Annotated in this window: 56 protein-coding genes (1 of these 56 only partly in view); 37 read left to right on the top strand and 19 right to left on the bottom strand. The window is 65.9% G+C overall.

What is annotated here, in order from left to right; all coding sequences use genetic code 11:
- Positions 1-272: the 5' end (the start) of a TetR/AcrR family transcriptional regulator gene (locus tag BMW90_RS14955; RefSeq protein WP_211568890.1), read on the bottom strand. 283 nt of this gene lie to the left of the window's left edge; the window shows 272 of its 555 coding nt (coding positions 1-272); the start codon lies at positions 270-272; its stop codon lies off the left edge, out of view.
- 64 nt (positions 273-336) lie between these two features.
- Between BMW90_RS14955 and BMW90_RS14950 the strand changes: the two genes are divergently transcribed.
- Together BMW90_RS14950 and BMW90_RS14945 are read left to right on the top strand one after the other, a co-directional pair.
- Entirely contained in the window at positions 337-930 is a 594-nt protein-coding gene (locus BMW90_RS14950; RefSeq protein WP_211568888.1) for a redoxin domain-containing protein, read from the top strand.
- Positions 931-946: 16 nt separating this feature from the next.
- Positions 947-1,345, top strand: coding sequence for a nuclear transport factor 2 family protein (locus BMW90_RS14945; RefSeq protein WP_048532223.1), 399 nt, complete (start codon positions 947-949; stop codon positions 1,343-1,345).
- Positions 1,346-1,536: 191 nt separating this feature from the next.
- Here BMW90_RS14945 and BMW90_RS14940 read toward each other — a convergent pair whose 3' ends face one another.
- From BMW90_RS14940 to BMW90_RS14925, 4 genes are all read right to left on the bottom strand, one after another.
- Positions 1,537-2,325: an FAD binding domain-containing protein gene (locus BMW90_RS14940; protein ID WP_048532224.1), complete on the bottom strand. Its 789-nt coding sequence runs from the start codon at positions 2,323-2,325 to the stop codon at positions 1,537-1,539.
- 13 nt (positions 2,326-2,338) lie between these two features.
- The gene (locus BMW90_RS14935; protein WP_074837271.1) at positions 2,339-4,717 is read right to left on the bottom strand and encodes a xanthine dehydrogenase family protein molybdopterin-binding subunit; all 2,379 of its coding nucleotides are present in this window, start codon (positions 4,715-4,717) and stop codon (positions 2,339-2,341) included.
- Between the two features lie 120 nt (positions 4,718-4,837).
- Positions 4,838-5,323, bottom strand: coding sequence for a (2Fe-2S)-binding protein (locus BMW90_RS14930; protein ID WP_048532226.1), 486 nt, complete (start codon positions 5,321-5,323; stop codon positions 4,838-4,840).
- Positions 5,324-5,370: 47 nt separating this feature from the next.
- Positions 5,371-5,907, bottom strand: a complete 537-nt coding sequence (locus BMW90_RS14925) for an SRPBCC family protein (protein WP_074837270.1) — start codon at positions 5,905-5,907, stop codon at positions 5,371-5,373.
- Between the two features lie 167 nt (positions 5,908-6,074).
- Here BMW90_RS14925 and BMW90_RS14920 point away from each other — a divergent pair, with 167 nt between their 5' ends.
- The 3 genes from BMW90_RS14920 to BMW90_RS14910 all read left to right on the top strand — a co-directional run bounded on the left by BMW90_RS14920 (position 6,075) and on the right by BMW90_RS14910 (position 10,181).
- Complete coding sequence (locus BMW90_RS14920) at positions 6,075-6,773, top strand: response regulator transcription factor (protein WP_074837269.1); 699 nt, start codon at positions 6,075-6,077, stop codon at positions 6,771-6,773.
- Positions 6,774-6,846: 73 nt separating this feature from the next.
- Positions 6,847-7,989 (top strand): FIST N-terminal domain-containing protein, encoded by a 1,143-nt coding sequence (locus BMW90_RS14915; RefSeq protein ID WP_074837268.1) that lies wholly within the window; start codon positions 6,847-6,849, stop codon positions 7,987-7,989.
- Positions 7,986-10,181, top strand: a complete 2,196-nt coding sequence (locus BMW90_RS14910) for a hybrid sensor histidine kinase/response regulator (protein WP_074837267.1) — start codon at positions 7,986-7,988, stop codon at positions 10,179-10,181. Before BMW90_RS14915 ends, BMW90_RS14910 begins: the two co-directional genes overlap by 4 nt.
- Before the next feature lie 11 nt (positions 10,182-10,192).
- Here the strand turns inward: BMW90_RS14910 and pobA are convergent, their stop codons facing one another.
- Complete coding sequence (gene pobA, locus BMW90_RS14905) at positions 10,193-11,362, bottom strand: 4-hydroxybenzoate 3-monooxygenase (RefSeq protein WP_074837266.1); 1,170 nt, start codon at positions 11,360-11,362, stop codon at positions 10,193-10,195.
- Between the two features lie 89 nt (positions 11,363-11,451).
- Between pobA and BMW90_RS14900 the strand changes: the two genes are divergently transcribed.
- Positions 11,452-12,303 carry a helix-turn-helix domain-containing protein gene (locus BMW90_RS14900; protein ID WP_074837265.1) on the top strand — a complete coding sequence of 284 codons (852 nt, stop codon included), beginning with the start codon at positions 11,452-11,454 and terminating at the stop codon, positions 12,301-12,303.
- Positions 12,304-12,349: 46 nt separating this feature from the next.
- Here BMW90_RS14900 and BMW90_RS14895 read toward each other — a convergent pair whose 3' ends face one another.
- The 4 genes from BMW90_RS14895 to BMW90_RS14880 are packed head-to-tail and all read right to left on the bottom strand — an operon-like array spanning position 12,350 to position 15,767.
- Entirely contained in the window at positions 12,350-13,240 is an 891-nt protein-coding gene (locus BMW90_RS14895; RefSeq protein ID WP_244526524.1) for an amidohydrolase family protein, read from the bottom strand.
- Positions 13,237-14,280, bottom strand: coding sequence for a 4-oxalomesaconate tautomerase (locus BMW90_RS14890; protein WP_074837264.1), 1,044 nt, complete (start codon positions 14,278-14,280; stop codon positions 13,237-13,239). The genes BMW90_RS14895 and BMW90_RS14890 overlap by 4 nt, the downstream gene beginning before the upstream one ends.
- Positions 14,281-14,340: 60 nt before the next feature.
- Positions 14,341-15,033: a 4-carboxy-4-hydroxy-2-oxoadipate aldolase/oxaloacetate decarboxylase gene (locus BMW90_RS14885; RefSeq protein WP_074837263.1), complete on the bottom strand. Its 693-nt coding sequence runs from the start codon at positions 15,031-15,033 to the stop codon at positions 14,341-14,343.
- Entirely contained in the window at positions 15,030-15,767 is a 738-nt protein-coding gene (locus BMW90_RS14880; RefSeq protein ID WP_048532234.1) for a PIG-L deacetylase family protein, read from the bottom strand. The genes BMW90_RS14885 and BMW90_RS14880 overlap by 4 nt, the downstream gene beginning before the upstream one ends.
- 110 nt (positions 15,768-15,877) lie before the next feature.
- Here BMW90_RS14880 and BMW90_RS14875 point away from each other — a divergent pair, with 110 nt between their 5' ends.
- From BMW90_RS14875 to BMW90_RS14850, 6 genes are all read left to right on the top strand, one after another.
- Positions 15,878-17,104: a LysR family transcriptional regulator gene (locus tag BMW90_RS14875; RefSeq protein ID WP_074837262.1), complete on the top strand. Its 1,227-nt coding sequence runs from the start codon at positions 15,878-15,880 to the stop codon at positions 17,102-17,104.
- Positions 17,105-17,281: 177 nt separating this feature from the next.
- The gene (ligA, locus tag BMW90_RS14870; protein ID WP_048532236.1) at positions 17,282-17,683 is read left to right on the top strand and encodes a protocatechuate 4,5-dioxygenase subunit alpha; all 402 of its coding nucleotides are present in this window, start codon (positions 17,282-17,284) and stop codon (positions 17,681-17,683) included.
- A complete protein-coding gene (locus BMW90_RS14865) occupies positions 17,683-18,564 on the top strand; it encodes a class III extradiol dioxygenase subunit beta (protein ID WP_074837261.1) in 882 nt (293 codons plus the stop codon). The genes ligA and BMW90_RS14865 overlap by 1 nt, the downstream gene beginning before the upstream one ends.
- Positions 18,565-18,579: 15 nt before the next feature.
- Positions 18,580-19,521 carry a Gfo/Idh/MocA family oxidoreductase gene (locus tag BMW90_RS14860; RefSeq protein ID WP_074837260.1) on the top strand — a complete coding sequence of 314 codons (942 nt, stop codon included), beginning with the start codon at positions 18,580-18,582 and terminating at the stop codon, positions 19,519-19,521.
- Positions 19,522-19,731: 210 nt separating this feature from the next.
- The gene (locus BMW90_RS14855) at positions 19,732-20,691 is read left to right on the top strand and encodes an XdhC family protein (RefSeq protein ID WP_074837259.1); all 960 of its coding nucleotides are present in this window, start codon (positions 19,732-19,734) and stop codon (positions 20,689-20,691) included.
- Positions 20,688-21,677, top strand: a complete 990-nt coding sequence (locus BMW90_RS14850) for a molybdopterin-binding protein (RefSeq protein ID WP_074837258.1) — start codon at positions 20,688-20,690, stop codon at positions 21,675-21,677. The genes BMW90_RS14855 and BMW90_RS14850 overlap by 4 nt, the downstream gene beginning before the upstream one ends.
- Before the next feature lie 58 nt (positions 21,678-21,735).
- Here BMW90_RS14850 and BMW90_RS14845 read toward each other — a convergent pair whose 3' ends face one another.
- Entirely contained in the window at positions 21,736-22,899 is a 1,164-nt protein-coding gene (locus BMW90_RS14845) for a hypothetical protein (protein ID WP_074837257.1), read from the bottom strand.
- Positions 22,900-23,157: 258 nt separating this feature from the next.
- On the opposite strand from BMW90_RS14845, the gene infC reads away from it, so the two are divergent.
- Positions 23,158-23,655, top strand: coding sequence for a translation initiation factor IF-3 (infC, locus tag BMW90_RS14840; RefSeq protein WP_244526523.1), 498 nt, complete (start codon positions 23,158-23,160; stop codon positions 23,653-23,655).
- Between the two features lie 185 nt (positions 23,656-23,840).
- Here infC and BMW90_RS14835 read toward each other — a convergent pair whose 3' ends face one another.
- From BMW90_RS14835 to cysG, 6 genes are all read right to left on the bottom strand, one after another.
- Entirely contained in the window at positions 23,841-24,689 is an 849-nt protein-coding gene (locus BMW90_RS14835) for a ferredoxin--NADP reductase (protein ID WP_048532243.1), read from the bottom strand.
- A 108-nt stretch (positions 24,690-24,797) separates the two neighbouring features.
- Positions 24,798-25,196: a DUF934 domain-containing protein gene (locus BMW90_RS14830; RefSeq protein ID WP_074837256.1), complete on the bottom strand. Its 399-nt coding sequence runs from the start codon at positions 25,194-25,196 to the stop codon at positions 24,798-24,800.
- Positions 25,193-25,939 (bottom strand): phosphoadenylyl-sulfate reductase, encoded by a 747-nt coding sequence (locus BMW90_RS14825; RefSeq protein ID WP_074837255.1) that lies wholly within the window; start codon positions 25,937-25,939, stop codon positions 25,193-25,195. The genes BMW90_RS14830 and BMW90_RS14825 overlap by 4 nt, the downstream gene beginning before the upstream one ends.
- A 45-nt stretch (positions 25,940-25,984) precedes the next feature.
- Positions 25,985-27,649 (bottom strand): nitrite/sulfite reductase, encoded by a 1,665-nt coding sequence (locus BMW90_RS14820; protein ID WP_074837254.1) that lies wholly within the window; start codon positions 27,647-27,649, stop codon positions 25,985-25,987.
- Between the two features lie 42 nt (positions 27,650-27,691).
- The gene (locus BMW90_RS14815; RefSeq protein WP_048532247.1) at positions 27,692-27,991 is read right to left on the bottom strand and encodes a DUF2849 domain-containing protein; all 300 of its coding nucleotides are present in this window, start codon (positions 27,989-27,991) and stop codon (positions 27,692-27,694) included.
- Complete coding sequence (gene cysG, locus BMW90_RS14810; protein ID WP_074837253.1) at positions 27,991-29,406, bottom strand: siroheme synthase CysG; 1,416 nt, start codon at positions 29,404-29,406, stop codon at positions 27,991-27,993. Before cysG ends, BMW90_RS14815 begins: the two co-directional genes overlap by 1 nt.
- A gap of 141 nt (positions 29,407-29,547) precedes the next feature.
- On the opposite strand from cysG, the gene BMW90_RS14805 reads away from it, so the two are divergent.
- Positions 29,548-30,006: an Lrp/AsnC family transcriptional regulator gene (locus BMW90_RS14805; protein ID WP_048532249.1), complete on the top strand. Its 459-nt coding sequence runs from the start codon at positions 29,548-29,550 to the stop codon at positions 30,004-30,006.
- A 50-nt stretch (positions 30,007-30,056) separates the two neighbouring features.
- Here the strand turns inward: BMW90_RS14805 and BMW90_RS14800 are convergent, their stop codons facing one another.
- Together BMW90_RS14800 and BMW90_RS14795 are read right to left on the bottom strand one after the other, a co-directional pair.
- A complete protein-coding gene (locus BMW90_RS14800; RefSeq protein ID WP_074837252.1) occupies positions 30,057-31,316 on the bottom strand; it encodes a vWA domain-containing protein in 1,260 nt (419 codons plus the stop codon).
- 96 nt (positions 31,317-31,412) lie between these two features.
- Entirely contained in the window at positions 31,413-32,324 is a 912-nt protein-coding gene (locus BMW90_RS14795) for an AAA family ATPase (protein WP_074837251.1), read from the bottom strand.
- A 230-nt stretch (positions 32,325-32,554) separates the two neighbouring features.
- On the opposite strand from BMW90_RS14795, the gene BMW90_RS14790 reads away from it, so the two are divergent.
- The 23 genes from BMW90_RS14790 to BMW90_RS14680 all read left to right on the top strand — a co-directional run bounded on the left by BMW90_RS14790 (position 32,555) and on the right by BMW90_RS14680 (position 55,179).
- Complete coding sequence (locus tag BMW90_RS14790) at positions 32,555-33,595, top strand: glycosyltransferase family 2 protein (protein ID WP_074837250.1); 1,041 nt, start codon at positions 32,555-32,557, stop codon at positions 33,593-33,595.
- A complete protein-coding gene (locus BMW90_RS14785; protein WP_074837249.1) occupies positions 33,592-34,236 on the top strand; it encodes a sulfotransferase family protein in 645 nt (214 codons plus the stop codon). The genes BMW90_RS14790 and BMW90_RS14785 overlap by 4 nt, the downstream gene beginning before the upstream one ends.
- Complete coding sequence (locus BMW90_RS14780) at positions 34,233-36,560, top strand: glycosyltransferase family 2 protein (protein WP_074837248.1); 2,328 nt, start codon at positions 34,233-34,235, stop codon at positions 36,558-36,560. The genes BMW90_RS14785 and BMW90_RS14780 overlap by 4 nt, the downstream gene beginning before the upstream one ends.
- A 1-nt stretch (position 36,561) precedes the next feature.
- Positions 36,562-37,260 carry an FkbM family methyltransferase gene (locus BMW90_RS14775; protein WP_074837247.1) on the top strand — a complete coding sequence of 233 codons (699 nt, stop codon included), beginning with the start codon at positions 36,562-36,564 and terminating at the stop codon, positions 37,258-37,260.
- Between the two features lie 28 nt (positions 37,261-37,288).
- A complete protein-coding gene (locus BMW90_RS14770; RefSeq protein ID WP_074837246.1) occupies positions 37,289-38,329 on the top strand; it encodes a glycosyltransferase family 2 protein in 1,041 nt (346 codons plus the stop codon).
- 121 nt (positions 38,330-38,450) lie between these two features.
- On the top strand, positions 38,451-39,386 hold the full coding sequence (locus BMW90_RS14765; RefSeq protein ID WP_074837245.1) for a phosphoadenosine phosphosulfate reductase: 936 nt from the start codon (positions 38,451-38,453) through the stop codon (positions 39,384-39,386).
- 43 nt (positions 39,387-39,429) lie between these two features.
- A complete protein-coding gene (pyrC, locus tag BMW90_RS14760) occupies positions 39,430-40,467 on the top strand; it encodes a dihydroorotase (RefSeq protein ID WP_074837244.1) in 1,038 nt (345 codons plus the stop codon).
- Positions 40,468-40,524: 57 nt separating this feature from the next.
- Entirely contained in the window at positions 40,525-41,202 is a 678-nt protein-coding gene (locus tag BMW90_RS14755) for an orotate phosphoribosyltransferase (RefSeq protein ID WP_074837243.1), read from the top strand.
- A gap of 224 nt (positions 41,203-41,426) precedes the next feature.
- Positions 41,427-42,917, top strand: a complete 1,491-nt coding sequence (locus tag BMW90_RS14750) for a replicative DNA helicase (RefSeq protein ID WP_048532259.1) — start codon at positions 41,427-41,429, stop codon at positions 42,915-42,917.
- A 196-nt stretch (positions 42,918-43,113) separates the two neighbouring features.
- A complete protein-coding gene (gene alr / locus BMW90_RS14745) occupies positions 43,114-44,151 on the top strand; it encodes an alanine racemase (RefSeq protein ID WP_048532260.1) in 1,038 nt (345 codons plus the stop codon).
- Complete coding sequence (locus BMW90_RS14740) at positions 44,148-44,933, top strand: MlaE family ABC transporter permease (RefSeq protein ID WP_139211390.1); 786 nt, start codon at positions 44,148-44,150, stop codon at positions 44,931-44,933. The genes alr and BMW90_RS14740 overlap by 4 nt, the downstream gene beginning before the upstream one ends.
- Positions 44,930-45,676: an ABC transporter ATP-binding protein gene (locus tag BMW90_RS14735; RefSeq protein WP_074837242.1), complete on the top strand. Its 747-nt coding sequence runs from the start codon at positions 44,930-44,932 to the stop codon at positions 45,674-45,676. The genes BMW90_RS14740 and BMW90_RS14735 overlap by 4 nt, the downstream gene beginning before the upstream one ends.
- Positions 45,673-46,065 carry a hypothetical protein gene (locus BMW90_RS14730; RefSeq protein ID WP_074837241.1) on the top strand — a complete coding sequence of 131 codons (393 nt, stop codon included), beginning with the start codon at positions 45,673-45,675 and terminating at the stop codon, positions 46,063-46,065. Before BMW90_RS14735 ends, BMW90_RS14730 begins: the two co-directional genes overlap by 4 nt.
- A gap of 69 nt (positions 46,066-46,134) precedes the next feature.
- Positions 46,135-46,569 (top strand): paraquat-inducible protein A, encoded by a 435-nt coding sequence (locus tag BMW90_RS14725; protein ID WP_048533857.1) that lies wholly within the window; start codon positions 46,135-46,137, stop codon positions 46,567-46,569.
- 109 nt (positions 46,570-46,678) lie between these two features.
- The gene (locus BMW90_RS14720) at positions 46,679-47,464 is read left to right on the top strand and encodes a hypothetical protein (RefSeq protein ID WP_074837240.1); all 786 of its coding nucleotides are present in this window, start codon (positions 46,679-46,681) and stop codon (positions 47,462-47,464) included.
- A 46-nt stretch (positions 47,465-47,510) separates the two neighbouring features.
- Positions 47,511-48,878, top strand: coding sequence for a DNA repair protein RadA (gene radA / locus BMW90_RS14715; RefSeq protein ID WP_074837239.1), 1,368 nt, complete (start codon positions 47,511-47,513; stop codon positions 48,876-48,878).
- Positions 48,879-48,910: 32 nt separating this feature from the next.
- Positions 48,911-49,474 (top strand): CvpA family protein, encoded by a 564-nt coding sequence (locus BMW90_RS14710; protein ID WP_048532264.1) that lies wholly within the window; start codon positions 48,911-48,913, stop codon positions 49,472-49,474.
- A gap of 238 nt (positions 49,475-49,712) precedes the next feature.
- A complete protein-coding gene (purF, locus tag BMW90_RS14705; protein ID WP_048533861.1) occupies positions 49,713-51,170 on the top strand; it encodes an amidophosphoribosyltransferase in 1,458 nt (485 codons plus the stop codon).
- A gap of 211 nt (positions 51,171-51,381) precedes the next feature.
- The gene (locus tag BMW90_RS14700; RefSeq protein ID WP_048532265.1) at positions 51,382-51,645 is read left to right on the top strand and encodes a hypothetical protein; all 264 of its coding nucleotides are present in this window, start codon (positions 51,382-51,384) and stop codon (positions 51,643-51,645) included.
- Positions 51,646-51,748: 103 nt separating this feature from the next.
- Positions 51,749-52,396: an SDR family NAD(P)-dependent oxidoreductase gene (locus BMW90_RS14695; RefSeq protein WP_074837293.1), complete on the top strand. Its 648-nt coding sequence runs from the start codon at positions 51,749-51,751 to the stop codon at positions 52,394-52,396.
- Positions 52,397-52,513: 117 nt separating this feature from the next.
- On the top strand, positions 52,514-53,299 hold the full coding sequence (gene surE / locus BMW90_RS14690) for a 5'/3'-nucleotidase SurE (RefSeq protein WP_074837238.1): 786 nt from the start codon (positions 52,514-52,516) through the stop codon (positions 53,297-53,299).
- The gene (locus BMW90_RS14685; protein ID WP_048532267.1) at positions 53,296-53,940 is read left to right on the top strand and encodes a protein-L-isoaspartate(D-aspartate) O-methyltransferase; all 645 of its coding nucleotides are present in this window, start codon (positions 53,296-53,298) and stop codon (positions 53,938-53,940) included. Before surE ends, BMW90_RS14685 begins: the two co-directional genes overlap by 4 nt.
- Before the next feature lie 63 nt (positions 53,941-54,003).
- Complete coding sequence (locus BMW90_RS14680; RefSeq protein WP_048532268.1) at positions 54,004-55,179, top strand: peptidoglycan DD-metalloendopeptidase family protein; 1,176 nt, start codon at positions 54,004-54,006, stop codon at positions 55,177-55,179.
- The last annotated feature ends 190 nt before the right edge of the window (positions 55,180-55,369 follow it).

The following is a 55,369-nucleotide window of genomic DNA, read 5'->3' as shown; positions in this document are numbered from 1 at the left end:
TTTGCCCCGCTTTCATGCTCGGTCGCCGACCGGATCACCTCGACCAGAAAGCCATGCAGCGCCGGCTCGATGTTCTCTTCGCCCTCCAGGACGACAAGCGGCGTGCAGGCATCGGCCGAGCAATAGTGATCGATCGTTTTCAGGTAGAGCCCACGTTTGTCGCCGAAGGCGGCATAGAGGCTCGGCCCCGTGATCCCCATCGCGCCGGTCAGGTCGCGCATCGACGCCCCATCGTAGCCCTTCTCCCAGAACACGGCCATCGCTTGCAGCAAGGCCGTGTCATAATCGAAGGTTCGCGGGCGCCCTAATTTTTTTGTAACGGACAATATATAATCCTTGACCCTCACGGGCTCTGCGATTTATGTGTTGATCGTTACATATAGAGGATCACCCAAATTGACCAGTGGAAAACTTGCCGCCGGATCGGTATTTCCGGCGATCGACCTTCCTGTGCTCGGCGGTCGCCGTCGCGAAATTGCCAAGCCCGCCGAGGGCTTTGAATGGATGCTTGTTGTCGTCTATCGCGGCAAGCACTGCCCGCTTTGCACGACCTATTTGCAAGAGCTCAACGCCGCCTTGCCCGAGCTGAACGCTCAGGGCGTCGACGTGATCGCGGTATCGGCCGACAGCGAAGCCCGGGCGACCGCGCAGATGGCGAAAGTCTCGCCCAGGTTCGACGTCGCCTATGGCCTGACGATCCCGCAGATGGCGAGGCTGGGGCTCTATATCTCGGATCCCCGCAACGGGATGGATGTCGAGGCCCCTTTCGCCGAGCCGGGACTGTTTGTCCTCGATGAGACCGGGGCTCTGCAAATCGTCGATATCTCGAACGTTCCGTTTTCCCGGCCCAACCTGGAGTGGATTGCCAAGGGCATCAGCTTCCGGCGCGGGCCCATGAAAGAGGCCCCCATCAACGGCACATATGCCTGAACCAGAAGGAAACATCATGACCGAAAAAACTGAAACCGCTCTGCGCGCAAGGATCGACGAGCTGATGAAAGCCGGGGTCAGCGCTGACATGGAGACGCTGGACAAGATTTACCATGACAACATCGTCGTCATGGATCTGAGCATCGACGGCCGCCTGATGACGCTGGAGAAAAACGACTTCATGGCGCTGCTGAAGGAGACCTTCAGGGACAAGACCCCGGAAGATCATATGTGGTCGAAAATCCACAGCCTGACGGTCACAGGGGACCGTGGCCATGTGCTTATCTCGCGCAGGATTCCGGTTGGTGGCCCGAACATGATGATCGATCTGAGCATCGATTTCGTCTTTGAAGACGGCCGCTGGCAGGTGGTCCGCGAGGTGAATTTCAGCCGTCCGGACCAGAAAGCGGCCTGATCCGAGCCATATACGCGCAGCGCGGACGGCAATGGCGCGCAGTCGGGCCGTCGCCGATTGGCCTCTGATCATGGCGCATTGCGCCACCCCCGCAGCCTCGGCCATGTCAGAGGCGCCCGCCCGCCACCTCCAACCAACGGCAAGGGGTGGCCCGTCAGGGCCGCCCCTCTCTCAATTCATGCACCTGGCGGTCACCGGGCCGCAGCCACCGCCCGCCGGGTCATCACGCCCACCAGATGCGCGCGATATGCGCCGGTGCCATGCAGATCTCCGATCATGCCGTCACCAGAGACCGACAGCCCCTCAAGTGCGCTTTCGGCGAAATTGCCGCCCAACGCCGCTTCCGCCTCGGTCCAGCGGAACACGCCCTCTTCCGAGGCGCCGGTGACGCCGACGCCGACCCGGTCGGCGTATTTGGCCACAAAGACCCCCACCAGCGGAAAGCGCGAGGCCGGTTGCTCGAACTTGATATAGGCCGAGCTCTCGGGCACCGGGAATTTCACCGCGGTGATAATCTCGCCTTCCTCCAGCGCGGTGGCGAACATGCCCTGGAAATAGTCGTCCGCCGCGATCTCGCGAGAGTTGGTCACGATGGTCGCGCCGCAGGCCATGGCCGCCGCCGGGTAACAGGCCGACGGGTCGTTGTTGGCCAGCGAGCCGCCGATGGTGCCGCGATTGCGCACCGCCGGATCGCCGATCTTCGAAGCCAGCCCCGCAAGACCGGGAAAGCCCTCCGCCGTCTCGCGCGCGATGGTGCCATGCGTGGTGCCGCCGCCAATGGTCAGCGTGTCGCCGTCGCGGCTGATACCCTTGAGCTCTTCGATGCCCGACAGGCAGACCAGTTTCGACGGGCTTGCCAGACGCTGCTTGAGCGTCGGGATCAGGGTCTGCCCGCCGCCCAGCGCCTGCGCCTCGTCGTCGGCCAGCGCCGCCAGAGCATCGGCCAGGGTGGTTGGCCGTTCGATGTCAAAGCTGTACATATTCAGCCCTCCCTTAAGACGCGTTGTTGATCGCCGCCCAGACCCGCGAAGGCGAGGCCGGCATGTCGATGTGATCCACTTTATGCCCACCGGAATTCAGCGCGTCGAGGATCGCGTTGATCACCGTCGGCGGCGAGCCGATGGCCCCGGCCTCGCCACAGCCTTTGACCCCCAACGGATTGTGGGTGCAGGGCGTCTGGCAGGAATGATCGACCGTATAGGCCGCCATCTCGGGAAGGTCATCTGCCCGCGGCATGGCGTAATCCATGTAAGACGCCGAGAGCAGCTGGCCGTTCTCGTCATAGACGCAGTTCTCCAGCAGCGCCTGGCCGATGCCCTGGGCGATTCCGCCATGTACCTGGCCCTCGACGATCATCGGGTTGACCACATTGCCGAAGTCATCCGCCGAAACGAACTTTTCGATCGTGGTGACGCCGGTTTCGGGGTCGACCTCGACTTCGCAGGCATAGGCCCCCGCCGGATAGGTGAAGTTCGACGGGTCGTAGAAGGCGGTTTCCTCCAGCCCCGGCTCGATATCCTCGAGCGGGTAGTTGTGCGGCACGTAAGCCGCCAGGCAGACATCGCCCCAGGCCACCGATTTGTCGGTGCCCGCGACCGAGAACTGACCGTCCTTGAGCTCGATATCCGCCTCGGCGGCCTCGAGCAGGTGGGCGGCGATCTTCTTGGTCTTGGCGATGATCTTCTCGGCCGCGCGCACCATGGCCGAGCCGCCGACCGCGATCGAGCGCGAGCCGTAGGTGCCCATGCCCATCGGCGTATTGGCGGTGTCGCCATGCACGATCTCGACCTGGTCCTCGGGGATGCCGATCATCTCGGAGATCACCTGCGGAAAGGCGGTCTCATGCCCCTGCCCGTGGCTGTGCGAGCCGGTCATGACGACCAGGCCGCCGGTGGCATTGACCCGCACCGTGGCGGATTCGTAGAGCCCCGCACGCGCGCCCAGCTGCCCCACCAGGTTCGACGGCGCGATGCCGCAGGCCTCGATGAAGCAGTTGATGCCCAGACCGCGCAGCTTGCCCTTCTTCTCGCTCTCGGCGCGGCGCGCGGCAAAGCCGTCGCGGTCGATCAGTTCGAGCATCTTGTCCATGGTGGCATGGTAATCACCGGTGTCATATTCCACCGCCACCGGGGTGGCATAAGGGAACTCGGTGATGAAGTTCTGCCGCCGCAGCTCCACCGGGTCGACCCCCAGCTCGCGGGCCGCCTTGTCGATGACGCGTTCGAGCTGATAGGTCGCCTCCGGCCGGCCGGCGCCACGGTAGGCATCGACGGGCACGGTATTGGTGAAGACGGCCTTGACGTTCACGTAGATGTTCGGCGTCTTGTAGTTGCCCGCCATCAACGTGCCATGCAGCCAGGTCGGCACCGAGGGCGCGAAGGTCGACAGATAGGCCCCCATGTTGGCATAGGTCTCGGTGCGCACGGCGGTAAAGTTGTTGTCGGCATCCAGCGCCAGTTCGATCTTGGTTACATGGTCGCGGCCATGGGCGTCGGACATGAAGGCCTCGGACCGGGTCGAGGTCCATTTCACCGCACGGTTGCAGGCCTTGGCGGCAAAGGTGCAGAAGGCTTCCTCGGCATAATGGAAGATCTTGGTGCCGAAGCCGCCGCCCACATCCGGCGCCACCACACGCAGCTTGTGCTCGGGGATGCCCAGCACGAAGGCGCCCATCAGCAACCGGATCACATGCGGGTTCTGGCTGGTGGTGTAGAGCGTCGAATCGCCGGTGGCGCGGTTGAAATCGCCCACTGCGACGCGCGGCTCCATCGGGTTGGCGACCAGCCGGTTGTTGACCAGCTCGAGCGTGGTGACATGGGCGGCATTGGCAATCGCCTCTTCCACCGCGCCCTTGTTCTCCTCGACGAAGCCCCAGTCGTAGCAGAGGTTGTCGGAAAGGTCGTCATGCACCTTGGTGGCGCCCTCCTCCAGCGCCGCCTTCATGTTGACGACGGCGGGCAGCTCCTCGATGTCGAGATCGATCGCATCGGCGGCGTCCCGCGCCTGTTGCAGCGTGTCGGCGACGACGGCGGCGATCGGCTCGCCCACATGGCGCACCTTGCCCTGGGCCAGCACCGGGTGCGGCGGCTCCTTCATCACCTCGCCGTGCTTGTCGGTGACCTGCCAGCCGCAGGGCAGCCCGCCGACGCCTTCGAAATCGGCCCCGGTGAAGATGCGCACCACGCCGGGCATGGCGGCAGCGGCGGCGGTATCGATATTGGTGATCCGGCCATGCGCCACGTCGGAGCGCAGGAAATGCACATAGGCCTGGCCATGGACGTTGATGTCATCGGTGTAATTTCCGGCGCCGGTCAGAAAGCGCACGTCCTCGCGGCGCTTGGTGCTGGCTCCTATGCCATGATCTTTCGGCATTTTCGTTCCTCCCATGGGATCGGTGGGCTGCAAGCCCACCCTACGGACGGTGCGCAGTGAATGCGCACCCTACGGGGTGTTGCTGTCGGGTGCGCCTTCTTTGCGCCCCGCGGCGTCACATCACTCGGCGGCGACCGCCGGGACCTCCTGACCCGATGCGGCCATGATCGCGCGAACGATGTTGTGATAGCCGGTGCAACGGCAGATATTGCCTTGGAGATAGGCCCTGACCTCCTGTTCGGACGGCTTGGGATTGTCCTTGAGCAACGCCGCCGCCGACATCACCATGCCCGGCGTGCAAAAGCCGCATTGCAGCCCGTGATAATCCTGAAACGCCTGCTGGATGGTGTTGAGCGATCCATCGGCATTGGCCTGGCCCTCGATGGTGGCCACTTCTGCGCCCTCGGCCTCGGCGGCGAACATGGTGCAGCTCTTGACCGCCGCGCCGTTGACATGCACCACGCAGGCGCCGCATTGGCTGGTGTCGCAGCCGACATGGGTTCCGGTCAGATGCAGATCACTGCGCAGGAACTCGACAAGCAACGTGTTGCCCGCCACGTCGCCGCTCACGGACTTGCCGTTTACGGTCATCGTTACCTTGGTCATGAAGTCCTCCCTTGGTTATGTCTCAAATGAATGAATCGGACGGTATCTCAGGTCACCGCCCGCTTGAACCAGCCCTTTTTCGGTGCCGCTTCGTCCCCGTCGGAAGCCGCTGCCTCGGGGGCGTCGTCGGCCGCGTCTTCGCCCGGCCCTTCGACCGCGGCCTTGAAGTTGTCGAAGAACTGGTCGGCCATCTTCTTGGCAAAACCGTCGATGATCCGGCTGCCCAGCTGGGCCAGCTTGCCGCCGACCTTGGCCTCGACATCATAGCTCAGCAAGGTGCCCTCGCCCTTGGGCTCGAGCCGCACGTCGGCGCCGCCCTTGGCAAAGCCCGCCGCCCCGCCCTTGCCTTCGCCGGTCAGGGTCAGGCTCTCGGGCGGCTGCATGTCCGACAGGGTAACGGTGCCCTTGAAGGTGGCTTTCACCGGCCCGACCTTCTGGACGACCTTGGCCTCGAAGCCCTCTTCCGGGCTGCCGGTCATTTCCTGGCAACCGGGCACGCATTGCTTGAGCACTTCAGGATCGAGGATGGCCGCCCAGACGATCTCGGGCGTCGCGGCAATCTCTCGGGAATCGGTTAGTTGCATGGTGTTGGTCTCCTCGGGTCCGAACCTAGGCGTGGATCGGCGTAACCGGCTATTATACAAAGGTGCCGGGTGGCCGCTGGCGCGGCCGCACCCATGCGACTATTGGACAAAAGACCGGCCCCGCCATCGCCGCTAGGCTGAGCCTAACGCAGAACGGACAGTGCACAATGACCAAAGCCCCCCAGACGCCGATAAATGGCATTTCCCGCGCCCTTGTGATCGACGATCATCCGCTGTTCTGCGACGCCTTGGTGCTTACCCTGCGCGCGCTCTGTGTCGGGGCCAGGGTGGAAACCGCCGCCAGTCTGGACGAGGGGCTGACCCGCGTGGCCGAGACCGGATCGCCCGACATCGTGCTGCTCGACCTCAACCTGCCGGATGTGAACGGGCTTGACGGGCTGTTGCGGTTGCGCGCGGCGCTGGGTCAGAACAGCCCGGTGATCGTGGTCTCTTCGATGGCCGACAACCGGACGATTTCCAAGGCGCTCGCGGCCGGTGCGGCGGCCTTCGTGCCGAAGCACAGCCAGAAGCCGGCCTTTCACAAGGCGCTGAGCGCGGTGCGCAAGGGCCAGGTCTATACGCCCGAGGATTACCTGCCCGACGCCGATGAACAGCCGCAGGAAAACGACGCGATGGAGCGGCTGTCCACGCTGACCAACCAGCAATCGCGCATCCTGCAACTGATCTGCGAGGGCAAGCTGAACAAGCAGATCGCCTATGACCTGTCGATCGCCGAAACCACCGTCAAGGCGCATGTCACCGCGATCATGCGCAAGCTCGGGGTGCAGAGCCGGACCCAGGCGGTGCTGGTGGCGCAGGACGCGCGGCTTGGTGGCGGCTTGCCAGACCATTCCCAACACGCATAAGATCCGGCGCGCAAGACAGGAACAATCCGGGACATCCGAAATTTTGGACGGCCAGACACCAGAACCGTCCGCCGTGGGAGGACAGGCAGCGGGGCTGCGCAATGCGCAGGTGTCGGTGCACGAAGCCGATCCGGTGGGGGCCATCGCGGCGGGGCTTGGCCCCGGCCCGTTCGAACTCGTGTTGTTGTTTGTCAGCAATCGCGGCGATTTCGCCGCGCTGTCCGTCGAGGCGCATGAACGGCTCGATGCGCGCCATGTCACCGCCTGTACCACAGCCGGAGAGATCGGGGCCGAGGGCTATGAGGAAGACCAGATCGTGGCGCTGGGCCTGCTGCCCTCGCATTTCCGCGCCGTCTGTTACCTGGTCGACGGGCTGGACCGGCTCGACCCGCAATCCGAGATCGACAAGCTGATCCGCCACCGGGTGGCGCTGGCCGATTGCGCGCCGGATTTCACCTCGGAATTCGCCTTTCTTGCCATCGACGGCCTGTCGCTGCGCGAAGACGAGCTGACCGCCGTCCTCTCGGCCGGGCTGGGCGGGGTGCCGCTGTTTGGCGGCTCGGCCGGCGATGGCGAAACCTTCCGCCGCACGCTGCTAGCGCTCGACGGCGAGACCCGGGGCAATGCCGCCGTGGTGTCGATGGTGCGCTCGATCTGCCCGATCCGGGTGTTCAGCCTCGATCACCTGACCCCGACCGATATCAAGATGGTGGTGACCGATGCCGACCCCGAACGCCGCATCGTCCGCCAGATCAATGCCGAACCGGCAGCGCGGGAATATGCCCGCATCGTCGGCAAGCTGCCCGATCAGCTCGACCAGTTCACCTTTGCCGCCCATCCGGTTGTGGTCCAGCTCGGCCATCGCCACCACGTCCGCGCCATCCAGCGGGTCAATGCCGCAGGCGAGCTGGTGTTCTTTTCCGCCATCGACGAAGGCATGGTGCTGACGCTGGCCACAACCGAGGATATGGCAGGCCATCTCGAAACCGAACTTGCCGGCCTGTCGCGCGACCGCGACCCGGCGATGATCCTTGGCTGCGACTGCATCCTGCGGCGGCTGGAAGCCGGCCAGAACCAACAGAGCCGGGCGGTCTCGGACGTGCTGCGCCGGCACAATGTGCGCGGCTTTTCGACCTATGGCGAACAGCTCGGCGCGCTGCATGTGAACCACACGATGACCGGCGTGGCCTTTTTTCCGCCGGACGATGCCGAATGACGCTGATCAACCCCGCCGACAGTGTCGAGCGCCAGAACGAAAAGCTCCTGCGGATCACCCGGTCGCTGATGCGCCGGGTGGAGCAGCAGCAGGATCCCTCGGGGCTGGCCTATGCCCAGTTCGAGCGCGCCGCCCTGCTCGAGGATCAGGTGCGCTCGCGCACCCGCGATCTGGAGCGTGCGCTCGACCTCCTGCACGACAGCAACCTGCAACTGGAACAGGCCAGTGCCGAGACCGAGGCGGCCCGGGCCAACCTTGCCGACGCGATCGAGGCGGTCCACGAGGGCTTTGCGCTCTTCGACAGCCAGGACCGGCTGGTGCTGACCAACAGCCGGTTCTGCCAGGACATGCGCGACATCGCCGATCAACTCACCCCGGGGCTGCGGTTCGACGATTATGTCGATCTTGTCAGCCGGTCCGCCTATCTCGCCCTGCCGCAGGGCGAAACCGGGCTGGCCTGGGCCCTGAAACGCAAGGCGCGCCACCGCGAGAACGACGCCATGTTCAACGTGCGCCTGACCCAGGATCTCTGGCTTCAGGTCTCGGAACGGCGCACCGCCAGCAACGGCACCGTGGTGCTGCAAACCGACGTGACCGATCTGATCCGGCTCGAGCGCAAGGAACGCGCGCGATTGCAGAACAAGCAGGCAAGGCTGATCGCCGCGACGCTCGAACATCTCAACCAGGGGGTCTGCATCTTTGACGATGCTGCCCGGCTGATCGGCTGGAACGCGCGGGTGGCCGAGCTCTTGAGGCTGCCGCTGACCCGGGTCCAGCGCGGCGCGAGCTTTGGCGGCCTGATCGCCCAGTTGCCGGAGGATTTCGGCCTGTCGCACGGCATGTCACGCAAGCGGTTGCTGGATTGGGCGGACCGTCCGGCGCGGCGCGGCGCGCTGCGGTTCGAGGCGACCCAGGGCGCGGCGCTGACCCTCGATGCCTTTGCCCAGGGGCTGCCCGACGGCGGCTTCGTGATCTCCTTTACCGATGTCACCGCCGAGCGCAACGCCGCCCGCGCCCTGCGCGAGATGAACGAGCGGCTCGAGGCGCGGGTCGCCGAACGCACCACCGAGCTGGCGTCGGCGCTGGCCGAGGCCGAGCGCGCCAATGCCTCCAAGAGCCGCTTTGTCGCCGCCGCCAGCCATGACCTGCTGCAACCGCTGTCAGCGGCAAAACTGTTTGTCGGCACCTTCTCCGGCGAAACCCTCTCGCCGACAGGCCGAGAAACGCTGGGCAAGATCTCTTCGGCGCTGGGCTCGCTCGAACATATCATCGAGGCGCTGCTCGACATGTCCAAGCTCGACAGCGGCCGTGCGGCCTTTGACATCCGGCCGATCGATCTCGGCCAGATCTTCACCGCGCTCGACACCCAGCTCGAGCCGCTGGCGGCGCAGAAAGGCCTTGGCCTCCGGGTGCGCCCGACCTCGGCCAGAGTGGAAACCGATCCCTCCTATCTGCGCCGCATCCTGCAAAACCTGCTGGGAAACGCGGTGCGCTACACCCGGCACGGCCGGGTGCTGATGGGCGCGCGCCGCCAGGGCGACAGCGTCAGGATCGAGGTCTGGGACACCGGGCCCGGCATCGCGCATGAGCACCGCGACATGATCTTTCGCGAGTTCAGCCGAGTCGACGCCCCGGCTTCGGCCTCCGAAGGCCTCGGGCTGGGCCTGGCCATTGTCGACCGCGCCTGCGCCGGTCTCGGTCTGCCGCTCGATCTTCGGTCGGAACCGGGGCGCGGCACTGTCTTTTCCGTCACCGTGCCACTGGCCGCGCAGGCGCCGCGCAACCCCGCATCGCGCGGCAGTCGCCTTTCGCCGCCGGGCGCGCCAGTGCCGGGCCGTGTGGTCTTCCTGGTGGAAAACGACGCCGACCTGCGCCGCGCGCTGACCCTCTCGCTCGAAGGGCTGGGGGCGGATGTGATCGATGTGGCCAATGCCCGCGACGCGCTCGACCTGCTCGACGAGCTCGAGATCACCCCCGACGCGCTGATGTTCGACGAGGATCTCGGCCCCGGCATGACCGGCACCGAGCTGTTGCGCGAGATCACCGAACGCTATGGTCCGATCCCGGCCCGCATCATCTCGGCCCACCGTGCGGCGGGCCTGGGCAAACGCTGCAAGAGCCTCGGCGTGCCACTGCTGTCAAAGCCGCTCGACGGCCGCGACCTGGAGCATTTCCTGTCGGAACTGGCCTGAGACTTGACGGCTCAATACGGCAGGCCGACGTAATTCTCGGCCAGCGAGACCTGCGCCGCCTCGGACGAGAACAGATAGGCCAGGTCGATCTGCTGCAACCGGCTGTCATAGCTGTCACCGTCGTGGAACCGGTGCAGGAGCGAGGTCATCCACCAGCTGAACCTTTGCGCCTTCCAGGCCCGCGCCAACGCCTTTTCGGAATAGCTGTCGAGGCCGCTCTCGTCGCCCTCGGCGTAATGCGCCAGCAAGCCGTGATAGAGGTAATGCACGTCCGAGGCCGCGGTATTGAGCCCCTTGGCGCCGGTCGGCGGCACGATATGCGCCGCGTCACCGGCCAGGAACAGCGCGCCATAACGCATCGGCTCGGCCACATAGCCCCGCAGCGGCGCGATGGATTTCTCGATCGAGGGACCGGTCTCGAGCCGCGCCGCCACGTCCTCCGGCAACCGTGCCTTCAGCTCGGCCCAGAACGCCTCGTCCGACCAGCTCTCGGCGCTGTCAGACAGCGGCACCTGGATGTAGTAGCGGCTCAGCACCTGACTGCGCATCGAACAGAGCGCGAAGCCACGATCATGGCGCGCATAGATCAGCTCGTCGCAGACCGGCGCGGTCTCGGACAGCACGCCCAGCCAGCCGAAGGGATAGACCTTTTCGTATTCCTTCAGCACATCCGCCGGGATCGATTTGCGGCTGACGCCATGATAGCCGTCGGCGCCGACGATGAAATCACAGTCGATCCTCCTGGCCTCTCCGTCCTGGACAAAGGTGACATGCGGCGTCGCGGCTTTCAGGTCGTGCAGCACGACCTCGCTCACCTCATGCAGGATCTGGCCATTCATGGCATCGCGCGCCTGATAGAGATCGCGGGTCACCTCGGTCTGGCCATAGACCAGCACGCTCTGGCCGGAAAAGCGGTGCAGGTCCACCCGGTCCATCCGCCCGTCATGCGCAATGTAGAAGCCGTCATGCACCGCGCCCTCGGCATCCATCCGCTGGCCGCAGCCGGCCTCGCGCATCAGATCGGCAAAGCCATGCTCCAGCACGCCGGCGCGGATCCGGCCGAGCACATGCGCCCGGGTCTGACGTTCCAGAACGATGGTCTCGATCCCCTTGCGATGCAGCAACTGGCTGAGCAACAGCCCGGACGGCCCGCCGCCGATGATACAAACCTGAGTTTTCATGCCATCCCTCCTCTTGATCTCTCGCATCATGCCGAAAAACCCGGCGCGCGCGAATGGACCGGAACGGCAGAAACATGTACTAATCGCACATGCCGCACCCCGAGATCCTCAATTACAACCTGTTCGGTGAATCCCGCGACCTGCCCGATGTGGTGCATTGCGAAACCATCGAGGCCCGGTCGCGGCTGCACAATTGGGAATTCGCGCCGCACCGCCACGCGCGACTGCATCAGGTGCTGCTGCTCGAACAGGGCAGCGGCCGCGTCACGCTCGACGGCGGCGAGTTGACGCTGGGCGATGGCACATTGGTCAACGTACCGCCGGGTCTGGTGCATGGATATCGGTTTGCGCCGGGATCCTCGGGGCTGGTGGTCACCCTGGCGGCGGAAATCCTCGACGAGACGCTGCGCCCCGGCGAAGGGCTGGCGGCGCAATTGTCGCGCCCGGCGGTGCTGCCGGCACCTGCCGAAGTCGCCGCCACATTATCCGAGATCGCCGCCGCCTTTTCCGACCGCGGCTTTGCCAGGGCGCAGATCCTGCGGGGGCTTTGCGCCCTGCTGCTTGGACAGATCGCACGCGCCTTGGCACAGCGCAACACGGCGCGGCCCGCGGCGGGCAAGACCGATCTTCTGCATCGTTTCGACGCTCTGGTCGAGGCGCGGTTCCGCCAGCATTGGCCGGTGGCGCGTTATGCGGCGGCACTGGCGATCACCCCGGCGCATCTCAGCCGGCTCTGCCGCGCCGCCACCGGCCGCCCGGCCAGCGCGGTGATCGAAGACCGTATCATCCGCGAGGCCCGCCGCCATCTGGTCTATACCAACCTGCCGGTGCAGAGCATCGCCTATCACCTGGGCTATGACGACCCGGCCTATTTCTCGCGCGTCTTCACCCGCGCGACCGGCCTGTCGCCCCGCAGCTTCCGGCAGCAGAGCCAAGGCTGAACCGCCCGAGCGGACCGGCCACAGATCGCCTGCGGCCGCTGCCGCCTCAGCGCGCCCAGTACAGCCGCATGGGATTGTCGACCAGAAGCTTGCGCTGCTGCGCTTCGGTCACCGCGATACGGGGGATGTAATCAACCAGCGCGCCATCGTCGGGCATATGCGATTTCATGTTCGGATGCGGCCAGTCGGTGCCCCAGAGCACCCGGTCGGGAAAGCGCTCGACGATCGCCCGGTAGAACGGCACCACGTCGTCATAGGGCGGCCCGGCCGCAGTCAGCCGCTCCGGGCAGGTCACTTTGGACCAGATCGTCGGCACCTCGTCCATCAGCCGGATAAAGCGCTGAAAATCGGGATGATCCACGCCCTTGGACACATCGGGCCGCCCCATATGATCGACCACGATAGTGGTCGGCAGCTGCTTCAGGAAGGGCTCCAGCTCTTCCAGATCAGCAGCCTCGAAATAAACCACGATGTGCCAGCCAAGCTGCGCCACCTTCTCGGCAATCCCGAGAAAGACCTCTCTGGGGGTCGCATCCACCAGCCGCTTGACGAAGTTGAACCGCACCCCGCGCACCCCGGCGGCGTCCATCTCTTGCAGCTCGTCCAGGGTGATGTCGGGCCCGACGCTGGCAATCCCACGCGCCAGATCGCCGGCGCTGCGGCAGGCATCGACCATGGCGCGGTTGTCCTTGCCGTGACAGGTCGCCTGGACGATCACATTGCGCGAAAACCCGAGGAAATCCCGCAGCTTGTAAAGCTCGTCCTTGCCGGCGTTGCAGGGCGTGTATTTGCGCTCAGGCGCAAAGGGAAACTCCGGTGACGGCCCGAAGACATGGCAATGCGCATCCACCGCCCCCTCGGGCAGTCGAAAGTCGGGCCGCTTCGGATTGGGGTGAAAGACCAGCCAATCGGCATCCATGATCTGTTGTTCGCTCATCCGAAAATCTCTCCGTCCATCAGTTTGCGCGCCGTGCGCAGGATTGCCGCCTCGGCCACCATGCCATCGTCACCGAGGGTCGCCACCACCGTCATCTCGCCGGTGGGATGTTCGACCGAAAGCACCCGCTCGCGCCCCGCGCCGCGCGAGGCCAGTTCGTAGGCCGGCGATCCTTCGAGCAGACAGGCGGTGGCAACAGAGACCGCACCCAGCACGCCGATGGTCTTGTGGCAGCGGTGCGGAATGAAGGTGCGCGTGGATATCGCCCCACCCGCCCGCGGCGCCGAGACCATGGTCATCTTGGGCACCGATTTCTTGCGCACATCGCCAAGGTTCATCACCGGCCCGCAGGCCAGCCGGATCGCCTCGAGCTTGTCGCGCAGCGCCGTGTTGGCCTCGAGCTCTTCCGGTGGCTCATCGCCGGTGATCCCCATGTCCGCGGCCCGCATCACCACGCAGGGCATGCCGTTGTCGATCATCGTCACCGCGACGCCCTCGACCTCGTCCACCACCGCGCCGCTGGGCAGAAGCGCACCGCAGGACGAGCCGGCGGTATCGCGAAAGGCAATCGGCACCGGCGCAGAACCGCCGGGCGCGCCATCGATCCGCGCCTCTCCGGCATACGACACCCTGCCGCCCGGCGTCGCCACCCGCGCCACCGCCACCTGGCCGGTGTTTTCCATGAAGATCGTCACCGGCGTCTCGCCGTCCTGTGCCGCGACCAGCCCGCGCTCGATGGCGAAAGGGCCGACACCGGCCAGGATATTGCCGCAGTTCTGCGCATCGGTAACGATCGGCTGATCCACGAACACCTGGAGAAACAGGTAATCCACATCGACGCCCGCGCGCTCGGACGGCCGCACAACGGCCACCTTGGAAGTCAGCGGATCCGCCCCGCCCATGCCGTCGATCTGGCGCGGATCGGGCGAGCCCATGGCCCGCAGCAGAAACCCGTCCCGGTCCTGCGGCAGATCGTCGGCCAGGAAATACCCGCCTTTCGAGGTGCCGCCCCGCATCCACATACAGCGCACAGCGTCCATGTCAGCTCCGTTCCTGCGTTCTCTTGCCGGCACCGCATCCGGGCGCCGCCGGCGCGGATTTCAGATATATTTCAGGCCCTTCTCGGCCAGCCGCCCGCGCATGTCATAGATGTCGAGCCCCAGTTCGCCGGCCGCCAGACGTCGGCGCTTGTCCTGTTCCGCCGCCTCGCGCTTCTGCGCCTTGACGAGCACGTCCTCGGCCTCTTCGCGGCGCACCACACAGACGCCGTCGTCATCGGCCACGATCACATCGCCGGCGTTCGCCAGCTGGCCGGCACAGAGCAGCGGCACATTGACCGAGCCCACCGTTTCTTTCACCGTGCCCTGAGCGTAGATCGCCTTGGACCAGACCGGAAAGCCCATCTGTTCAAGATCCATGACGTCGCGCACACCGGCATCGATCACCAGCCCGCGCACCCCGCGCGCCTGCGCCGAAGTCGCCAGAAGATCGCCGAAATAGCCGTCTTCGCAAGGGCTTGTCGGCGCCAGAACCATGATGTCGCCGGCACGGCACTGTTCGATGCAGACATGCACCATCCAGTTGTCGCCCGGTGCGGCACTGATCGTCACCGCCGAGGCGGCAAGCCGGGTGCCGCGATAGATCGGCCGCATGTAGCTGGCCAGCAGGCCCTTGCGGCCCTGCGCCTCGTGCACCGTGGCGACGCCACAGGCGCCCAGGGCATCGACCACCTTCGGATCGGCGCGGTCGATCTCTTGCACGACCACGCCCCTTTGTCCCACTGCACCGGTCATTCCAGTTCATCCACAGTGCGGGGAAAGATCGTCTGGAACCCTTCGGCGTATTTCGCCGCCCGGCCCCCGGCCATGCCGCCGGAGTTGCGGCGGAAGTGGTTGGCGCGGTTTTCGGCGACGTTCTTGTAGAAATTCCACAGGTGCTCCTGGCCCTGCATGCACTGGATGGCAGCCCATTTCTTGTCCCAGACATCGGTGATGTCGAGAAAGACCGAAGGTTTCCATTCCATCTGCTCGGTCTGGTGCGGCTCGAACAGATAGAGCTGCGGCGCGCCCAGCACCTTTTGCCCCGGGTTATGGCCCCAAGCCTGCGCCACCATCCGGCATTCCAGCGCGAATTGCGTCGTGTTCATGTGGTCGGTGTTGTAGGGATCCCACTTCGAATGCGACATCATCCAATTTGGCTGCACCTGGCGGATCACGTCGACCATGCGATCCCGGGTCTCGCGGCCAAGGTCGAGCGGATAGTCGCCCACGTCGAAAAAGCGGATGTCGGTCACGCCCAGCGCGGCGGCGGCGCTCTCGGCCTCCTTGCGGCGTTCGGTCTTGACCTTGTCGAGGGTCATGCCCTCCTGTTTCCAGAGCTTGGCGCTTTCGCCGCGTTCGCCGTAGGACAGGCAGACCACGGTCACTTCGTAGCCCTTTGCCTGATGCAACGCGATGGCCCCGCCCCCGCGCCAGACGAAATCGGCGGAATGCGCGCTGATCACCAGTGCCGTTTTCTTGTCGGACATCATAAAGCCCTCCCTCGTTTCACCTTGGCCGCATCATGGCGCAGGTCGCGGGATTTGCCTATTTCGAATAATATTCCTAATATAAGTTTTTGCTATGAGGCGCGCCGAAAATGGAATTCACCCTGCCCAACCTGCGACACATGCGGGTGTTTCTGGAATGCCTGCGCAGCGGCTCGGTTTCGGTTGCCGCGCAGCGCTGTCACATGTCGCAACCGGCGGCCACCCAGGCGATTGCCAAGTTCGAGGCCAGCATGGGCGCGCCGCTGGTGCTCCGCCAGCCGCAGGCCTTCGGCGCCACCCCCTGCGGTGCGCTCTTCGTGCGCCGGGCCGAGGCGGCGCTCGATCACCTGCAACGCGGGGCGCGCGAGGCGCGGCGCGGCACCGCCTCGCGGGCGCGCGATACCGCCGGCTTTGAACGCAACGTCACCCCGGCGCAGATCCGCGCCCTGATCGCCATCGCCGGCAGCGGCAGCTTTACCGTCGCCGCCCGGCGGCTGGGCCTGTCGCAACCCACCGTCCACCGCGCCGCGCGGGCGTTGGAACAGGTGGCGGGGGTGCCGTTTTTCAAATCCACCGTGGCCGGGGTCGAGCTGACCGCCGCCGCCCAGGCCTTTACCCTGGGGGCCAAGCTGGCGCAGGCGGAAATCCGGCAGGGCATGGAGGAAATCGGCCGCGAGCTGGGGGAAGACCGGGGCATCTTTCTGCTGGGCAGCCTGCCGCTTGCGCGCACCGCCATCGTACCAAGAGCCACCCATGCGATGGTGTCGCGCTTTGCCGGGGTGCAGGTGCGGGTGATCGACGGTCGCTATCACGAGCTGCTGCGCTCGCTGCGCGAAGGCGATCTCGATTGCCTGATCGGCGCCCTGCGCCATCCGTTGCCGGCCGATGACGTGGTGCAGGAAGAGCTGTTCCAGGACCGGCTTGCCGTGGTGGCGCGGCCCGGCCACCCCCTGTCCGGACGGACGCGCGTGACACTGGATGAGGCGCTGGCCTACCCCTGGGTCGCCTCGCCCAAGGATACCCCTGCGGGGCAATATGTCTTTGAAACCCTGCGCATCCACGAACGCGACCGAACGCCGGTACGGGTGGTCTCTTCCTCGCTGATCATGCTGCGCGGCATCCTGGCCCAGGGCGATTATGTCTCGATCGTCTCGCGCCATCAGGTCTCGGTCGAGATCGGCGCCGGCCTGCTGACTGCGCTGGACATCCCGCTTGCCGGCAGCGGCCGCGCCATCGGCCTGACCCATCGCCGCGACTGGCGGCCGACCCGGACGCAGGAGAGCTTCATCGGTTTCCTGCGCCAGCACAGCCGCCCCGAGCCGGAAAATACCCCCTGATATTTCGGGTTCTATAGCTTTTTCCAATGCTACGCCTCGCATTCCAATTGGCCGCTGCCGGGCCCGGATGCTAGGCTCTTGCGCAACCGGTCGCCTTTGCCGCCTGCCCTGGCGGGCCCGGGATAAGGGCGGCCGGGGCACCGGGCGGACCGGTGCGGAGGAAGAGGAGGACACGCCATGACCAAGAAGGACTACGAGGATATCCCCGGCACCTTCGTGTTTGACGCCGACAGGAGCCGCGAAGGATATCATCTGAACCAGTTCTGCATCTCGCTGCGGCTGCAAAAGAACCGCGACGCCTTCAATGCCGACGAAGAGGCCTATCTCGACAAGTATCCGATGACGGCGGACCAGCGCGAAGCGGTGCGCAAACGCCAATGGAACCGCCTGCTCGAGCTCGGCGGCAATATCTATTACACCTCGAAGCTCGCCGCCAACGACGGCATCAACTTCCAGAACCTGGCCGGGCTGATGACCGGCATGGGCGTCGAGGCCTATCGCGACATGATGCTGCACGGCGGCCGCTCGGTCGAAGGCAACCGTTATACATCCGAATGGGACGAAGAGGAGGAAACCTGATGGCCCGTATCACCGCAGGCGTGGGATGCTCTCATGTGCCCGCCATCGGCGTCGCTATGGACACCGGCATCACCGATCAACCCTATTGGAAGCCGGTCTTCGACGGGTTCCGCAAATCGCGCGAATGGATGAAGGCGAACAAGCCCGACGTTATCTTCCTGGTCTACAACGACCATTGCACCGCCTTCGACGCCTCCTGCATCCCGACGTTCGCGCTGGGGGCCGCGGCCGAGTTTCAGCCGGCCGACGAAGGCTGGGGCCCGCGCCCCGTGCCGGTGGTCAAGAATCACCAGAAACTGGCCTCGCATATCGCCCAGAGCCTGGTGCTCGACGAATTCGACATGACCATTATGAACGAGATGGAGGTCGACCATGGGCTGACCGTGCCGCTCTCGGTCATGTTCGGCGAGGTCGCGCCGGAAGAAGCCTGGCCCTGCCTGGTAGTCCCGCTGGCGGTCAACGTGGTGCAATACCCCGCCCCCACCGGCAACCGCTGCTACAATCTCGGCAAGGCAGTGCGCCGCGCGGTCGAGAGCTATGACGAGGATCTCGACGTGATGATCTTTGGCACCGGCGGCATGAGCCACCAGCTGCAATACAAGCGCGCCGGTCTGATCAACCCCGAGTGGGACAACGCCTTTCTTGACCGCCTCACCTCCGACCCGGTCGGCCTGAGCCGGATGCCGCATGTGGAGTATCTGCGCGAGGCCGGATCGGAAGGCGTGGAAATGGTGATGTGGCACGTCATGCGCGGCGCGCTTGAGGACGATGTGGTCGAGGTGCATCGGCATTACCATGTGCCGGCATCGAACACCGCCGTGGGCCATATCATCCTGGAAAACAAATCCTACCACGACGGTCGCATGATCGCGGCCGAATAACGAAAGGACACCGACATGCGGATTTGTGTCGCCGGCGCCTATGGCGCATTCGGCATCAAACATCTCGACGCCCTGGCCGCCATCGACGGGGTCGATGTCACCTCGGTCATGGGCCCGACCCAAGCCAAGATCGACGCGCTGGCGCAGGAGCGTGGCATCGGCCACGCCGCCACCACGCTTGAGGAATGTCTCGCCCGCGACGACGTCGACGCGGTGATCCTGGCCACGCCGACACAGCTCCATGCCGAGCAGGCGATTGCCTGCATGAAAGCCGGCAAGCCGGTGCTGATCGAAATTCCGATGGCGGATTCGCTGGCCGACAGCGAGGCGATCTGCAAAGTGCAAAAAGAGACCGGCGTGCTGGCGATGGCCGGACAGGTGCGCCGCTTCAACCCCTCGCACCAGTGGATCCAGAACAAGATCGCCGCCGGCGCGCTGAAGATACAGCAAATGGATGTGCAGACCTACTTCTTCCGCCGCTCCAACATGAACGCCAAGGGCGAGCCGCGGAGCTGGACCGATCACCTGCTCTGGCACCATGCCTGCCACACCGTCGATCTGTTTCAGTACCAGACCGGCGAAGAGGTGAGCCAGGCCTACGGTCTCGAAGGCCCGCACCACCCCGAGCTGGGCATTGCCATGGACATGTCGATCGGCATGAAGACCCCGTCGGGCGCGCTCTGCACCCTGTCGCTGTCGTTCAACAACGACGGGCCGCTGGGCACCTTCTTCCGCTATATCTGTGACAACGGCACCTATATCGCGCGGTACGACGATCTGTTTGACGGCAACGAAAACCCCATCGACCTGAGCGATGTGGCGGTGTCGTCGAACGGCATCGAGTTGATCGACCGCGAGTTCATCTCGGCGATCGAGGAGGGCCGCGAACCCAATGGCTCGGTGCATGACGTGCTGGCGGCGATGAAGACCTTGGACCGGATCGAACAGAGCTTCTGACCGCCGTTTCACGTCTCCGGCAAGACCGCGCCGAGACAGGCGCCCCGTCGCGGAGCCGCTCCGGCGGCTGCCATCCGGTTCTGCCAGGAGGCCCCGGGTCGGGCCCGGGGCGGGGTGTCTTGCAGGGGCGACCCCTGCGACCAAAGTCCGGGCCGATGGGGCGAGACACCCCCGCCAAAGCTGATAGACTGCGGCGCGGGAGGACCTGAGATGAAGGGCATAGCGGAAACCGCACTGGACTGGCACCGCGCCGGCACGGGCGCGGCCCTGGCCACGGTGATCGAAACCTGGGGCAGCGCGCCGCGCCGGATCGGCGCGCAACTTGCGATCAGCGGCGTGGGCGAGATCGAAGGCTCGGTCTCGGGCGGCTGCGTCGAGGGCGCCGTGGTGGTCGAGGCGCTGGAGGCGCTCGAGGCCGGCGCGGCGCGGGTGCTGGAATACGGCGTCTCGGACGGCGATGCCTTTGCCGTCGGCCTGGCCTGCGGCGGCACCATCAAGGTGCTGGTCGAACCCATCGGCACCGCCCTGCCCGAACCTCTGCTGGCCGAGCTGACCGCAGCCCGCGCCGCCCGCCGCCCGGCGGCCTATGTGGTCAACATCGAGAGCGGCGCGCGCCGGCTCGACAGCGCGGGCCACGCCAGCCGCTTTCGCATGGACCGCTCGGGCTTCGAACCGGACGGCGAGACTTTCGTGGCGATCCACAACCCGCCGCTGCGGCTGATCGTGGTCGGCGCGGTGCATATCGCCCAGCACCTGGTGCCGATGGCCCGTGACATCGGCTATGACCCGGTTGTGATCGACCCGCGCGAGAGCTTTGCCTCTGCCGCCCGTTTTCCCGACACCCGCCTGCTGCACGACTGGCCCGACGCGGCGGTCGACGAGCTTGGCCTCGACAGCCGCACCGCGCTCTGCCTGCTGACCCATGACCCCAAGCTCGACGATCCGGCGCTGATGGCGGCGCTGGCGGCGGATGTCTTCTACATCGGCGCGCTGGGCTCCACCCGGACCCATGGCAAGCGGCTCGAACGGATGGCCGAGGCCGGCTTTGCGCCAGAGCATTGCGCCCGCATCCACGGCCCGATCGGACTTGATATCGGCGCTGCCAGCCCGGCGGAAATCGCCGTTTCCATCCTTGCCGAGATGATCCGCGTTCTGAGGAAAGGCGGATGAAATTCGGCCCCCTCCCGCTGGCCGAAGCCGAAGGCGCGGTGCTGGCCCATTCGGTGCGGCTCAACGGCCAGCGGCTGCGCAAGGGGGTGACGCTGACGCCGGCGCATCTGGCCGATCTCGCCCGGGCCGGCGAGACCGAGGTCATCGCGGCCCGGCTCGACCCCGGTGACGTGCATGAAAACCAGGCCGCCGCCCGGCTTGCCGCCGCCCTGGTGCCCGATCCGCAGGCCGCCGGGCTGCGACTGACCAAGGCGTTTACCGGCCGGGTCAACCTGCTGGCCGAGGGCCCCGGCGTGGCGGTGCTCGATGTGGCGCGGCTGAGCCGGCTCAACCTGATCAACCCGATGATCACCCTGGCCACCGTACCCGCCTGCCGGCAGATGGCCGAGGGCGGCATGGTCGGAACGGTCAAGATCATCTCTTACGCCGTTCCCGGCGCCGACCTGGCCGCCGCCTGCGAGATCGCCCGGGGCGCGGTGCGGCTGGCCCGCCCGGTGCTGGCCACCGCGACGCTGATCGTGACGGAAATTCCCGGCGGCGCCGGCGAAAAGGGCGTGCCGGCCATCCGCGGGCGGCTCGCCGCGTTGGGTATGACGCTCGACCAGGTGGTCATGGTGCCGCACAGGATGCCGGAGATTGCCGAGGCGCTGGGCCGCGTCGGCAGCGATCTGGCGCTTGTCCTCACCGGATCGGCCACCTCAGACCCGCATGACGTGGCCCCCGAGGCACTGCGCCAGGCCGGTGGAACGGTGGAGCGTTTCGGCATGCCGGTCGATCCGGGCAACCTGTTGTTTCTGGGTGCGCTTTCGGGGCGTCCGGTGATCGGCCTGCCGGGGTGCGCCCGGGCACCGGCGCTCAATGGCGCCGATTGGGTGCTGGCGCGAGTGGCCTGCGGGATCGCGGTCAGCCATGCCGACATCGCCGCCATGGGAGTCGGCGGGCTGCTCAAGGAGATCCCGACGCGGCCGCAGCCGCGGCGCGGCTGACACCCCGAGAAGCCGCGCCCGTTCGAGGCCGGGCGCGGCTTGTCCTGTTGGCGCTGCCTTATTCGGCGGCGGCCGGCGCTTCGATGCCCAGCGCATCACGCACCCGTTCGAGCGCGGCCGCGAGCAAATCGGGATTGTCGCGGGCCTGCTCAAGCGCCTGTTTCAGCGGCGTCTTGAGCAGCGGGCTCACCTCTTCGGAGTCGTCGATCAGCGCGATCACCGCGTCGTAGTCAAAGCCTTCGACGGTCAAAAGCTCTTGCGGAGACGCCGGCGCGGCGGTCTCTTCCGCGCCTTCGGTGGGCTCTGTCGCGGGCTCGATGGCCTCGGTGATCGCCGTGCCGATCTCGTCGGTGGTCGCTTCCGCGTCATCAGTGGCCACTGCACTGCCCTCCTCGGCCGGGGCATCGGCCATGTCGGCGGCGGGATCCGTGGCCTCTGCCTCAGGCTCGGGCGCGGGGTCCACCGCTGCCGCGATGCTGTCCGCCGCGTCTTCCATGGCCTCTGCCAGATCCGCGGCCCTGGCGTCATCAACCGCCACCTCGGCCGCCGCATCGGCCCCGGCACCAGCCTCCGTGGCGGCCCCCTCCGATTCGGCCCCGGCGCCCTCGTTCGCCGCCATGTCCGCATCGGCCCCTGTGTCCGCGCCGGACGCGTCATCTGTCGCCGCATCGGTGTCCGCCGCAGGATCGGTCTCGGCCGCGTCACCCGCCGCCATGTCCGCGTCGCTGCCCGCATCCGCCGCGGCCGCATCCTCGGCGACCATATCCGCGTCAGCCGCCGCGTCGGCCTCGGCCGCGTCACCCGCCGCCATGTCTGCTTCAGCCTCGCCGGCCATCTCAGCCTCGGACGTCCCGTCCGCCTCGGGTTCAGCGGTCTCCGGCGCGCCGGCGGCTTCGATCGCCTCTTCAAGCTGATCGACGGCCTCTTCCATCGCCCCTGCGACCTCAACGGTCGCCTGTTCGACGGTCTCGATCATCTCGTCGGCCGCGTCCTGCATCGCATCGGCCGGCTCTTCCGCCTCTTCGGCGGCAGGGTCCAGCTCTTCGGCGCCCTCTTCTTCCGGCACCGCCACCTCTTCTTCAACCGGCGTGTCTTCTTCAACCGGCGTGCCGACATCGGCGACCGGAGGTGCACTGACCTCCGGCGTCCGGTTGAGATACACGCCCGCGCCCACCGCGACGGCGGCGACAACGGCAACCACTACCCAGGTGCTGTTCTTCATCTCGTGAAATCCCTCAGACTAGGTTTTCGGGGCCGGCGACGATCCGCGACCCTCTCGCCCCAAGACCTGCGCTGCACTTGCAGCATAGGCAAGGGGAAAAGCGCCCGGGGCGCCCCCCTTGCGCCGATTATACGCTTGAAAGACCGTCCGCCCCCCACTACCTTGCAGCCCTGATTTCATGTCTGAAACTGTCAAAGGAACAACGTCATAGCCCGCAGACCTCACAACGCGCCCCCGACAAGAGACACCGGCCCGCGCGTGAATGAACGTATCCGAGCCCCCGAGATTCGCCTGATCGGCGCCGAAGGCGAAAATGTCGGCGTCGTATCGCCGGCCCGCGCGATGGAAATGGCCGCAGACGCGGGGCTCGATCTCGTCGAGATTTCGCCCAATGCCAACCCACCGGTCTGCAAGATCATGGATTTCGGCAAGTTCAAATACGAACAGCAAAAGCGGGAATCCGAAGCGCGCAAGAAGCAGAAGATCATCGAAGTCAAAGAGGTGAAGTTCCGTCCCAACACGGACACCCACGACTATGACGTCAAGATGCGCAATGTCTTCAAGTTCCTCGAGAACGGCGACAAGGTGAAGGTCACCCTGCGGTTCCGCGGCCGCGAGATGGCGCACCAGAACCTGGGCCGCGAACTGCTGGAACGGGTGGCGGAAGACGTCAAGGAAATCGGCAAGATCGAGAATATGCCGAAGATGGAAGGCCGTCAGATGATCATGATGATCGGTCCGCTGCCACAGAAATAGACGCGTTTCGGCACCGAAACGACAAACGCCGGGGCATTTGCTCCGGCGTTTCGCGTTTGGCGGCTGTGGCGTAACAGGGGCTCTGCCCCTCGGCCTGCGGCCTCACCCCGAGGGATTTGGAGCAAGAGGAAGCAGGACGACGCATCCCCTGCCTCTTCTGTTTGGCAATGCCCTCGGGGGGGGGGTCAGTCCAGGAAGGCCTTTTCGACCACGTAATGCTGCGGGTTCGAGTTCGCGCCCTCGACCAGGCCGTAGCCTTCAAGCATTTCCTTGAGCTCGAGATTGAACGCCAGGTTGCCGCAGATCATCGCGCGATCGGTGTCGGGGCTGAGCGCCGGCACCTCGAGATCGGCAAAGGCCTCGCCAGACCGCATCAGGTCGGTGATCCGGCCTTTCTTGGCGCTCTCTTCCCGGGTGGTGGTGGGGTAATACTTGATCTTCTTCCAGAACCCGTCGCCGATCACCTCGTTCAGCAGTTCGTCGGCCTTCAAGCTCTCGATCAGCTCAGCCCCATAGGTCAGCTCGCCGGCCTCGCGGCAGGTGTGGGTGATGACGATCTCGTCGTAATCCTCGTAGGTCTGCGGCTCGCGCAGCAGCGAGGCGAAGGGCGCAAAGCCGGTGCCGGTGGCAAAGAACCATAGCCGCTTGCCGGGCAGCAGCGCGTCATGCACCAGGGTGCCGACGGGCTTGGGGCGCAGGATGATCTCGTCGCCGGGCCGGATGTGTTGCAGCTTCGAGGTGAGCGGGCCGTCCTGCACCTTGATCGAATAGAACTCCAGCTCCTCGTCCCAGGAGGGCGAGGCGATGGAATAGGCGCGCAGCAGCGGCTTGACCTTGCCGGTCTCGGGGTGCGGGTCGCCCATCAGACCGATCATCACGAACTCGCCCGAGCGGAAGCGCAGGCTGGCGGGCCGCGTCACCCGGAAGGAGAACAGCCGGTCAGTCCAATGGGTGACCGACGTCACGGTCTGGGCGTCCGGCAGGGTGGGCACTTTGATGGCTTTGGCTTCGGTCACGTTGGTCAACTCTGTCATTTCATCCTGCCGGCACGCTTGGCCGGCACCTCACTTTAAACGTTGCTGCAAGGCAGAGAAAGGGACGCGCTGTCGCGGGCGCGTCCCCTGCCCTCCGGTTCTGGCCCGTCAGACGCCGGCGCGCAGCCGCGACTGATAGTCATGGCCCTGCCAGTCGGCGCGAAAGACCCATTGGTCCTCGGGTTGCCGGGCGGCGAGATCGGCGGAGATCTCCACCTCGTCGAAACCCGCGCGCCGCGCCATGGCATATTGGTCGGCCAGCACATGGCCGCGGGCGCGCAGGCGTCCGGTATACCCCTTGAGACGCAGCAGCCGGGCGATGGTAAAGCCCCGGCCATCGGCGAAGCTGGGGAAATCCACCCGGATCATCCGGAGCCCGGAAAATGTGTCTGCCACCGCCTCGACATCGGCGTCCGAGGCCAGATCAAGCGCCGTTTCGCCGTCGAAGGCATCGAAAAAATCTTCGGGCGCAAAGCCCGTGTCGCGCACGATCACCGTATCCGTCATGCTGTCTCTCCTTTTCGCACCATCCTGCCGTTGACAAAATGGATGCCGCATTCCTCTTTTTCCTCGCCGCGCCAGCGCCCGGCGCGGGGGTCTTCGCCCGGTTTCACCTTGGACGTGCAGGGGGCGCAGCCGATGCTGGGATAGCCTTGGGCCACCAGCGGGTGGCGCGGCAGGCGGTTTTCTTCCATATAGGCAGCCACGTCGCCCGGCGCCCAGAAAGCCAGCGGGTTGACCTTGATCCGGCCGGTGGCCGCTTCGATCTCGAAGAACTCCATCTGCGCCCGCGTGCCCGACTGAAAGCGTTTGCGGCCGGTGATCCAGCCGTCATATCCGGCCAGCGCCCCGTCGAGCGCTTCGGTCTTGCGCAGGGTGCAGCAGGCGTCGGTATCGGTCTTGTGCAACCGCCCGTCCGGGTCGCGGCGCGCCAGTTCGGCCGGGTCCGCATGGATGGCGCGGACGTTTTTCAGACCCAGCCGCTCGGCGACCTCGGTCTGATAGACCAGGGTTTCGGCAAAGAGCATCTGGGTGTCGATGAAGAGCACCGGGGTGGTGCGGTCGACCATCGCCACGAGATGCAGCAGCGCCACGGATTCCGCGCCGAAGCTGGAGACCATGGCGATCTTGCCGAACTCGGGCCGCGAAAGCGCCGCCTCGAGCACCGAGGTCGCGCCGTGGTGGCGGAACTCGGTGTTGAGGCTGGCGATGGTGTCGCGCAGGTCTTTTATGTCGGTGACATGGGTCACTGTATCGCCTTTGCGTAGCTTGAAAGGGTGGACGGCCCGGCTGTCTCAGGCGGCCTTCTCGCGGGCTTCCGGATAGAGCAGCGCCTTGAACGGCTCGGCCCCGAGCCGGCGATAGGCTTGCAGAAAGGTCTCGTCGGCGTCGTTGCGCAGGTCGAGATAACCCACCACCAGCCGTTCGATGGCGGGCACGATCTCATCCGCCGAAAAGCCCGGCCCGGCACGGGTGCCGATGCTCGCGGTTTCGGTGCCGTCGCCCCCAAGGGTGATCTGGTAGTTCTCCACCCCCGCCCGGTCGAGCCCGAGAATGCCGATATGGCCCACGTGGTGATGGCCGCAGGCGTTGATGCAGCCCGAGATCTTGATCTTCAGGTCGCCGATCTCATGCTCCAGCTTGAGCTCGTCGAAACGGGTGGCGATCTCCTGCGCGATCGGGATCGAGCGGGCGGTGGCCAGGGCGCAGTAATCCATGCCCGGGCAGGCGATGATGTCCGACACCAGCCCGATGTTGGCGGTGCCGAGGCCTTCGGCCTTGAGCGCCCGGTAGAGCTGCGGCAGCGCGTCCTTGGGCACATGCGGCAGGATCACGTTCTGCTCGTGGCTGATGCGCAGCTCGTCATAGGCATGTTCTTCGGCCAGGTCGGCCATCACCCGCATCTGTGCGCCGGTGGCATCGCCCGGGGTCTTGCCATGCGCCTTGAGCGAGATCGAGACGATGGCATGATCGGCGCGGCGGTGGGCCGCGATATTGGTGTCGACCCAGGAGCGGAAAGTCGGGTCGTTGCTGTAGGCCGCCTCGAAGGCGCCGGTGGCGGCATCGCGGAAGTCGGGCGCGGCGAACTGCGGCTCGATCGCGGCCAGCATCTCCTGATCGACGCCGCCGAACTGCGATTTCAGCAGGTCGAAGCGCTCTTCGACCAGATCGCGGATCTTCTCGAGCCCGTTTTCATGCACGGTGATCTTGATCCGCGCCTTGTACTTGTTGTCGCGCCGACCAAGCAGGTTGTAGACGCTGACGATGGCCTCGAGATAGGGCAGCAGGTCGGCCTTGGGCAGGAACTCGCGGACCACCTTGCCCAGCATCGGGGTCCGGCCGAGGCCGCCGCCGACGTGAATGCGATAGCCGCGCTGGCCGTCCTGTTCGGTGATCTCGACGCCGATGTCATGCGACTTGATGACGGCGCGGTCGTTGGGCGCGCCGATCACCGCGATCTTGAACTTGCGCGGCAGGAACTGGAATTCCGGGTGGTCGGTGGACCACTGGCGGATCAGCTCGGCGGTGGGGCGCGGGTCTTCGACCTCGTCGGCGGCGGCGCCGGCGAAATGATCCGAAGTCACGTTGCGGATGGTGTTGCCCGAGGTCTGGATGGCGTGCAGATTCACCTCGGCCAGCGCGTCGAGCATGTCGGGGATATCCGACAGTTTCGGCCAGTTGTACTGGATGTTCTGGCGGGTGGTGAAATGGCCGTAGCCCTTGTCCCATTTCTCGGCCAAGAGCGCCAGCTGGCGCATCTGGGCCGAATTCAGCGTGCCATAGGGGATGGCGACCCGCAGCATGTAGGCATGCAGTTGCAGGTAGACGCCGTTCATCAGGCGCAGCGGCTTGAATTCATCTTCGGTCAGCGAGCCGTCGATGCGGCGTTCCACTTGTGCGCGGAACTGGCGGTTGCGCTCGGCGAGGAAGGCGCGGTCGAAGTCGGTATAGCTGTACATGTCGTATCCTTGCGTTGGGCTGGGGCGAGATCGGGGTGGACCTCAGCCTTCGGCCTGTTTGCCGTGGAAATAATTCGAGGGGCCGGTGCGGCGGAACTCTTCGCGGAAATGGGTGGGTTCCGGCGTGCCGTCCTTCACCGCCACATCGGCGAGATAGACGCCCACCGCCTCGGCATGGCGCGACGAGGCGTCGAGCAGGCGCACCTCGGCATGGGCCTCGTCGGTGATGACCTCGGCCTCTTTCAGCGCGCGGCTCCAGCGGTCGTCTTCGGTGAGATAGACCACATCGCCCTCGATCAGGGCATTGGCGGTGATCACCTTGGGAGTAAAGGGACGGGGCATCAGGCAAGCTCCTGTGTCAGTGTGAGGTCTTTGTGGGCCATCCCCTGCCGGGCAAGGGCCGCTTCGCGCGGGGCGAGGCCATAGAAGGTGAGCGCGGGGCCATCGACCGAAGCCGCGGCGAGATCGGTGGGAAGATCGGCGAGACAGGTCTCGAGGATGCGTTGTTCGGCGCGCGAGGCATTCTCGATGAGTGTCACCGGGGTGGCGGGATCGGCGCCGTGCATCAGCAGCCGGCCCTGGATGAAACGGGCGGATTTCTTGCCCATGTAAATCGCCGCGACCTCGCCCTCGCGTGCCAGGGTGCGCCAGTCGTGATCGGCAAAGCCCTTGGTGTCGTGACCGGTGAGGAAGCGGACCGAGGAATTGCGGCCGCGCTTGGTCAGGCTCTGGCCGATGGCGGCGACGGCGGCCGAGGCCGAGGTGATGCCGGGCACGATATGCCAGCTCACACCGGCGGCCTCGACCGCGTCGATCTCTTCGTCGAGCCGGCCGAAGACGGTGCTGTCGCCGGATTTCAGCCGCACCACCTGGGCGCCCTGACGGGCATGTTCGACGATCAGCGCATCGATGTCTTCCTGTTTCGTCGAAGGGCCGAAGCCCTCCTTGCCGACGTCGAGCAACAGGGCCTCGCGGCGCGCCAGCTCGAGAATTTCGGGGCTGATCAGCCGGTCGTGGATCACCACATCGGCCTCGTCGAGCGCGCGGCGGGCCTTGAGCGTCAGCAGCTCGGGATCCCCCGGGCCGGCGCCGACAAAGGCCACGTGGCCCTTGCGCGACTGGCGCGAGAGGTGATCGGTCAGCAGGCCCTTCAGCGCCGCATCGGCACCCTCGGCGCCCTTTTCGTCAAAGGCGCGGGGGCCGGCGTTGAAATAGTAATCGGCCCAGAAGTCGCGGCGCGGCCGGCCCATTGGCAGGGCATCGGCCATCTTGCGAAAGGCCTTGCCGATCCGCGCCAGCGGGCCGAGACGCACCGGCAGCCGGGCTTCGAGATCGGCCTTGATGGCGCGGGCCAGCACCGGGGCCGCGCCCTCGGTGCCGATCGCCACGGTCACCGGATCCCGGTCGACGATGGCGGGGGTGATGAATTCGCTGTCATGCAGGTTGTCGACGATATTGGCCAGCGCGCCTTCGGCGCGGGCCACGGCCGAGGTGCGGGCATCTTCGTCCGCGTCCTCGTCGGCGGCATAGAACAGCCGCGCGCCGGCGACATCGCCTTCGGCCAGCGGGCGCCGCACCAGGGTCAGGCGCCCGGCCTCGGCCCATTGCACGATCTCCCCGGCGGGATCGGCGGCATAAACCACGAGCGCGGCCTCGGTCTTGAACAGCAGCCGCAGCTTGGCCAGCGCCGCCTCACCACCACCGGAGACAACGACGCGCTGCCCGGCGAGGTTCACGAAGATCGGAAAATGCTGCATCTGACTCTCCTGCCTGTCCTAGAAGGATATATAGGAAATCTTCCCGTTTTGGCGCTAGTGGGTTGCGGATTTAAGGATGCTCGTTCTAATGGGGCGCAGAGAAGGAACGCTTGTTTCAAAAACGCGGGAAAGGCCGGACAGATGGCACGTATCGACGACACCGATCGGAAAATCCTCAAGGCGCTGCAAGAGGACGCCAGCCGCTCGCTGGACGAGATTGCCAAGGTTGTGGGCTCTTCCAAGACGCCGGTATGGAACCGAATCCGCAAGATGCGCGAGGCGGGGATCATTGGCGCGCAGACCGTGCAGCTCGATGCCGAGAAGCTGGGCTTCGAGGCTTGTTTCTTCGTGCTGATCCGCACCTCGGAACATGATGCCACCTGGCAGAAGGCCTTTCTGAAGGCGCTGAAGGAACGCCCCGAGGTGCAGGAGGCGCATCGGCTGGCCGGCGATATCGACTATATCCTCAAGGTGCGGGTGTCGAACGCGCGGGCCTATGACACGTTTTACCAGGCGCTGATATCAGAGGTGAAGGTACACAATGTCACCGCGCTGCTGTCGATGGAGGAGATCAAGTCGACGACGGCGCTGGCGTTGTGAGCGGCGGCCGATCCATCCCTGGATCGGTGCCGGTCTGTTGACGGATCGGATCAGCCCGGATCGGCCATGAGCCGCGCCTTCTCACCGGGGTCGTTGGGTTTCGAGATCGCCTCGGCCAGCGCTTCGAGGCTGTCGATGTTGTGGCCGGCGCGGAAGGTGTCGACATGCGGCAGCATGGTGCGGATGCCGGTGGCGCGGGCGGCGAATCCGTCCCAGCGCAGCAGCGGGTTGATCCAGATGAGATGGCGCGCGGACAGGTGCAGGCGTTCCATGGTCTTGTCGAGCGCATCCGGATCGCCGCGGTCGAGCCCGTCGGTGATCAGCAGCACCACCGCCCCCTGCCCCATCACCCGGCGCGACCAGTCGCGATTGAAATCGTGCAGGCAGTCGCCGATCCGGGTGCCGCCCTCCCAGTCCTGCGCCTCGGCCCCGGCGGCGGCCAGCGCCGCATCGACATCGCGGGTCGCCAGATGGCGGGTGATATTGGTCAGCCTTGTGCCGAAGGTGAAGGCATGCACCCGGGCCCAGCCCGCGCCCTTCTCGTTCGAGACCGCGTGCAGGAAATGCAGGATGATGCGGGAATAGGTGCTCATCGAGCCTGAGATGTCGCAAAGCACCACCAGGTTGGGCCAGCGCAGCCGCGGCTCCTTGAGCGCCAGCTCGCGCAGCTGGCCGCCGCGGCGCATCGAGAGCCGCAGGGTCCTGCCGAAATCGACCCGGTGGCCCTGATGGCTGGCGCGGGAGCGGCGCGACTTGATCGGCGGCACCGGCAGGGTGAGCCGGGCCAGCATGCGGCGGGCGCGGGCCATCTCCTCGGTGCTCATCTGCTCGAAATCGAGGCTGCGCAGCTTTTCCTCCGAGGACATGGTGCGCGCCGCATCGACCTCGATCAGCGGCTCCTCTTCGTCGCTCTCGGGCGGCGTCTCGGGCTCGGGCAGTTCGGCGCCGTCGAGCAGCGCCTCGGCGGCGCGCTTCTCGGCCGCCTTGGCGCTGCGCTCTTCCTGCACACCGCGGATGGCGGGCAGCATGAGCGACATCATGTGCTCCATGTAACGCGGATCGCGCCAGTAGAGGCGGAAGACCTGGGCAAAGACGGTGCGCTGCTCGGGCTTGTTGACGAAGACCGAATGCAGCGTCCAGTAGAAGTCGCGTTTCTCGGTGAAGCCCGCCGCCTCGACCGCGCGGATCGCCTCGATCACCCGTCCGGGGCCGATCGGCAGCCCGGCCTTGCGCAGCGCGCGGGCGAAATGGGTGATGTTGGCGGTGAGGGCCGGGTTTTCCGGCAGCTCGAGCGGGGCGTATTCTGGCATCTGTTGATTTTCGGGGGCGCTGCCCCCGGACCCCCGGGAATATTTTGGGCCAGAAGAAGGATCAGTCTGTGGATCTGGCGGTTTCGGCGTTCTGGTTCAGGCGGGTTCGAGGGAGGCGCGGGCCTCGTCGAGGATGCGCTTGGCCTCGGAGCCTTGCAGGCGGGCGATGTCGTCCTGGTATTTCAGGATCGCGCCGAGGGTGTCGGAAATCACCTGCGGCGACAGCGCGATGACATCGAGGGCGAGCAGGCATTTCGCCCAGTCGATGGTTTCGGCGACACCGGGGCGCTTGAAGATGTCCTCGGTGCGCAGGCGCTGCACGAAGGCCACGATCTCGCGCGAGAGGGTCTCGGCGGCCTCGGGCACGCGGGCGTGCAGGATCTCCATCTCGCGGCCGAAATCGGGGTAATCGACCCAATGGTAAAGGCAGCGGCGTTTCAGCGCGTCGTGCACCTCGCGGGTGCGGTTCGAGGTCAGGATGACGATCGGCGGTTCCGGCGCCTTGATGGTGCCGAGCTCGGGGATGGTGACCTGGTAATCCGACAGCGCCTCGAGCAGGAAGGCCTCGAAGGGCTCGTCGGTGCGGTCGAGTTCGTCGATCAGCAGCACCGGGGCGCCAGCCTCGTCGGGCCGCATCGCCTCGAGCAGCGGGCGTTCGATCAGGTAGTCGGGGCCGAAGAGCTCGGATTTCAGCAGGTTGCGGTCGGCGACGCCCTCGGCCTCGGCGGTGCGGATCGCCACCATCTGGGCCGGAAAATTCCATTCATAGACCGCCGAGCCGGCGTCGAGCCCCTCGTAGCATTGCAGGCGGATCAGCCGGCGGCCGAGGCCCCGGGCGATGGCCTTGGCGATCTCGGTCTTGCCGGTGCCCGGCTCGCCCTCGAGAAACAGCGGCTTGCCCAGGGTGAGCGCCAGAAAGGTCACCGTGCCGAGCGCCCGGTCGCAGACGTAATCCTGAGCGCCCAGCATGGTCTGAACCGCGTCGATGCTTGCCGGTGTCTGTGTCATTCAAGCCCTCTCCCTTGTGCAGCAAGGGCTACACGCGCCGTCTTTGGGGTCAAGACGACAAAAGTCGCGTTGCCTCCGGTTCGCCCGTCCCGGCGGCAGCGCAATTGACGCAGGGCCGGCAACATGCGAGTTTTTGCAAAAAGATAACCAAGAGGCGGCAGTATCGCGGCGATCCGCGATCACGGGGCGGCAATGCAGAGCGTCAAACACGACGGTAAGGGTGCGGTTTCATGCGCATAGCCGCCGTGACATGTGTCAAGAACGAAGGCCCGTTCCTGCTGGAATGGATTGCCTACAACCGGGTGATCGGCGTGCGCGATCACCTGTTCTATTCCAACGATTGCTCCGATGGCACCGACAGGTTGCTGGATCGGTTGGCGGCGCATGGCGTGGTGGCCCATCTGGCCAATCCGGCCGAAGGCCGCAATTACCAGATGGAGGCGCTCAAACACGCCCGCGGGCAGGAGATGGTGCACGCCGCCGATTGGCTCTGGGTGGCGGATGTCGACGAGTTCCTCAACATCCACGTCGGCGATCACAGCATCCCGGCGCTGATCGCGGCCTGTGGCGATCCGCAGGCCATCTCGGTGAGTTTCCGGTTCTTTGCCAATGCCGGGGTCACGCGTTTCGAAGACCGACCGGTGATCGGCCAGTTCACCCGCTGCCACGCCCCCGACCTCTGGTGCGGCGAGAGCGCGATCGAGGTCAAGACACTGGTGCGGGGTGATTTTCCGCTGCAATATTACGGCGCGCATCGGCCGTTTCACAAGCCAAACAAAGCGGCGGCGCCGGTCTGGAAGGACGGTGCAGGGCGCGATGTGCCCGAGGCCTTTTTGCGGGCCGCCAACAAGCGACGGATCCGCAAGTTCCCGGCCAAGGGCGCGCGCAGTTTCGCCACGCTGAACCATTACGCGCTGCGCTCGCTCGACAGTTACCTGGTCAAGAACGACCGCGGCGACGTCAACCGCGAGAACCGGGAATTCGACGACAGCTACTGGCGCGAGCGCAACGATGGCGCCTGCGAAGAACGCTCGATCCTGCGGATGCTGCCGAAGCTCGAGGCGCAGATCGCGGCCCTGAAGGCGCTGCCCGGCGTGGCGGAACTGCATGCGGAATGCGTGCGCCTGCACCGGGCGCGGCGCGATGCGCTGGTGCAGCAGGCGCGCTATCAGGCGATGCAGGCGCAGCTGCGCACGGCGTCGACCCTGCCGCCGGGCGAAGACGAGCTCTTGGCGCGGATCGGCGCCGCGCCGGTTCTGGCCCTGCCATGAGCCGGTTGCGGGTCATCAACCTCGGGCTGCCGAAATCGGGCACCACCACGCTGGCCCGCGCGCTGCGCAAGGCCGGTCTGCATGTGGCCGATCACCGGATCAAGCCGGTGCAGACCGACGACGCCGCGCTGCACGGACGGTTCGTCGGCGAGATGATGTATGACGGCTATTTCCTGCGTGGCGATCCGCTGCACGGGCTCGACGTCTTTGACGGCTTTGCCGAGATCAACGCCCTGCGCCCGCCGCGCTCGATCTGGCCGCAGTTCGATTTCGGGTTGCTGGCCGCCATTCGCGCCTGTCACCCGGGCACGCGGTTTCTGGCGACCTGGCGGCGGCCCGAGGAGATCGCGGATTCCATGCTGCGCTGGTCGAACCTCGGGACAGAGCGGCTCCCGGCCGCGGATATTCCTGGCCTGCCCGCCGGCTATGGCGTGACGACCCGCGAACGCGAGACCTGGATCGCCGGGCATTACGCCGCGCTCGACCGGTATTTCGCCGGCTGTGACGAGTTCCTGCGGATCGACGTGGCCGATGGGGCGGCGCCGGCGCGGATCGGCGCGTTCCTGGGCCGCGACCTGCCATGGTGGGGCAAAACCAACGTGAACCCGGTGCGCGCCGCGCAAGAGGATGACAGCGCATGAAAATCAGCCTGCATATCGGGCCCGACCTCTGGGCCACGACACGGCTTCAGCAGGTGCTGGACGCCAAGCGGCGGCAGCTCTTGCGCAATGGCGTGCTGTTTGCCCGCACGCCGGGCGCGCGCAACCACACGCGGCTGTTCATGGCGGTGAGCGATCCCGGCGCGGTGGACACCCTGCGCCACAACCGGGGCTTTGCCGCGCCCGAGCGGCAGGCGCAGCTGCGTGCCGATGTGACCGAGGCGCTGGCACGCGAGGTCGAGGCCAGCGGCGCCGGGCATCTGATCCTCTCGGCGCATCAGTTCGGCAGCAGCCTGCTGACCGGCTCCGAGCTGGAGCGGCTGAAGGCCGTGCTGGCGCCGATTTCCGATCGGGTCGAGGTGATTGCCCATCTGGACTGCCCGGCGCGGATGCTGTTGCGGCAGTATATCGTGCAGGTTCTGGATGGGCGGATGCGGCCGCTCGAGCTCGAACTGCGGCTGGCCGATTGCCCCGACTGGTGGGCGGCGGCGCTGGCCGACCGGCCCCGGGCGCGCCCCGACCAGGGGATATTCCCCGAGGTGCAGATGGCGCCGGCCTGGCTCGACTACCCCGCCCTGCGGCGCCATTGGGAGGCAGTCTTTGGCGCCGGATCGGTGCGGTTTCGGCCGCTGGAGGTGGCGGCACTCTGCCGCGAGGATGTGACCGAAGAGCTGCGCACCTGCCTTGGCCTCGACGCGCAGATCGGCAAGCATGAGGCGATCACCGCGCCCGCCATGCCGTCGGCGGAATGGATGGCGCGCGCGCGGCAGTTCAACGATGTCCTCACCCGGCTTCTGGCACAGGGCGATCACCGGGTATCGCGGCAGATCTGGAAACGGATGCTGGGCGATCTGCGGTGGCCCGGCTCGGCGATGCAGGCCGGAACGCTGGCGTCGATTGCCGCGCGGTTTGCCGGCGACCTGGCGGCGCTTGCGCAGGAGACGCCGGCCCTGGCCGCCGCCTTTGCCGCCGACCGACCGCTCGCGCGCTGGCAGGAGGCCGAGACGACGGAGGGCTACCGCGCCTCGCAACACCTGCTGGCGGCCCTCCCCCGGATCGAAAAATCCACCCGCGAGGCGCGCGCCGCCGACCGCGCCGCGAACGGGGCCGATGTCGCGGGGCTGTCGCGCCAGGCTGCCGCGCTGATGCCGCAGCTGGCGAAAGAGAAATTCGCGCAACTGCGGGGCGGGCCATTCGCGCCGCACAACCGGCTCGGGCGGGTCAACGAGGAAGAGCTGGCCCAGGCCTTTGCCCTGGCTCCGGCGCGCCGCCTGCCGCCGGGCTCGAGCGGCAATGTCATTGTCGGCTGCATGAAGAACGAAGCGCCCTACATCCTGGAATGGATCGCCTATCACCGCGTCATCGGCATCGACAGTTTCCTGATCTACACCAACGGCTGCGCCGACGGCACCGACGAGATCCTCGATCGCCTGCAAACCCTTGGCGTGATCGAGCACCGCGACAACGAGAATTGGTCGGGCAAGTCGCCGCAGCAATATGCGCTCAACCAGTCGCTGAAAGAGCCGGTGATCCGCCAGGCCGAGTGGATCATTCATATCGACGTCGATGAATTCATGAACATTCGCTGCGGCAATGGCACGCTTCAGGATTTCCTCGACCGGGTGCCCGAGGCCACCAATGTCGCCATGACCTGGCGGCTGTTCGGCCACAACGGTGTCACCAGTCTCGACGACAACTTTGTCATCGACCAATTCGACAGCTGCGCGCCGAAGTTCTGCCCCAAGCCGCACACCGCTTGGGGGTTCAAGACCATGGTGCGCAATATCGGCGCCTACGAGAAACTCTCCTGCCACCGGCCCAACAAGCTTGTGCCGGACATGGCCGAGCGGGTGCATTGGGTCAACGGCTCGGGCCTGCCGATGGGCGACGAGGTCAAGAAGAACGGCTGGCGCAATTCCAAGCGCTCGATCGGCTATGACCTCTTGCAGCTCAACCACTACGCCCTGCGTTCGGCCGAGAGCTTCCTGATCAAGCGCCAGCGCGGCCGGGCGCTGCATGTCGACCGGACCATCGGTCTGAACTACTGGATTCGCATGGACTGGAACGATCACCGCGACATCACCATCAAGCGCAACCTGCCGCGGGTGCGGGCGGAATACGACCGGCTGCTGGCCGATCCGGTGCTGTCCGAGTGGCACGCCAGGGGGCTGGCCTGGCACCGGGCCAAGGCCGCCGAGCTGCGGCAGGTGCCGGAATTCGCCGAGCTATACGACCAGGCCATGGCCCTGCGCCTGACCGAAACCGAACGCGCGGCCTATGCGCTGGCGCTCGACATGGAGACCTGAGATGAACGTCGAGACGCCGCCCGCCCGGGGCTTTATCCGCTCGCGCGGGATGCGGGTGCCGCGCCATCCTGGCATCACCACAGGCCGGATCCGTGCCGCGCTTCGGGCCGAGACCTTTGAGCGCAAGGAATGCGAGGCCGTGATGCGGGTTGTGCAGAAAGGCGACCGGGTGCTCGAACTGGGCGGCGGCATCGGCTATGTCTCGACGCTGATCGCCACCCAGCGACAGGCCCGGCGGCTGGTGTGCTACGAGGCCAACCCGGCACTGATCCCGCATATCCGCCGGATGCACGCCGCCAATGGTGCCGAGCGGATCGAGCTGCGCAATGCGCTGCTCACCCCCGAGGGTGGCGCCCCTCTGCCGTTTTACCTGCGCAAGAATATCCTCAGCTCGTCGCTCGATGGCACCGTCGATCCTGGCGCCATCACCGGTACCGTCGAGGTCGCGCGCCAGGCCATCGGCCCGGTGCTCGAGGAGGTGCGGCCAGAGGTGCTGATCTGCGACATCGAGGGCGGCGAGGCCGAGCTTTTGCCGGCCGGCGACTGGTCGTCGCTGCGTGCGGCGGTGATCGAGCTGCATCCGCAATGGATCGGCCAGTCCGGTGTTCAGGCGGTGTTTGACGCCATGCACGGCGCGGGGCTGAGCTATTTCCCGCGCGCCTCACATGGCAAGGTCGTGACCTTCCGCCGGGGATGGTGAGCCGCATGTCCCCCGCCGGAGCCCGCTGATGCAGGCCACCGCCGTCCTGTGCCTGCGCGACGAAGGCGCCTTTGTGCTCGACTGGCTGGCGCATCACCGGACGGTGGGCTTTTCCCATGTGGTGATCTGCACCAATGATTGCGCCGACGGCACCGATCTGATCGCCGACCGGCTGGCGGCGCTGGGGGGCGTCACCCACATCCGCAACGACGGGCCCTATCATCAGGCCGGTATCCAGTTCACCGGGCTGAAGCTGGCGGGCAAGGTCAAGCCGGTGCGCCAGGCCGACTGGCTGATGGCGCTCGACATCGACGAATTTGTCAACATTCACACCGGCGGCCACCAGCTGCCCGATCTGATCGCCGCCCTGCCCGGAGCCAGCGCCATCACCCTGACCTGGCGGCTGTTCGGCAATGCCGGCGAAATCGCCTGGCGCGACGCCCCGGTGCCCGAGGTCTTTACCCGCGCGGCCCCCGAGGTGATGCATTGGCCGTGGCGGGCGCAGATGTTCAAGACGCTCTATCGCAACGACGGAAGCTTCCGGCAGTTGGGGGTGCACCGCCCGCGCGGGCTGCGCGACGGCCGCGCGGTGCAGTGGCGCGATGGCGCGGGCCGCACGCTCGATTTGCAGGCGCATGACCGGCGGGTGTTCTCGCCGCTGGGGCAACGCCATTGCCGCCTCGCCCAGCTCAATCACTACGCGCTGGGGGCGATGGAAAGCTTCGTCCTGAAATCCGCCCGCGGCCGGGCGGTGCATTCCGACGACCGGCTCGGCATGGACTATTGGACCGACCGCAATTTCAACACCGAGGAAGATCGCAGCATCCTGCGGCTTGGCGCCGAGGTGGCCGCGGAGCGCGCCCGGCTGGCCGCCGACCCCGAGCTGGCCCGCCTGCATGCCGCGGCGGTGGCCTGGCGTCATGCACGATTTGCCGAGCTGATGCAGACCGAGGACTACCGCGCGCTCTTCGGCCGCCTGATGATGACCCCGCCGTCGCATCCCCTCCCGCGCGACGCCGCTCGCAAGCTGATTGCCCATGCCCGGCGAAGCCAGCGACTAAGCCCCTGAATAGGCAGAATTCGTCAGGAATTCGCCTTGTTCCTCGGGGAATTCTTCCAACTTTCGCCTAAATTGTCGTTTAACCCTGAGGTAATCGCGCAAAAGCCGCGTGCGCTCCGAGGAATTGACGATGCAGGACACGCTGAACACATTTGACGCGCCGATGACTTCCTTGCCCAAGGCAAAGTGGTTCGGCGCGCTCAAGGACATCGCCGAGGAAGAGGGATTCTATGCCCCGCTCGGCCCGAAACACGCCGCCGCCTTCATCGAGGAAGGCGATACGCTGCTGGTGACCTTCGAAAGCTTTCAGGGCATCCAGGCCCTGTCGGAGACCGGCCAGCCGCTGGGCTTCGATCTGGTGCGCGCGATGGGCTGGTCGCATCTCGGCGTGGTCTGCGACGGCGAGACATGGTTCCGCACCGGCGAGGTCTATGAATTCTTCGACGAGCTGACCGACGATGGCTTCTTCGACGAATTCGACCGGGTGATCTTCTATGGCGCCGGGCCCTGCGGTTATGCGGCAACGGCCTTTTCAGTGGCGGCACCGGGCGCGACGGTGGTGGCGATCCAGCCGCAGGCGACGCTCAATCCGCGGCTTGCCGGCTGGGACGACCGGTTCACCGATCTGCGCGCGATGGATTTCACCTCGCGGTACGGCTATGCCCCCGACATGTCGCAGGGCGCCGATCAGCTGTATGTGATCTATGACCCGCGCGAGCCGCTCGACGCGATGCATGCCGCGCTCTTTCACGGGCCGCAGACCACGCTGCTGCCGGTGCCGGGCCTCGGCGACACGATCCAGAGCGACCTGCTCGAGATGTCGGTCCTGTTCCGCATTCTCGCCAAGGCCGGCACCGGCAAGCTCGACCCGCAAAGCTTCTACCGGCTGATGCGAGCGCGGCGCAGCCATCCGCCCTATCTGCGCAACCTGCTCGGCGCGCTGGATCGCGACCGGCGCACCGCGCTGGCCGAACGGCTCTGCCGCTTCGTGGTCTCGCGTCAGAGCGCGCCCAAGTTCCAGCGCCGGCTCGACGAGATCGTGGCCGACAAGAAAAAGGCCGGCTAAAGCCCTCTGGCACCCCTCACGCGGCTGGTGTAACTGCTGGCGCATGACCCAGAGCCTGACCCTCCGCCGCCCCGACGACTGGCACCTGCATCTGCGCGACGGCGCCATGCTGCGCGCCGTCCTGCCCGAAACCACACGCCATTTCGCCCGCGCCATCATCATGCCCAATCTGGTGCCCCCGGTGGTCACCGGCGCCGATGCCGCGGCCTATCGCGACCGCATCCTGGCGGCGCTGCCCGAGGGCGCGGATTTCACCCCGCTGATGACGCTCTATCTGACCGAGGACACCGACCCGGACGACCTGGCCGCCGCCCATGCCAGCGGGCTGATCACCGCGGTCAAGCTCTACCCGGCCGGTGCGACGACGAATTCCGCCAGCGGCGTTCAGGATTTCGACAGGGTGCGTCCGGTGCTCGAACGGATGGCCGAGATCGGCTGCCCTCTCTGCGTCCATGGCGAGGTGGTCGATGCCGATATCGACATCTTCGACCGCGAGGCGGTGTTCATCGACCGGGTGCTCGACCCGATCCGCCGCGCCACCCCCGGCCTGCGGGTGGTGATGGAGCATATCACCACAAAAAACGGCGTCGATTACGTCAAGGCGAACGACCGCGACCTCGGGGCCACGATCACCACCCATCACCTGATCATCAACCGCAACCACATCCTGGTCGGTGGCATCAAGCCGCATTACTACTGCCTGCCGGTGGCCAAGCGCGAGGAACACCGCCTCGCTCTGCGCGCCGCCGCCACAAGCGGAGACGCGCGCTTCTTCCTCGGCACCGACAGCGCGCCGCATACCGACCCGAACAAGGAAAGCGCCTGCGGCTGCGCCGGCTGTTTCACCGCCACCAACACCATGGCCCTGCTCGCTCATGTCTTCGAAGAGGAAAGCGCGCTCGACAAGCTCGAAGGCTTTGCCTCGCTCAACGGCCCCGGCTTCTACGGCCTGCCGGTCAACGACGCCACGATCACCCTCACCAGGGGCGACGCCGTGACCTTCCCCGACAAGATCGAGACCGAGGACGGCCCCGTCACCGTCTTCGACCCGGGCGTTCCGGTGCATTGGCATGTCGCCTGATCTTCTTCTCTTTCCAAATACGCAATCCACCGCCTGCCACAGCAACGGACCCTCGCCATGATCCCCTCGACCTATCCCGCCAAGGAAGAAATCGCCCGCCTGACCGCCCGCATGCTGCTGGAAATCGGCGCGGTGAATTTCAACACCGACGCGCCCTATACCCTGGCTTCCGGCCTGCCCTCGCCGAGCTACATCGACTGCCGCAAGCTGATCTCCTTTCCGCGCATCCGGTCGACGCTGATGGACTTCCTCGCCGTCACGGTGATGCGCGAGGCCGGTTTCGAGGCCTTCGACAATATCGCCGGCGGCGAGACGGCCGGCATCCCCTTTGCCGCGCTGGTGGCCGAGCGCATGGCGCTGCCGATGACCTATGTGCGCAAGAAGCCCAAGGGCTACGGCCGCAACGCCCGGATCGAAGGTGCGATGTCCGAAGGCGAGCGGGTGCTGCTGGTCGAGGACCTGACAACCGACGGCGGCTCCAAGCTGTCGTTTGTCGATGCGATCCGCGAGACCGGCGCCAGCTGCGGCCATACGGCGGTGATCTTCTATTACGACATCTTCCCCGAGACCGAGAAGACGCTGGGCGATCACGGTGTCGCGCTGCACCATCTCTGCACCTGGTGGGACGTGCTGGCCGAGGCCAGGCGCCAGGGCAAATTCGCCGCCGAAACGCTGACGGAGGTCGAGACCTTCCTGAACGATCCACGTAAGTGGCAGGAAGCCAACAAGAAATAAATCCACCTGTGGACGGCTGGGGAAAACCCGGCCGCGACTCACCGGTACATTCAACATTTGGCAGAACGCCTGTAATCGGCTACCATATGAGCCGAGGCAAAAGCGATGTGACCTAAGGTCACAAAAGTTATCCCTGCGGGGTATCCACAGCGTTATCCAGATGGATTGGTGGCCCCGGTTTGGCTAGAACTGGGCACCATGGGGCAAAGACGAGAGCGGGCACAATGAACGAGATCACAACGATCAATCCCACAGGCGTGGAGATTCAATCCGAAGAGACAATGCCGCATTCGATCGAGGCCGAGCAGCAGCTTCTGGGGGCAATTCTCACCAACAACGACGTCTACGACCGCATCGCCTCGATCATCGGCGCGCGGCATTTCTACGAACCGGTGCATGCGCGGATATTCGACATCGCCGCCGCCCGCATCGCCAAGAACAACCTGGCCTCGCCGGTCACGCTCAAGGCCTTCATGGAAGATGACGAAGGCCTTCAGGAGCTGGGCGGCGCCGCCTATCTGGTGCGGCTGGCGGGCGCGGCGGTCAGCGCCTTTGCGGTGCGCGACTATGCGCAGATGATCTATGACCTCGCGGTGCGCCGCGACCTGATCGGGCTGGGCCGCGACATCTCGGCCAAGGCAGCGCGGGTCGATGTGGCGTCAGAGCCGCGCGAACAGATCGTCGAGGCCGAGCAGAAGCTCTACAAGCTGGCCGAACAGGGCCAGACCGAGGGCGGCTTTCAATCCTTTCTCAAGGCGGTGACCGATGCGGTCAATGTGGCCAATGCCGCCTATCAGCGCGAAGGCGGGCTGGCGGGCCTCTCGACCGGGCTGATCGACATGGACAAGAAGCTGGGCGGGTTGCACCCTTCGGATCTTCTGATCCTGGCCGGGCGGCCCTCGATGGGCAAGACCTCGCTGGCCACCAACATCGCCTTCAATGTGGCCAAGGCCTACAAGCGCGGCCTGCGTCCCGATGGCAGCGAAGGCGCGATCGACGGCGGCGTGGTGGGCTTCTTCTCGCTCGAGATGAGCGCCGAGCAGCTGGCCGGCCGTATTCTCGCCGAAGCCTCCGAGATCTCCAGCCACAAGATCCGCCAGGGCGACATGACCGAAGAGGAATTCCGCCGCTTCGTCGATGCCGCCAAGGCGCTCGAGGCCTGCCCGCTTTATATCGACGACACGCCGTCGATTCCGATCTCGCAGCTTGCCGCCCGTGCCCGGCGGCTCAAGCGGACCCATGGGCTCGACCTTCTGATCATCGACTACCTGCAACTCGCGCGCGGCACCGCCGACAACCGGGTGCAGGAGATCGCCGAGATCTCGATGGGCCTGAAAGCCATCGCCAAGGAGCTGAACATTCCCGTGGTCGCGCTGTCGCAGCTCTCGCGTCAGGTGGAAAGTCGCGAGGACAAGCGGCCGCAGCTGTCGGACCTGCGGGAATCGGGCTCGATCGAACAGGATGCCGACGTGGTGATGTTCGTGTTCCGCGAGGAATATTACAAGGAACGGGAAAAACCCGGCGATCACGAACTCGACAAGATGGCGGAATGGCAGGAGGCCATGTCACGCCTGCACGCCAAGGCCGAGGTCATCATCGGCAAGCAGCGTCACGGCCCGATCGGCACCGTCGAGCTGAGCTTTGAAAGCCAGTTCACCCGTTTCGGCAACCTCGTCAAACCCTGGCAACAGGACGGCGGCGGCCAGAACTTCTAGAACTTTCGGAGCCGCGGCAGAGGCCGGGGCTTCCAGGAATAATCGAGCGAGGGCAGGTTTGCGGGTCGGACAGGGCAAGGTCCGGCCCGCAGTCATTCCGAGGCCCGCCGCCGCCCCTTGGCGGAGAGCCGCGAATGCACGCGGCGGTTCTGAATTCCCCCTTGACCTCGGGCACGCGCCGCCCGACTAAGCCCGCATGGCACAGGCGAAACTGACAATCGATCTCGACGCGCTGCGCAGCAATTGGCGCGCGCTCGACGCCCGCTCCGAGGGCGAAACGGCGGCAGTGGTCAAGGCCGACGGTTATGGTCTTGGTGCGCCCCGCGTGGCGCGTGCGCTGGCCCGCGCCGGGGCCCGCCGGTTCTTCGTGGCGCTGGCCGAGGAAGGCGCCGCCCTGCGCGAGGCGCTGGGTCCGGGGCCTGAGATCTGCGTCTTTTCCGGGCATATGCCGGGCGATACCGACATGATCAACGATCTGTCGCTGGTGCCGATGATCAACAACATCGACCAGATGCTGCGCCACGTCGAGGCCCTGCCCGGCGCGCCCTTCGGCATTCAACTCGACACCGGCATGAATCGGCTGGGCATGGAGCCTGCCGAATGGGCCGCGCTGCGTGACATCGCCCTGGCCCAGAACCCGGTGCTGGTGATGAGCCATCTGGCCTGCGCCGATGATGCGGCACATCCGATGAACGCGCGACAGTTGCAGGCCTTTCGCGAGATGACCGATGGCATCGATGTGCCGCGTTCGCTGGCGGCGACGGGCGGCATTCACCTCGGGCCGGACTATCACTTCGACCTGACCCGCCCCGGCGTCGGGCTTTATGGCGGGCTGCCCTTTGTCGATGCGACGCCGGTGGTGACGCTCGAGGTGCCGGTGATCCAGGTCCGCGAGCTGGAGCCGGGCGAGACCGTGGGCTATGGCAACAGCTTCACCGCCAGCCGTCCCAGCCGCATCGCCACGATTTCCGCCGGCTACGGCGACGGCATCCTCCGAGGCATGGGACCCAGGGCCAGCCTGATGGCGGGCGAGACGCGCTGCCCGGTCGCGGGGCGGATCTCGATGGATCTGATCGGCGTCGACGTGACCGATGCGCCGGAGTTGCCCGACAGGCTCGAGCTTCTTGGCCAGCACCAATCGATCGATACGCTGGCCGGATGGGCCGACACCATCGGCTATGAAATCCTGACCTCGCTGGGCGCGCGGCTGAGCCGGGTCTATCGCGGCGAATGAGCGGTCTGCTGTCCCCTGTCGCGGCGCTGGGACGCAGCATGCTGGCGCTTCTGGCCTATGTCGGACGGGTGGCGATCTTTGCCGGCGCGACGGTGGCCCATGTCTTCCGGCCCCCCTGGTACTGGCGCGAGTTCGGCTGGGCGCTGATGCAGATCGGCTGGCTGTCGCTGCCGGTGGTGGGGATGACGGCGCTGTTTACCGGCGGCGCGCTGGCCTTGCAGATCTATGACGGCGGCGCGCGATTCCAGGCCGAATTCGCCGTACCCTCGATCGTCGCCATCGGCATGGTGCGCGAGCTGGGCCCGGTGCTGGGCGGGCTGATGGTGGCGGCGCGGGTGGCGTCGTCGATTGCCGCCGAAATCGGCACCATGAAGGTGACCGAACAGATCGACGCGCTGGTGACGCTGTCGACCCATCCGATGAAATACCTCACCGTGCCGCGCGTGGTGGCGGCGACGCTGGCGGTTCCGGTGCTGGTGGCGGTGGGCGACAGCATCGGCATTCTCGGCGGCTACCTCGTTGGGGTGACGCGGCTCGATTTCAACGCCGCCGCCTACCTCAAGAACACCTTCGACTTTCTCGAGCTCTGGGACGTGACCTCGGGGCTGATCAAGGGCGCGGTCTTTGGCTTTATCGTCGCGCTCTGCGGCTGTTACTTCGGCATGAATTCGGGCCGTGGCGCCCAGGGCGTCGGCCGGGCGACGAAATCGGCCGTGGTCACCGCCTCGGTGCTGATCTTTGCCGCCAACTACATCCTGACCGAGGTGTTTTTCGCGGCATGATCACCCTCACCCACGTGCATAAATCCTTTGGTGACAACCACGTTCTGCGCGGCGTCAGCCTGCATGTGCCCAAGGGCCAGTCGATGGTGATCATCGGCGGCTCGGGCACCGGCAAGTCGGTGACGATCAAATCGGTGCTCGGGCTGGTCGAACCCGACAGCGGCCGGATCGAGGTCGATGGACGCGAGGTGCACGAAGGCGACCGCGATGCCTTTCTGGCGCGCTTCGGCATGCTGTTTCAGGGCGGCGCACTGTTCGACAGCCTGCCGGTCTGGCAGAACGTCGCCTTTCGCCTGCTGCGCGGCGCGCTCAAGCGGCCGAAAGAAGAGGCGCGCGAGATCGCCATCGACAAGCTGCGCCGGGTCGGGCTGCGCGCCGCAGTGGCCGATCTTTTCCCCTCTGAACTCTCCGGCGGCATGCAGAAACGCGTCGGCCTCGCCCGCGCCATCGCCGCCGATCCCGAGATCATCTTTTTCGACGAGCCAACCACCGGTCTCGATCCGATCATGGCCGGCGTCATCAACGAGCTGATCCGCGAGATCGTCACCGAAATGGGCGCAACGACCATGACCATCACCCATGACATGACCTCGGTGCGCACTATCGCCGACCGGGTGGCGATGCTGCATGACGGGGTGATCCAGTGGGAAGGCCCGATTTCCGAGATGGACGGCGCCGACGATCCCTATCTGGCTCAATTCATCCGTGGCCGCGCCGACGGCCCGATCGAGGCGGTGCGATGACCTTTCTGCAACCGAGCCCGGCAGTGATGGCGCTGCTGAGCCTTCAGACCTTTCTCTATCTGCCGCTGCTGGCGATCTTGGCTGCGTGTCGCACCGGCGCCGCGCGCGGCCCGAGCCGCTGGCTCGGGCTGGCCAGCCTGGCGCTGGCGCTGATGGGCATGGCGGCGCATTTCGGCCCGCCGCTGCTCAATCTCTACACCGGGCCGCTGCCCCGGCTGGCGACGCTGATGACCAAGCCGGCGGGGGGCATGATGCTGCCGCTGATCGCCTCTGTGCCGCTGCTGGCCTCCGGCTTTGTCGCCGGGCGGGCATGGAAATGGGTCGACTGGGCGCATGTCGTGCTGCTGGCGGTGCTGCTGGGGCTTTGGGGATATACGCGGTTTTATTGAATGCGGCGCCTGCGGAGAATGAAATCCGGCCTGCGGCGCAGGTGCGCGGCCGTGCGGAGACATGACAAGATGCGCTGGATCAACCTGTCCTTGCTGGTGCTCTTTCCGGTGGCCTGGTTCGCGCCTCTGATGCAGGCCGGGCTGCTGCCGCTTTTCGGGCTGGAACGGATCAGCGTCATCACCGGGCTTCAGGCGCTGTGGTCGAGCGACGTGGTGCTGGCGCTGGTGGTTACGCTCTTTGCGCTTTTCGCCCCCTACCTCAAGACCATTGGCCTGGCGCTGGTGCATTTCGGGCTGGCCGACCCGCGGCTCTTGCCGGCGCTGACCCTGCTGGGCAAGCTGGCGATGGCGGATGTCTTTCTGATCGCGCTCTACATCACGGTGATCAAGGGAATCGGCGTCGGGCGAATCGAGACGCTCTGGGGACTGTATCTCTTTACCCTGTGCATTCTGACGTCGATTGGCTGCTCAATTCTCACAAAGCGTAACGAATCGAAATATTGATCACAGCAGATCGGCAAAGGTTGACCGACAATCAAATACTTCTAGGTCGAAAAGTCGCAGGCCTGCATACTCCTCTGGGCCGCCCATTTTCAGATCCTAGGGGGATCATATGCGCAATTTTCACACTGCCCTGCGGCTGGCCGCCGTAGTTTTCCAAATGATTTTCATGGCCTTTTATGCCGTGGCCGGCATCGGCCTGCTCGGGTTTACAATCGCGAGTGCCATGGGACAAGCCTCCTGGCTGACCCTGCCCATCCAGTTCGGCAGCAATCCGCCGGTCGATCTAGGCTGGATTGTCCAGATTGCCTTGACAGCCATGGTGCTTGGCCTGGTCGTCTATCTGCCATCCAATCAGCGCATCTTGCGCCTGGAGAACAGCCATCGTCGTTTTTCTATCAACATGCAGGATGTCGCCCGCGCCTATGACGCCGTCCACAAGGCCGACCGCGCCGGCGTCTTCGAGCTCAAGTCGGAATTCGACGCGGTTCGCGAACGCATGATCTTTCTTCGCAACCACCCCGATCTGAACGTGCTCGAGACCGATCTTCTCGAGGTGGCGGCCCAGATGGGCGCGATCAGCCACGAATTGGCCGAGGTCTATTCCGACGAAAAGGTCGATCGGGCCCGCGCCTTCCTCGCGCAGCGCCAGCAAGAGGTGAAGATGATCGAAGAGCGGCTCGACGAGGCCAAGGTGATCGCCAACGACATCCACAACTGGGCGATGCGGGTCGAGATCGAGGAAGATATCGCCCGCTCCGAGATCCAGCGGCTGTCGGAGCTTCTGTCCGACGTGATGCCGGAACTCGACCTGCCCGAAGGCGCCGACCTGCGGCAGGCCAGCCGGATGGCGAATGGCCGGATGATCGAACTCGCCGGGCGCCAGGCCGCCGAATAGCTCAGGATCGACTTGGCAAGGCGTCTGTCCTCGGGCATGACGCCTTATGGCCAAGACGAAAGCAACCTTTTCCTGCACCGCCTGCGGCAATGTCACCACCAAATGGTCGGGGCGCTGCGAAGCCTGCGGCGAATGGAACTCGATTTCCGAGGACAGCGGCATATCCGCCGGCCCGGCGGGAAAATCCCTGGGCGACGCCCGTGGCCGCGCCGTGGCGCTGTCGGACCTCTCGACCGAAGAGACACCCCCGCCCCGCACCCATTCCGGCATGGACGAGCTGGACCGGGTGCTGGGCGGCGGGCTGGTTCCGGCCAGCGCCATCCTCGTCGGCGGCGATCCCGGCATCGGCAAATCGACCCTGCTGTTGCAGGCCGCCGCGCGCTTTGCGGGCGCCGGGCTGAAAACCGTCTACATCTCGGGCGAAGAGGCCAGCGCACAGGTGCGGATGCGGGCGCAGCGGCTGGGGCTGACCCAGGCCGAGGTGCGGCTCGGCGCCGAGACCAACCTGCGCGATATCCTGACCACGCTCGATCAGGAGCGGCCGCAACTCGCGATCATCGATTCGATCCAGACCATGTGGGCCGACAACGTGGGCTCTGCCCCGGGCTCGGTGTCTCAGGTGCGGGCGGCGGCGCATGAGCTGACCTCCTTCGCCAAGCGCAAGGGCATGTCGGTGATCCTGGTCGGCCATGTGACCAAGGACGGCCAGATCGCCGGCCCCCGGGTGGTCGAGCACATGGTCGACACCGTGCTCTATTTCGAAGGCGAGCGCGGGCATCAGTTCCGCATCCTGCGCGCGGTCAAGAACCGGTTCGGCCCGGCGGATGAGATCGGCGTCTTCGAGATGACCGGCAGCGGCTTGCAGGAGGTACTCAACCCCTCGGCGCTGTTTCTCAGCGAACGCGGCACCCCGGCCCCCGGCTCGGTGGTGTTCTCCGGCATCGAAGGCACGCGGCCGGTACTGGTCGAGATGCAGGCGCTGGTCGCGCCGACGCCGCATGCCCAGGCGCGGCGCTCGGTCGTCGGGTGGGACGGCTCGCGGCTGGCGATGATTCTCGCGGTGCTCGAGGCGCGTTGCGGCATCCCCTTTGCCGGGCTCGACGTCTACCTCAATGTCGCCGGCGGCATGAAGGTCAGCGAACCGGCGGCGGATCTGGCCGTCGCGGCGGCATTGCTTTCCGCGCGCGAAGATGCGGCATTGCCGCCGGAAACGGTGGTTTTCGGCGAAATCAGCCTATCTGGTGCCCTGCGCCCGGTGGGTCAGAGCGAAAACAGGTTGAAAGAAGCGGCCAAACTTGGTTTTACATCCGCGATCGTGCCCGAGGGCGGCAAGATGTCGGGCAACGGCGGCCTCTCGCTCAACCGCATGGCCGATCTGACCGCATTCGTGGGCGAAACGTTTGGTGCCGGGTAAGCGGCACCGCCAAGGGCAGTGAAGGGCAGGACATGGAAGGTTTTACACTGGTTGACGGCATTGTGGCCGTTGTCATCGTGCTATCCGCGCTGCTGGCCTATTCGCGCGGCCTTGTGCGCGAAACCATGGCGATTGCCGGCTGGGTCGCCGCCGCGATCCTCGCCTTCATCTTTGCCCCGCAGGTCGATCCGCTGGTCAAGGAAATTCCCGTGCTCGGCGATTTCATCCGCGACAGCTGCGAACTGAGCATCATCACCGCCTTTGCCGTGGTCTTTGCCGGAGCGCTGGTGGTTGTCTCGCTCTTTACGCCGCTGTTTTCCTCGATCGTCCAGCGCTCGGCGCTTGGCGGACTGGATCAGGGGCTCGGTTTTCTCTTTGGCGTGGCACGCGGCATTCTGTTGGTAGCGATCGCCTTTTTTGTCTACGAGACGGTGATCACCAGCCAGGACATCGCGATGATCGACGATTCGCGCTCGGCGCAGGTCTTCGGCCGGATGACCGACGCCATCGAAGAGCGCAATCCCGAGCAGGCGCTGGGCTGGGTCACCACGCAATACGAAGAGCTTGTCGGCGTCTGCGACGCCCCGGCCGAGTAAGCCCGCCCATCCTCGCCCGCACGATCCGGGACAGCGGCTGTTCCCGCAGCTGGTCCTGATCGGGCGGCCTGTGGCTCTCTCTTGGGCGCTAAGGACGGTGCTGGGTGCCGCAACGTAAGGTGCTCGCACGCCAGTTTTGCACAAGTCCGTCATAGTTCCGTGACATGTGCGCCATGAGGGCTTAAGTAACCCCCGTAAGCCACAACGGATTCGGAGCCACCCCTTGGCCGACGCCCAGATGCCCCCCGCCCACCCTTTCGATGACGACAAACTCAAAGAAGAATGCGGCGTTTTCGGCGTTGTCGGAGTAACCGACGCCGCCAATTTCGTGGCGCTCGGCCTGCACGCGCTTCAGCATCGTGGCCAGGAAGCCGGGGGGATCGTCTCGTATCACCCCGATCACGGCTTCAACTCGGCCCGTCGCTTCGGCTATGTGCGCGACAACTTCACCAAGCAATCGCTGATGGAAACGCTGCCCGGCGATCTCGCCATCGGTCATGTGCGCTATTCCACCGCCGGATCGAAAGGCCAGACCGCGATCCGCGATGTGCAGCCGTTCTTTGGCGAGTTCTCGATGGGCGGCGCCGCGATCGCCCACAACGGCAATATCACCAATGCCGATGCGCTGCGGCGCGAGCTGATCGAGCGCGGCTCGATCTTTCAGTCTTCGTCGGACAGCGAATGCATCATCCATCTGATGGCCCGCTCGCTGCAACGCCGGGTGCCGGAACGGATGCAGGACGCGCTGCGCCGGGTCGAAGGCGCCTTTTCCGTCGTGGCGATGACCCGCACCAAGCTGATCGGCGTGCGTGATCCGCTGGGCGTGCGCCCGCTGGTGCTGGGCAAGATCGGCGACGAGGGCTATGCGCTCAGCTCCGAGACCTGCGCGCTCGACATCATCGGCGCCGAACTGGTGCGCGAGGTCGAACCCGGCGAAATGGTGGTGATCGAGGGTGGCAAGGTGCACTCACACCGGCCTTTCGCCCCCGCAGGTTCGCGCTTCTGCATCTTCGAACATGTCTATTTCTCGCGTCCCGATTCCATCCTCGGCGGCCGCTCGGTCTATGAGACCCGTCGCCAGATCGGCGTCGAACTGGCCCGCGAAGCCCCGGTCGAGGCCGATCTCGTCTGCCCGGTGCCCGACAGCGGCACTCCGGCGGCGATCGGTTTCGCGCATGAGAGCGGCATTCCCTACGGCATGGGCATCATCCGCAACCAGTACATGGGCCGCACCTTCATCGAGCCGACCGAGCAGATCCGCAACATGGGCGTGCGGCTCAAGCTCAACGTCAACCGCGCGCTGATCGAAGGCAAGCGGGTGATCCTGGTCGACGACTCGGTCGTGCGCGGCACGACCAGCCGCAAGATCAAGGAAATGATCCTCGATGCCGGCGCCAAGGAGGTGCATTTCCGCATCGCCTCGCCGCCTACCGCCTGGCCGTGCTTCTACGGGGTCGATACCCCGCAGCGCGAAAAACTGCTGGCCGCGACCATGAGCGAAGACGAGATGCGCGATCACCTGGCGGTCGATTCGCTGAAGTTCATCTCGCTCGACGGCCTTTACCGCGCGGTGGGTGAGGCCGAGGGCCGCAACAAGGCCTGTCCGCAGTATTGCGACGCCTGTTTCTCGGGCGAATATCCGGTCACGCCGGCGGATATGATCGAAAAAGGCTTTGAAATGAAGGCGGCGGAATAACTTCGGGGCAATCCCGCCGGACGCGAAACGCGACCGAGTGCCGCAACAAGCCGTAATCTGCCGCCCCGGTCGCGCATCGGGGCGTCATTCTGCCGATGATCTTTCGGTCACTTTCCCTATCCCACCGAACTGCATAGATGCCTTTCGCAGCATCGCAGTGCGACCACCTGCTCGATAGGTTTGCGGTGCTTTTACGTATGGGGAAAGCCACATGGCACAGACTGTCAAAATCACACCAGAAACCCGGGCAGCGGCGACGCAGAAAGCCGAACTGCCGATGACCGAAACCGTTCTGCTCGGCACGCTGACATCGCAATCCGGCACCAAGGCCATCCTGCGCAACGGCTTTGGCGGCGTCTCCACGGTCAGCGTCGGAGAACATATCAATGGCGGCGAAGTCACCGCGATCCGCGATGGCGAGGTCTACATCTCGCAAGACGGGCGTGGCATCAAGCTGACCATTCCCGGCTCCTGACCGGCCGCGATCCGTCCGGGACATGGCGGCGCCCCGAGCGGGGCCGCCATTTTCCGGCGACGCCCGCTTGACCTTCGCGCCGAACCGCACCAAACCCGGGCGCATGACCGAGAAAACCGCCCTGATCACCGGCGCCTCCCGCGGGCTTGGCGCCGCGCTGGCCGAAGCGCTGGCGCCGACGCATCACATCATCGCCGTGGCCCGCACCACCGGCGCGCTCGAAGAGCTTGACGACCGGATCCAGGCCAGAGGCCATAGCGCCACCCTGGCGCCGATGGACATCACCACCGAGGCCGCCATGGCGCAGCTCTGTCGGGGCATCCATGACCGCTGGGGCAAACTCGACCTCTGGTGCCACACCGCGGTGCATGCCGCGCCGCTGACGCCGGCCGATCACCTCGACATGAAGGACTGGCAGAAAAGCATAGAGGTCAATGTCACCGCGCTGGGCCGGTTGATCCCCTTTATCGCGCCCCTGCTGGGCACCGAGGGGCAGGCCGTGTTCTTCGACGATCCGCGCGCCGGGCAGAAATTCTTTGCCTCCTACGGCGCCACCAAGGCGGCGCAGATCGCACTGGCGCGCAGCTGGCAGTCAGAAACCGAGCTCATGGGCCCCAAGGTGCATGTGCTGGAGCCGGCGCAGATGCCAAGCGGCACCCGGGCACGGTTCTTTCCCGGTCAGGATGCCGGCGAACTGGCCCGCCCGCGGGACGAGGCGGCCCGGGTCCTGGCGACGCTGGGGCTGGGCTGAGACCAGCCCCGCCAGCATGGTAAATCGGCACCGGTCCGGGGACGGATCGGCCCTGCCCCGGCTTGCCCCGGGGCCCCTGCTCCACTAAGCAGAAGCGAGTTGTTCCCTGGGGTATTCATGCGCATTCTCATCACCAATGACGACGGCATCAACGCATCGGGCCTGAAGGTTCTGCATCAGATCGCCACCGAGATCGCAGGCCCCGACGGCGAGGTCTGGACCGTGGCCCCGGCCTTCGAGCAATCGGGTGTGGCGCATTGCATCTCTTACACCCATCCCTTCATGGTCTCGGAAATGGGCAGGCGCCGCTATGCCGCCGAGGGCAGCCCGGCAGATTGCGTCATGGTCGGCCTGCACGACGTGATGAAGGACAACAGGCCCGACCTTGTGCTCTCGGGCGTGAACCGCGGCAACAATTCGGCCGAGAACGCGCTTTATTCCGGCACTCTGGGCGGCGCGCTCGAGGCCGCGCTTCAGGGGCTTCCGGCGATGGCGCTGTCGCAATACTATGGCCCCGAGAACCGAGACCTCGACGATCCTTTCGAAGCCGCGCGCCAGCATGGCGCCGATGTCGTCCGCCGGGTGCTCAAGGCGCGCCTGGCCAATCCCTCGGCCTATCAGCTGTTCTACAATATCAACTTTCCGCCGGTCTCGGCCAAGAGCGTCAAGGGCACCCGCGCCACGCCGCAGGGCCTGCGCGAGAACACCGCCTTTAGCGTCGAACCGCAGCTCTCGCCCTCGGGCCGGCGGTTCTTCTGGATCCGCGGCGGCGACCAGCGCGCCCCGGTGGCAGCCAACAGCGACGCCGGCGTCAATCTCGACGGCTATATCTCGGTCACCCCGATGCGCGCCGATCTGACCGCGCCGGATGCGCTCGAGGCGTTGCGGGGCGTACTGGAATGAGCCCCGAAGCCGAACGCAAGATGCAGTTCCTCTATGCCGTCCGTTCCAAGGGCGTGACCGACCGGCGGGTGCTGATGGCGATGGAAAAGATCGACCGCGCCGATTTCATCCAGGGCTTCTTTTCCGAACGCGCCTATGAGGACATGCCCCTGCCGATCGCCTGCGGCCAGACCATCAGCCAGCCCTCGGTGGTGGGGCTGATGACCCAGGCGCTCGACGTGCAGCCGCGCGACACCGTGCTCGAGGTCGGCACCGGCTCCGGCTATCAGGCGGCGATCCTGAGCCAACTGGCGCGACGCATCTACACCGTCGACCGCCACAAGCGGCTGGTGCAGGGGGCGCGGGCGGTGTTCGACAAGCTCGACCTGGCCAATATCACCGCCTTCACCGCCGACGGCTCCTTTGGCCTGCCCGATCAGGCCCCGTTTGACCGCATCCTCGTCACCGCCGCCGCCGAAGACCCGCCCGGGCCGCTTCTGGCGCAGCTGCGGGTGGGTGGTGTCATGGTGCTGCCGGTGGGCCAATCGGACGCCGTACAGCGCCTGATCCGCGTAAAACGCGGGCCGGAGGGCTTTGAATACGACGAATTGCGCGCCGTGCGCTTTGTGCCGCTGGTCGAAGGGCTTGGGCGTGACACGTGAACGGTGTATAGAAATGTTAACGTCAAATCCGGGCCAACCGGACGAAGTTTGAGGGATATCGAGATGTGGAGTTTTCCGCCCCGCTTTCCGGTGATCATGGCTGGCTCGGCGCTGGCCGTTCTGGCGGGCTGTGAGAGCCTGCCCAACGATTTTGATCTGCGCGGCAAGATCGGCGACAGCCGGTATGACACGTCCGAAGCGGCGCGCAATGCCACAGCGAACCGGCCAAGTCCCGACGATCGCGGGATTATTTCCTATCCCAATTATCAGGTCGCGGTGGCCCGGCGCGGCGATACCCTGGGCGGACTGGCCGGACGCATCGGCATGAACGTGGCCGATCTGGCGCGGTTCAACGGCATGCGGCCCGACGACAGCCTGCGCGCCGGAGAGGTCATCGCCCTGCCCTACAAGGTCGATGAACCCGCCGCAGGCCCGATCCGCCCCGCCTCCGAGGCGCGCGACCTCACTGCGATTGCCGGTGCCGCCATCGACAATGCCGCCGCCACGCCGGTGCAGACAAGCGAACTTCCGCCGGTCCAGACCGGCACCGAGCCGGTGCGCCACCAGGTCGCGCGCGGCGAGACCGCCTTTACCATTTCGCGGCTCTACAATGTCTCGGTGCGCTCTCTGGCCGAGTGGAACGGTCTCGACCAGGAATTTACCGTGCGCGAGGGGCAATTCCTGCTGATCCCCACCGTGCGCGAAACGGCCGCCGTCGCCGAGCCCGAACCGCTGGAGACCTCCGAACCCGGCCAGGGCTCGCCCACGCCGACCCCGCCGAGCGCCGCCAAGCCGCTGCCCGCCGCGACGCCGGTCGCCGCCGCAACGCCGGTGCCGACGCCGCCTTCGCCCGATCTCGGCAAGGAGCAGACCAAGACCCCGGCCAAGGCGACACGGATGCAGATGCCGGTCAGCGGCTCGGTGATCCGCGAATACGCCAAGGGCCGCAACGACGGCATCGACATCGCCGCCAGCGCCGGAACCCCGGTCAAGGCCGCCGAAGCCGGCACCGTGGCCGCAATCACCGCCAGCGCCGACCAGGTGCCGATCGTGGTGGTGAAACATGCCGACAACGTGCTGACCGTCTATGCCAATGTCGATGGGATCACCGTCAAGAAGGGCGACAGCGTCAGCCGCGGCCAGACCCTAGGCAAGGTGGCGGCGGGCGATCCGGCCTATCTGCACTTCGAAGTGCGCGAAGGTTTCGAAAGCGTCGACCCCCTGCCCTACGTCCGCTGATCCGAGGTCCGCTTCTTGAGGCGGGAGGCCCCGGGTCAAGCCCGGGGCGGGCTGATTGTGGTCGGCTCGCGGCGGTGGGCCGCTATGGCCACAAGATCTGTAAAGCACTCGTCATGCGAGCACAGAGCGTGTCACGCACCGGCCGCTGTTGCTGCGTCGAGACCCGGCATCGGAGCCGGGCCAGCGGCGA

The sequence above is a fragment of the Marinovum algicola genome (genome assembly GCF_900109145.1).
Lineage (GTDB): Bacteria > Pseudomonadota > Alphaproteobacteria > Rhodobacterales > Rhodobacteraceae > Marinovum > Marinovum algicola.
This window is presented reverse-complemented; position numbering and strand designations above follow the sequence as displayed.

Bases quoted from the DNA above. Each gene is read 5' to 3' on its own strand.
- BMW90_RS14945 (WP_048532223.1), top strand. From the start codon at position 947: ATGACCGAAAAAACTGAAACCGCTCTGCGCGCAAGGATCGACGAGCTG.
- BMW90_RS14940 (WP_048532224.1), bottom strand. From the start codon at position 2,325: ATGTACAGCTTTGACATCGAACGGCCAACCACCCTGGCCGATGCTCTG.
- BMW90_RS14935 (WP_074837271.1), bottom strand. From the start codon at position 4,717: ATGCCGAAAGATCATGGCATAGGAGCCAGCACCAAGCGCCGCGAGGAC.
- BMW90_RS14930 (WP_048532226.1), bottom strand. From the start codon at position 5,323: ATGACCAAGGTAACGATGACCGTAAACGGCAAGTCCGTGAGCGGCGAC.
- BMW90_RS14925 (WP_074837270.1), bottom strand. From the start codon at position 5,907: ATGCAACTAACCGATTCCCGAGAGATTGCCGCGACGCCCGAGATCGTC.
- BMW90_RS14920 (WP_074837269.1), top strand. From the start codon at position 6,075: ATGACCAAAGCCCCCCAGACGCCGATAAATGGCATTTCCCGCGCCCTT.
- BMW90_RS14910 (WP_074837267.1), top strand. From the start codon at position 7,986: ATGACGCTGATCAACCCCGCCGACAGTGTCGAGCGCCAGAACGAAAAG.
- pobA (WP_074837266.1), bottom strand. From the start codon at position 11,362: ATGAAAACTCAGGTTTGTATCATCGGCGGCGGGCCGTCCGGGCTGTTG.
- BMW90_RS14900 (WP_074837265.1), top strand. From the start codon at position 11,452: ATGCCGCACCCCGAGATCCTCAATTACAACCTGTTCGGTGAATCCCGC.
- BMW90_RS14895 (WP_244526524.1), bottom strand. From the start codon at position 13,240: ATGAGCGAACAACAGATCATGGATGCCGATTGGCTGGTCTTTCACCCC.
- BMW90_RS14890 (WP_074837264.1), bottom strand. From the start codon at position 14,280: ATGGACGCTGTGCGCTGTATGTGGATGCGGGGCGGCACCTCGAAAGGC.
- BMW90_RS14885 (WP_074837263.1), bottom strand. From the start codon at position 15,033: ATGACCGGTGCAGTGGGACAAAGGGGCGTGGTCGTGCAAGAGATCGAC.
- BMW90_RS14880 (WP_048532234.1), bottom strand. From the start codon at position 15,767: ATGTCCGACAAGAAAACGGCACTGGTGATCAGCGCGCATTCCGCCGAT.
- BMW90_RS14875 (WP_074837262.1), top strand. From the start codon at position 15,878: ATGGAATTCACCCTGCCCAACCTGCGACACATGCGGGTGTTTCTGGAA.
- ligA (WP_048532236.1), top strand. From the start codon at position 17,282: ATGACCAAGAAGGACTACGAGGATATCCCCGGCACCTTCGTGTTTGAC.
- BMW90_RS14865 (WP_074837261.1), top strand. From the start codon at position 17,683: ATGGCCCGTATCACCGCAGGCGTGGGATGCTCTCATGTGCCCGCCATC.
- BMW90_RS14860 (WP_074837260.1), top strand. From the start codon at position 18,580: ATGCGGATTTGTGTCGCCGGCGCCTATGGCGCATTCGGCATCAAACAT.
- BMW90_RS14855 (WP_074837259.1), top strand. From the start codon at position 19,732: ATGAAGGGCATAGCGGAAACCGCACTGGACTGGCACCGCGCCGGCACG.
- BMW90_RS14850 (WP_074837258.1), top strand. From the start codon at position 20,688: ATGAAATTCGGCCCCCTCCCGCTGGCCGAAGCCGAAGGCGCGGTGCTG.
- BMW90_RS14845 (WP_074837257.1), bottom strand. From the start codon at position 22,899: ATGAAGAACAGCACCTGGGTAGTGGTTGCCGTTGTCGCCGCCGTCGCG.
- BMW90_RS14835 (WP_048532243.1), bottom strand. From the start codon at position 24,689: ATGACAGAGTTGACCAACGTGACCGAAGCCAAAGCCATCAAAGTGCCC.
- BMW90_RS14830 (WP_074837256.1), bottom strand. From the start codon at position 25,196: ATGACGGATACGGTGATCGTGCGCGACACGGGCTTTGCGCCCGAAGAT.
- BMW90_RS14820 (WP_074837254.1), bottom strand. From the start codon at position 27,649: ATGTACAGCTATACCGACTTCGACCGCGCCTTCCTCGCCGAGCGCAAC.
- BMW90_RS14815 (WP_048532247.1), bottom strand. From the start codon at position 27,991: ATGCCCCGTCCCTTTACTCCCAAGGTGATCACCGCCAATGCCCTGATC.
- cysG (WP_074837253.1), bottom strand. From the start codon at position 29,406: ATGCAGCATTTTCCGATCTTCGTGAACCTCGCCGGGCAGCGCGTCGTT.
- BMW90_RS14805 (WP_048532249.1), top strand. From the start codon at position 29,548: ATGGCACGTATCGACGACACCGATCGGAAAATCCTCAAGGCGCTGCAA.
- BMW90_RS14800 (WP_074837252.1), bottom strand. From the start codon at position 31,316: ATGCCAGAATACGCCCCGCTCGAGCTGCCGGAAAACCCGGCCCTCACC.
- BMW90_RS14795 (WP_074837251.1), bottom strand. From the start codon at position 32,324: ATGACACAGACACCGGCAAGCATCGACGCGGTTCAGACCATGCTGGGC.
- BMW90_RS14790 (WP_074837250.1), top strand. From the start codon at position 32,555: ATGCGCATAGCCGCCGTGACATGTGTCAAGAACGAAGGCCCGTTCCTG.
- BMW90_RS14785 (WP_074837249.1), top strand. From the start codon at position 33,592: ATGAGCCGGTTGCGGGTCATCAACCTCGGGCTGCCGAAATCGGGCACC.
- BMW90_RS14780 (WP_074837248.1), top strand. From the start codon at position 34,233: ATGAAAATCAGCCTGCATATCGGGCCCGACCTCTGGGCCACGACACGG.
- BMW90_RS14775 (WP_074837247.1), top strand. From the start codon at position 36,562: ATGAACGTCGAGACGCCGCCCGCCCGGGGCTTTATCCGCTCGCGCGGG.
- BMW90_RS14770 (WP_074837246.1), top strand. From the start codon at position 37,289: ATGCAGGCCACCGCCGTCCTGTGCCTGCGCGACGAAGGCGCCTTTGTG.
- BMW90_RS14765 (WP_074837245.1), top strand. From the start codon at position 38,451: ATGCAGGACACGCTGAACACATTTGACGCGCCGATGACTTCCTTGCCC.
- pyrC (WP_074837244.1), top strand. From the start codon at position 39,430: ATGACCCAGAGCCTGACCCTCCGCCGCCCCGACGACTGGCACCTGCAT.
- BMW90_RS14755 (WP_074837243.1), top strand. From the start codon at position 40,525: ATGATCCCCTCGACCTATCCCGCCAAGGAAGAAATCGCCCGCCTGACC.
- BMW90_RS14750 (WP_048532259.1), top strand. From the start codon at position 41,427: ATGAACGAGATCACAACGATCAATCCCACAGGCGTGGAGATTCAATCC.
- alr (WP_048532260.1), top strand. From the start codon at position 43,114: ATGGCACAGGCGAAACTGACAATCGATCTCGACGCGCTGCGCAGCAAT.
- BMW90_RS14740 (WP_139211390.1), top strand. From the start codon at position 44,148: ATGAGCGGTCTGCTGTCCCCTGTCGCGGCGCTGGGACGCAGCATGCTG.
- BMW90_RS14735 (WP_074837242.1), top strand. From the start codon at position 44,930: ATGATCACCCTCACCCACGTGCATAAATCCTTTGGTGACAACCACGTT.
- BMW90_RS14730 (WP_074837241.1), top strand. From the start codon at position 45,673: ATGACCTTTCTGCAACCGAGCCCGGCAGTGATGGCGCTGCTGAGCCTT.
- BMW90_RS14725 (WP_048533857.1), top strand. From the start codon at position 46,135: ATGCGCTGGATCAACCTGTCCTTGCTGGTGCTCTTTCCGGTGGCCTGG.
- BMW90_RS14720 (WP_074837240.1), top strand. From the start codon at position 46,679: ATGCGCAATTTTCACACTGCCCTGCGGCTGGCCGCCGTAGTTTTCCAA.
- radA (WP_074837239.1), top strand. From the start codon at position 47,511: ATGGCCAAGACGAAAGCAACCTTTTCCTGCACCGCCTGCGGCAATGTC.
- BMW90_RS14710 (WP_048532264.1), top strand. From the start codon at position 48,911: ATGGAAGGTTTTACACTGGTTGACGGCATTGTGGCCGTTGTCATCGTG.
- purF (WP_048533861.1), top strand. From the start codon at position 49,713: ATGCCCCCCGCCCACCCTTTCGATGACGACAAACTCAAAGAAGAATGC.
- BMW90_RS14700 (WP_048532265.1), top strand. From the start codon at position 51,382: ATGGCACAGACTGTCAAAATCACACCAGAAACCCGGGCAGCGGCGACG.
- BMW90_RS14695 (WP_074837293.1), top strand. From the start codon at position 51,749: ATGACCGAGAAAACCGCCCTGATCACCGGCGCCTCCCGCGGGCTTGGC.
- surE (WP_074837238.1), top strand. From the start codon at position 52,514: ATGCGCATTCTCATCACCAATGACGACGGCATCAACGCATCGGGCCTG.
- BMW90_RS14685 (WP_048532267.1), top strand. From the start codon at position 53,296: ATGAGCCCCGAAGCCGAACGCAAGATGCAGTTCCTCTATGCCGTCCGT.
- BMW90_RS14680 (WP_048532268.1), top strand. From the start codon at position 54,004: ATGTGGAGTTTTCCGCCCCGCTTTCCGGTGATCATGGCTGGCTCGGCG.